Here is a 40,432-nt window from a genome sequence, read left to right on the forward strand (position 1 = left end):
ATTCCCGCCCTCCGACGGCGAGGAGCCCACGGGGGACCGGGCGGGGGCGCCCGTGGTCGACGGTGAGCCCGGGGTGCCGGGCGCGGAGCCCTGGCCGGGTGTGCCGGCGGGCGCCGGCCGGCCGTCGAACGCGCTCGTCACCGGGTTCCCGGACGGGTCGGCGCCGCCGGTCGAGCGCTCGGAGCCGGTGAGGCCGGGCGGCGGGGTGCCGGTGACCGCGGTCGTCTTCGCCGACGCGGGATCGGTGCGCCCGCTGCCGGCCGTGGGGACGAGCGAGGCGGCGCCGCCGCCCTTCGCGGTGGGCCAGGAGACCAGCAGGCCGATGACGGCGGCCGCGGACGCGGCGACGCCCGCGACGGCGCCGAGGCCCTTGGACCACACGCCGCGCTTCTGCCGCGGCCTGCGGTCGGCGTCACCGATCACGACGAGCGGGCTCGGGGCGGCGACGCTCGGCAGCGGCCGCTCGGCCTCCGCCTCGCACGCGGCGAGGACCTGGTCGCGCAGCCAGCCGGGCGCCTGCGCGGGCGCGCGCTTGGCGAGCAGCTGCGGCAGCCTCCCCTTCTCGAACGCGGAGATCAGCTCGAGCTGCGGCCCGGCGGCGCCGCGCATCAGCGTGTCGAGGACGGCGCGCTCCAGCCGGGACCGGGCCGCGTTCAGCAGCTGGACGACGGTGTCGGGGGCGAGGCCGAGGACGCGGGCGATGTCGCGGGTCTCCAGCCATTCGCCGGCCCACAGCAGCAGGACCTCGCGGTGGTCGGCGCGCAGGGAGCCCGCCGCGCGCAGCAGCGGGTCGGGGTCGGCGAACGGCAGCCCGCCGGGCGGCGTGCCGAAGGCGCCGCGCTCGGCGCACGCGGTCCGGGACAGGGAGTAGAGCCAGAGCACGCTGTCGCCCCGCGGCGGCTGGTGCACCGCCGCGGCGAAGGTGTCGCCGACCGCCGCCGCCGCGAGCTGGTCGCCGACGAGCGACCAGCAGTAGGCGTACAGGCGGGCGGCGTGCGCGTCGTAGAGCGAGCCCAGGTCGCCGCGCATGTGACCTCCCGGTCGTCTCCGCTGCTGGCACCGGGCTGCACGAATGCGTGCATACCGGTTGGTAGCGGGACTCTAGCGCCTCGGGTCAACCAGTGAGAAGCCGGGGAGTGAACATCGAGTCGAATAGCCACAGAAAGTAATCACTTTGATAGCAGGCAGTCATGTTCACCCAGATTTAAGGAAGTTCCCGAAAATTCGCTGATACCTGATCCGGTTCAGCAGGGAAGGATTCGAACTCGTTATCGAGTTTTTCCGGGAGGTCGCGTGCCACGGCTCACCGAGGACGGTGTCTACCAGCACATTTACGGCGTCTGCTTCAAGACCGGCCCGCCCGGGACGGTCGGCGCGGAGACGGAGTGGTTCGTCGTCGACGCCGCCGACCGGGCGGCCCACGTGCCCGCGCGGCGGGTGCGGATGCTCGTCGACGAGGCCGGGCCGCCGCCCGGCGGAAGTGCGGTCACCTACGAGCCCGGCGGGCAGCTGGAACTGAGCTCCGCGCCGTTCCGCGGCGTTTCCGAGCTGCATTCGGCGCTCGCCGGGGACATCGCGCACGTGCGGGACGCGCTCGCGCCGGCCGGGCTGGACCTCGTCGGCCACGGCGTCGACCCCGTCCGGCGGCCCCGCTTCCAGGCCGAGCACCCCCGCTACGGGTGCATGCGCGACTACTTCAGCGCGGGCGGGTTCGCCGACGCGGGCCTCGCGATGATGTGCTCGACCGCGTCCGTCCAGGTCTGCCTGGACATCGGCGCCGACCGCGCGGACGCCGCCCGCCGCTGGCGGCTCACCCACGCGCTCGGGCCCCTGCTGATCGCCGCGTTCGCCAACTCGCCGCTGAAGGCGGGCCGCCGCACCGGGCTGCGCTCGTCCCGGCAGGCCATCTGGACCGAGCTGGACCCGTGCCGCACCCTGCCGGTGCTGCGCGACGGCGCCGACGGCGATCCCGCCGAGGCGTGGACGCGGTACGCGCTGGACGCGCGGGTCATGCTGGTCAAGACCGCGTCCGGGGAGTGGGTGTCCGACCCGGGCATGTCCTTCAAGGAATGGCTGGACAAGGGCGAGCCGGGCCCGCAGGACCTGGACTACCACCTGTCCACGCTGTTCCCGCCGGTCCGTCCGCGCGGCTGGCTGGAACTGCGGATGATCGACGCGCTGCCCGCCCGGTACTGGCCGGTGCCCGTCGCCGTCGCGGCCGCCCTGCTGGACGACCCGGCCGCGTCCGCCGCCGCCGAGGAGGCCGCCGAGCCGGTCGCGGGGCTGTGGGCGGAGGCGGCCCGCTCCGGGCTCGCCGACGCGTCGCTGGCCGCCGCCGCGCGCACCTGCTTCACGGCGGCGCTCGACGCGCTGCCCCGGATGGGCGCCGCCGGGCTCGTCCCGCTGGTGGAGGAGTACGCGCACCGCTACGTCGAGCGCGGCCGCACCCCCGCCGACGACGGCCCCGCCGGCGACGGCGCCCGCGACCACCGCGGCGCCCACGAACAGCATGACGCTCCCATCACGATGTCCGAGGAGGACCCGACATGGCCCCGCTGAGCTCCCCGGGCCCGATCGCCGAGCACGACGAGGACGCGCTGAAGGACCTGATCGCCGAGGAGCTCGGCGGGGTGCGCGCCCGCAGCTTCGGCCTGACCACCGACGTCCTCGACGGGGACGACCTCACCTCGCAGGTGTCGCCGCTGATGTCGCCGCTGGTCTGGGACCTGGCGCACGTCGGCAACTACGAGGAGCTGTGGCTGCTGCGGGCCGCCGCGGGCACCGAGCCGATGCGCCCGGAGATCGACGGCCTCTACGACGCGTTCGAGCACCCGCGCGCCGAGCGGCCGTCGCTGCCGCTGCTGCCGCCGGACGAGGCGCGCGCCTACATCGGCACGGTGCGCGCCAAGGTGCTGGACGCGCTGGCGTCCGTGCGGTTCGACACGGCGAACCCGCTGACGTCCGGCGGGTTCGTGTACGGCATGGTCGTCCAGCACGAGCACATGCACGACGAGACGATGCTGGCGACGCACCAGCTCCGCAAGGGCGCTCCCGCCCTGCTCGACCCGCTCGCGGAGCCCTCGCGGACGCCCGCCGCCGCGGCGCCCGCGGACAGCGCGGCCGGGGGCGAGGTCCTCATCCCGGCCGGCCCGTTCGAGATGGGCACCTCGGACGACCCCTGGGCGTACGACAACGAGCGTCCCGGCCACATGGTCGACCTCCCCGCCTACTACATCGACGTGGAGCCGGTCACCAACGCCGCCTACCTCGCCTTCATCGAGGCGGGCGGCTACGACGACCCGCGCTGGTGGACCCCGGCCGGCTGGGAGTGGCGCAACGGCGGCGGCAAGCGCGCCCCCGCGTTCTGGACGAGGGAAGGAGGGCAGTGGCTGCGGCGCCGGTTCGGGCGCACCGAGCCCGTCCCGCCGCGCGAACCCGTCCAGCACGTGTGCTGGTACGAGGCGGACGCCTACGCGCGGTGGGCCGGCAAGCGCCTCCCCACGGAGGCCGAGTGGGAGAAGGCCGCGCGCTGGGACCCGGCCGCGCAGCGGTCACGGAAGTACCCCTGGGGCGAGGTCTACGAGGAGGGCCGCGCCAACCTCGGGCAGCGGCTGCTGCGCCCGTCCGAGGCGGGCTCCTACCCGTCCGGCGCGTCGGCCTACGGGGTCCGGCGGCTCATCGGCGACGTGTGGGAGTGGACGTCGTCGGACTTCCACGGCTACCCGGGGTTCCGCTCGTTCCCCTACAAGGAGTACTCCGAAGTGTTCTTCGGCCCCGACTACAAGGTCCTGCGCGGCGGCTCGTGGGCGACGCACCCGCTCGCCGTCCGCGGCTCGTTCCGCAACTGGGACTACCCGATCCGGCGGCAGATCTTCTCCGGCTTCCGCTGCGCGCGTTCCGCGGTCGCCGGGGGGCGTGGGGGGTCGTCCCCCGGCGAGGCGCAGGCCGGGGAGGGGCGCTGAATGTGCCGCCATCTCGGTTACCTCGGCCCGGAGCGGACGCTGCACTCGCTCATCTACGAGGGGGAGCACTCCCTGGAGCACCAGGCGTACGCGCCGCGCTTGACGCAGGGGAACCTGCTGAACGCCGACGGGTTCGGCGCCGGCTGGTACCAGGACGGCGCCGCCGTCCGGTTCCGGCGGGCCCAGCCGCTCTGGACCGACCAGTCGTTCCGCGAGGTCGCGGGCGCCGTCCGCGCGTCCTGCGCCGTCGCGGCGATCCGCTCGGCGACCGTCGGGTTCCCCGTGGACGAGTCGTGCGCGCAGCCGTTCCGCGAAGGGCCCTGGCTGTTCAGCCACAACGGCAAGGTCGAGGGGTTCGCCGGCGTCGAGGCCAAGCTGCGCGACCTCGCCGGCGACCTCGCCGGCGTCCCGGACGCCCGCGCCCCGCTCGACTCGGCGCCGCTGTTCGCGCTCGCCGTCCGGAACTGGCGCGGCGGCGCGTCCCTCGGCGAGGGCCTCGCCGCGGTCGTCGGGGCCGTCACCGGCCTCACCGGCGGCCGCTACAACCTGCTCGCCTCCGACGGGACGGCCCTGGCCGCCACCACCTGGGGCGACTCCCTGTTCGTCCGCGAGGACGCGGACGAGATCCGGATCGTCTCCGAACCGCTGGACGACCGGCCCGGCTGGCGGCCCGTCCCGGACCGCTCGCTCGTCACCGCCGGACCCGCGTCCGGCGTCCGCATAGACCCGCTGTAGGAGGACCACGTGGACCGGTTCCTGACCGCCGACGACCTCGCCAAGACGCTCCGGAAGGACGTCCGGGAGGGGCTCACCGGCACGCCGAAGACCCTGCCGCCCAAGTGGTTCTACGACGAGCGCGGCAGCGCGCTCTTCGAGGAGATCACCAAGCTGGAGGAGTACTACCCGACCCGCCGCGAGCGCGAGATCCTCACCGCCCGCGCCCCCGAGATCGCCGCGATCACCGGCGCCCGCACCCTGCTGGAGCTGGGCGCCGGGTCGGGGGAGAAGACCCGGCTGCTGCTCGGCGCCCTCGACGGGACGCTGCGCGCCTACGTGCCGGTCGACGTCAGCGGCGACTTCCTGGAGGAGGCCGCCGCCGGGATCGCCGCCGACCATCCGGGCCTCACCGTCCGGACCGTCGTCGCCGACTACGAGCAGCACCTGCACCTGCTGCCCGCCGGGGAGCGCCGGCTGATCGCCTTCCTCGGCGGGACGATCGGCAACATGCCGCCCGCCGCCCGCATCGGGTTCCTCGGCGGGCTGCGCGCCACCATGGACGACGGCGACTTCCTGCTGCTCGGCGCCGACCTCGTCAAGGACCCCGGACGCCTCGTCCGCGCCTACGACGACGCGGCCGGTGTCACCGGCGAGTTCAACAAGAACGTGCTCTCCGTCATCAACCGCGAGCTGGACGCCGACTTCGTCCCGGACGCGTTCGAGCACGTCGCCGTCTGGGACGGCGCCGAGGAGTGGATCGAGATGCGGCTGCGCTCCACCCGCGACCAGGACGTCCGCGTCGGCGGCCTCGACCTGGACGTCCGCTTCGCGGCGGGCGAGGAGATGCGCACCGAGATCTCCGCGAAGTTCCGCCGCGAGCGCCTCGCGTCCGAACTGGAGGCCGCCGGGATGGAGCTCGCCGAGTTCTGGACCGACGAGGCGGGCGACTTCTCCCTCACCCTCGCCCGCCCGGCCCGCTCCTGACCCCTCGCCGATGTGCGGCGTGCCGTTGTCATCAGCGCTCATGACAGCGCTGGTGACGACGGCGCGCCGCGGCTCGGCGGCCGGTGTCAGGCGGGGCGGCGGAGCGGGTGGGCGAGGCCCAGGCGCCTGATGTCGGCGGTGAGGCGGGTCGCCACGTAGCGGTGGCCCGCCTCGTCCGGGTGGGTGCCGTCCCGCTTGATGTACTGGGGCGCGTTGCCCTGGTGGGTCAGCCGGTTCCCGGTGATCCACCGCTCGGCGAGCGGGTCGACGAACGGGACCGCCATCTGCGTCGCCAGGTTCCGGAGCGCGTTGCGGACGGCCAGCTCGTTCTGCGGCGGCGTGTCGTTGCCCCACAGCGGCCCCATCAGCACGACGTGCGTGCCGGGCCAGCGCTGCCGGGCCCGTTCGAGCAGCGCGCGCGCCGCCGCCGCGACGCGCGGCGGCTGGACCCGCCAGTCGTTGTGGCCGCCCGAGACGATCAGCAGGTCGGGCGCGGGCCGCCAGCCGAGCTGGCTCTCGAACAGCTGCAGGAACGACTGCCCGCCGACCGTCTTCACGAAGCCGGTGCCGGCGCGGCCCGCCACGATCACCTGCCAGCCCATCAGCCGCCCGGTCGCCGACGCGTACGTCGTCTCCGGCCGCACGCCGCGGTCCCCGACCGTGTAGCTGTCGCCGAGGAAGAACACCACCGATGACCGCGGGGCCGCCTTCTTCGGGGCCGGGCCGTCCGCCCGTGCCGTCCGGGGGCCGGGCCCGCCGGTGCCGCCGCACCCGGCCAGCAGGGGCAGGCCGAGCAGGCCCAGGCACAGCAGGAGGGTCGCCGCGCCGCGTCGGGCGCGGCGAGATGTCATGGAGGACCACCAAAAAGTCGGGTGAGAATGCACCGGTATCTTACTGACCCCCTCCCGCCCCACGGGCCCGTCGCGCGAAACCCCGCGGCCCGTTTCGGGCGGCCCGGCGCCCGGCGCGGGCCATCCCCGGCTACACCCGCCGTTCACCGGGTCCTCACGCCGCGTCCCGCACCGCGCAACCCGTCCCCGAGAGGGTTCCGCGGTGACCCCCCGACGCCCGCGGCTCCGCGAACTCGACCTGCTCCGCTTCCTGGCGGCCATCGCCGTCGTGCTGTACCACTTCACGGGATTCGGCGGCGCGGGGCCGTGGCCGGAGCACGCCCGCGAGGTGTTCCCCGGGCTGGGCGCGGTCACCCGGTACGGCTACCTCGGCGTCGACCTGTTCTTCGTCATCAGCGGCTTCGTGATCCTGATGAGCGCGTGGGGGCGCTCGCCGGGCGAGTTCGGCGTCTCCCGGCTGGTGCGGCTGATGCCCGCCTACTGGGCGAGCGTGCTGCTCGGCGCGGTCGTGTACGCCGTCTTCCGGGAGGGGCACGGCGTCCCCGGGCTCGTCGTGCCGAACCTGACGATGCTCCAGGGCGGGCTCGGCATCGAGAACGTCGACGCCGTCTACTGGACGCTCTGGGTCGAGATGCACTTCTACGTGCTGGCGGCCGTCCTCGCCGGGATCGGCATCACCTACCGGTCGACCCTGGTCTTCATGGCGGCGTGGATGTTCGGCGGCGTCTTCGCCGACGAGGCCGGCAGCAGGTTCCTGCAGATCATGCTGGTGCCGACGTGGAGCCCGTACTTCATCGCCGGCATGGCGCTGTACATGATCCACCGGTTCGGGCCGACGCTGCTGCTGTGGGGATACGTGGCCGTGTCCTACCTGCTGGCGCTGCACTGGGGCGGCTGGCGCGCGGACAGTGCCTTCAAGGGCTCCGCCCACCTGCCCGTCGCGGCCGCCGTCACCGGCATCTTCCTGGTGATGATCCTCGTCGCGACGGGCCGGCTGAGCTGGGTGCGGTGGCGCGGCCTGACCGTCCTCGGGGCGCTGACGTACCCGCTCTACCTCGTCCATTCGCAGCTCGCGCTGCCGCTGCTGGACGCGCTGTACCCAGGGCTGAACCGCTGGGCCGCGCTCGCCGCCGTCATCGCGGCGTCCCTGGCGCTCGCCTACGCGGTGCACCGCCTGGTGGAGAAGCCCGGCGCGACCTGGATGCGGGCACGGCTGCTGGCGTCGCTGGAGCCGATCCGGTCCGCGAAGCCCCGTCCTGCCGGGGACGCGCCCGCCGCGGATGTTCCCGCGGGAGACGCCGTCGGGGACGTGCCCGCCCCGCGCGCCCCCGAAGCGGCACCGGAACTCGCCGCCCGCTGACCGTCCGGCCCCGGCGGCCTATGTTTGTCGGTCATGGCCATAGGGGTGGACGCCGCGGCAGTGGTTTCGACGGCGGTGAGCCTTGCCCTCGTACCGCGCCTCGTGCGGAACGGCAATGCCGGTGGGACAGCCGGACGCGCTTGGGCCCGTCCGGAGGTGTTCCTCGCTCTGGTCGTGGCGCTCGTCTACATCAACCAGGTGCTCGTCACCGTGTACCTCCTCCGCGTCCACGGCGGGGACACGTCGTTCATAGCGCGCTACGTGCCGGAGGGCTGGTTCGCGCTGGAGGACGGGCCGTCCATGCGCTCCTTCGCCGCACACTTCCCTGAACCCGCGCTCCTTGCCCCGTCCCTGCTGCGCGTGCCGGGGTTCCTTGAGCTGCCCTTCGGGCTGCTCTCCTATATGACGGTGCTGCGGTGGCTGGATCGCGGACTCTACAGGCGCCTCGCCACGTCATGGACGGTGTGGGCCGCGTCCCTCTCCTACACGTTCTCCTTCTGCGTCGTGGAGTGGGTCCTGCACACCCCTTACACAGTGGACGACATCATCATCCGCGCCTGCAGCGGCCTGGTGACGCCCTTGCTCATCCAGTGGCTCGCCCGGCAGGACACCGACGCGCCCACGGTCTCGTCGCTCCCGCAGATGCTCCTGTTCGCCGTCTCCGTGTGGGCACTGGGCCAACTGGTGCTGACCGTCTACGACACGGCGCTCCTCTACAACCTCGGGCATCTCGGCGGACGCCTGCCAGGCGCGATCGTCACGGCGGTGATCCTGGTGGCCGCCCGCTGGCGGGCCGCCCGGACGCCCCAGGGCGGTGAACCGGGGCTCGCATCGGCCTCCATCGGCACGGGGCTGCGCTGGGCGCTCGCCCTCTTCCTCATCCCGGCACTGGCCGTCCGGTACGGCGTCAACTTCGGGACGCCGCTCATCGCGGGCCTCGCGGGCCTGCTCATCTGCGCGGCGGGCGCCGTGCACGCGCTCCGGGAAGGACTCGCCGGCGCCGGGAGACGCCGGACGATCCTCTGGGCCGCCCAGATCGCCGCCGCGTCGCTCACCGGGGGAGCGGCCGGCACCGCGGCCGTCCTGCTGGTGACCGACACCTATTACGAAGCCGGTGTGCTCCGCGCCGCCGCACTCTGCTTCGCCGTGGCCGTCGCTGTGTGCGCGCTCACGGACCGGTGGATCGACCGGCGGTCCGCGGCCCCTCCGGAAACGGCCGTTCCGGAGGTGTGACGTTTCCGGAACGGGGTGCGCTGAGGGAGATGTAGGTGGTCGCCCGATGTGAGCGGGCATCGGGCGACCACCCTCCTCCGGCGGGTCCGTCTCCCCCGGTCGGACCCGCCGGAGGTCGTACTTATACAAGCCAGGCCCAGGGCGCTCGCCTGGCGGCTCGCACCCTGACCTTGCTTGGGCGAGCGCGAACTCGCTTCGCGAGCTTCCCGGTGGGGGCTCGCCTCCGGCTTCGCCCCCACCGGTCAGATAGCGCGCTCGCGTGATGGCTCAGCGAGTCGCTCGGTCCGGGAGCGTGAGGGCGAGAGCCGCGTCAGGCGGGGACGTCCTGGGGGCGTAGTTCGTCGGCGTAGCCGACCGGCAGGCGGCGCATCAGGCCGGACTCGTCGATGGAGTACTGGCCCATCCGGCACAGCGGCGGCGAGTACGCGTGGATGGAGACGCTGGCGTCGGCCACCCCGGTGAGCCGGTGGATGTGGTCAGGGCCGAAGCAGAACGAGGCGCCCTCGGCGACGACCGTGCTGGCGTGCGCGCCGCCGATCCGCGGGTTGCTCTCCTCGATGGCGCCGCTGACGACGCGCACCGCGCCCGAGGACACGTCGTGGTCGTGCCAGCCGGTGTCGTCGTCCGGCGTCCAGCACAGCAGCCACACGTCCACGTGCTCGTCCCGGTGGAGCGAGGCGTAGTGCCGGCGGCCGCCGCCCGGGAACTCGACGTACCGCCGCCACAGCTCCGGCCGCCCGGCGAGGTCGTCCACGAGAGCGCGCAGCTCGCGCTTGCCGAGGGTGCGCTCGGGCAGGTCCGCGAAGCCGGGGGTGCGGGGCAGGACATCGTGGGACACGGTGCGCTCCTTTCCATGACGGGACGGGCGACGCGGTGAACAGCGAAGACGGCTACTGAACCGCATCAGTTAACCGCTTCAGTGAAACGGTTCAGCAACCGTCCCGTCAAGTGGGGTCCCCCGTTCTGTCAGCGGGGCCGTCTAGGGTTGGAGGGATGTCGGAGAGGCGCAAACGCGCGACCATCCGTGAAGTGGCCCGGGCGACGGGGCTGTCGCCCGCCGCCGTCTCCTACGCGCTGCGCGGCATCCAGACCTCGGAGGAGACGCAGGAGCGGGTCCGGGCGGCGGCCGAGGAGCTCGGGTACGAGGCGCACCCCATCGCCCGCGCGCTGGCCAGCGGCCGCACCGACCAGGTCGGGCTGCTGTGCGGGTCGCTGGAGGACTACTGGCAGCAGTCCCTCGCCACCGGGATCGGCCGGGCGCTGCTCGCCCGCGACCGCTACGCGCTGATCGTCGACGCCGGCGGCGACCCGGAGCGGGAGCTGGCGCTCGCCCGCCGGCTGCGCGACCAGCGGGTGGACGGGCTGATCGTGCAGCCGCTCGACCCGGCCGCGCCGTTCTGGGCGGAGCTGTCGGAGACGGTCCCGGTGGTGTCGATCGGCGACGCCCTGCACGGCGGGCGGTCGCAGGGGGAGGTCGTGTTCGACAACCGGCGCGGCGTCACGCTCGCGCTGGAGCACCTGCGCGACCTCGGCCACGAGCGCGTCACCGTGTTCACCCCGACCCAGGCGAGCACGCCGGACCGTCCCGCGGACGTGCACGTCAACGCCGAGGCCGAGCGGCTCGGGCTGCGCGTCGACGTGGTGGTGGTGCCGCAGGCGCTCGCCGAGGCCACCGAGGTCGCGCTGCGCGTGCTCGGCGGCTCCGACCGGCCGACGGCGGTGTTCTGCTTCGCCGACTCCATCGCCTACGGGGTGTACGCCGCGACCCGCGAGCTGGGCCTCGCCGTCCCCGGCGACGTCGCGGTGTGCGGCTACGACAACCATCCGATGTCGGCGCTGCTCACGCCGCCGCTGACGTCCGTCGACTGGGACATCGACGGCATCGTGCACGCCGCCGTCCGGCTGATCGTCGACGTCATCGACGGCAAGCCGCGCAAGCGCCGCGTGGTGCGCGAGCCGTCGCTGCGCGTCCGCACCTCCACCGGCGGCCCGCCCTCCTAGGGGTACAGGAGCGCGAGGCGGGGGAGGAGGTCGGCGGCGACGGCGATGTCGGCGTCCAGCGGGCGGTCCTCCACGCGCGGGTCGAGGACGGCCCCGGCCAGGTCGAACGCCGACCGCAGCGGCCCGCCGGACGGGGCGCGCCCCTGCATCCGCAGTGCCCGGACGGCCGCGACCAGCTCGCAGCCGAGGCCGAGCCGGTAGGCGGCGACGGCGTCGGTGGTCGCGCGGGCCGACTGGGTGGAGAAGCCCGCGTGCTCCTCGACGCCGCGCGACAGCACGGCGCTGCCGAGCGCGGCGGGGGTGGCGAGCCGGCGCACGTCGGCGAGGCAGGAGTGCGCGACGTACTCCAGGATCATGATCCCCGAGGACGCCTCGGTGGCGCCCTGGAACGGGTAGAGGCCGGTGAACGACGGCTCGGCGAGCGTGCCGAGCCGCGCGGCGGCCAGGGCCATCGTCTGGAACAGCGCGGCGCGGGCCGCGTCGAGCGCGAGGCCCACGTAGGCGGTGTGGAAGTTGCCGTTGTGCCAGACCGTCCGCCCGGCGACGTCCACCAGCGGGTTCTCCGCCGCCGCGTTGATCTCCCGGGTGACGACCTGCTCGGCGTACCCGGCGGCCTCCAGCGCCGGGCCGTGGACCTGCGGGAACGCCCGGTAGCCGTACGGGTCCTGGATGCGCATGGGGGCGGGCCGGTCGAAGGCGAGCAGGGTGCGCATCGTCTCGGCCGCCTCCCGCTGGCCGGGGTGGGGGCACGCGTCCTGCACGGGCGGCGCGTACGGCTCCTCCGACGCCCGTACGGCGAAGTGCGACAGCGCGGCCACGACCGTCGAGGCGCGCAGCATCCGCCGCAGGTCGGCCACCGCGAGGGCCGCCTCCCCGAGCGTCGCGGCGTTGGAGCTGATGAAGGCCAGCGCGTCGGCGGACTGGAGCCGGTAGCCGGGGCCGCGCTCCGGCGCCCCCTCCGGCCCGGCCAGCCAGGACCGCTCGCCGAGCAGGCACAGCGCGGTCGACGCCAGCGCGGTCAGGTCGCCGGTGCCGATCGCCCCGTACACCGGGACGGGCGGGAGGAGGCCCAGGTTGAGGACGTCCGCCAGCGCTTGGAGCGCTCCAGGTTCGACGCCCGAGCCGCCCGCCGCGATCTGGTTCAGCCGGACGGTCAGCATCGCCCGGACGATCTCCGGCGCGACCAGCGGGCCCGCCCCGGCCGCGTGGCTGCGCAGCAGCCGCAGGCCGTGCGCGTCGGCGTCCTCCCACTCGACGTCCACGACGCGGTTGGCGCCGACGCCGGTCGTCCGCCCGTAGACCGGCTGGGAGCCGGCGACCTCGCGGGCCACCCGCCAGGCCGCGCGGGCCCGCTCCACCCCGCCCGGCGCTATGGCGACCATCACATCCTCGCGGGCCGCGACCACCACCTGGGAGCAGGTGAGCGAGGTCCCGTCGATAACGATTCGGCTGTTCTCCACGGGGCTACGCTACTTTCCCCTAATTTCAGGTAGTTATCCTCAAGAACCGACGTTCCGGACAAGGCGGGACTCTGACGAGACGGTACACATTGGCTACGGTTGGGGAGAAGGCCGAAGTCGATCATCGGCGTTGCGACGCCCAACGAGGACGTGAATCGTTTGATCACCTTTGAGGGCGTGACCAAGCGCTACCCGGACGGCACCGTCGCCCTGGACGACGTGAGCCTGGAATGCCCCACCGGGCGGATCACCGTGTTCGTCGGCACCTCCGGCGGCGGCAAGACCACCGCGCTGCGGACCATCAACCGCATGGTCGAGCCCACCGCCGGGCGCGTGCTCATCGACGGCCGCGACGTCCGTGAGCGCAAGCCCGCCGAGCTGCGGCGCGGCATCGGTTACGTCATCCAGCACGCCGGGCTGTTCCCGCACCGCACCATCGAGGACAACATCGCCACTGTCCCGTACCTGCTGCGGTGGAACAAGAAGAAGGCCCGCGCCGCCGCGCACGAGCTGATGGAGCGGGTGGGCCTCGACCCCTCGATGGCCCGCCGCTACCCGTTCCAGCTGTCCGGCGGGCAGCAGCAGCGCGTCGGCGTCGCCCGCGCCCTGGCCGCCGACCCGCCGATCATGCTGATGGACGAGCCGTTCAGCGCCGTCGACCCCGTCGTCCGCGCCGAGCTGCAGGACGAGTTCCTGCGCCTCCAGGACGAGCTGCACAAGACCATCGTCTTCGTCACGCACGACATCGACGAGGCGATCAAGCTCGGCGACCGCGTCGCGGTGTTCCAGACCGGCGGGAGGCTCGTCCAGGTCGACGCGCCCGAGGACCTCCTCGCCCACCCCGCCGACGACTTCGTCGCCGGGTTCATCGGCCAGAACCGGGGCATCCGCACCCTGTCCTTCGCCGCCACGGGCGGCCTGCGGCTGAGCGAGGAGGCGATCCGCCCGGCGACGGCGGACGCCGCCGACGCCGCCGCCCTGGACTGGGCGCTCGTGGTCGACGGGGACCGGCGGCCGCTCGGCTGGGTGCGCCCCGGCCAGGTCACCGGCCCGCTGGGGGAGGCCCCGCTCGCGCCGCTCGGTGCCACGTTCCGCCCCGGCGAGGACTCCGTGCGGGCCGCGCTCGACGCGGCCGTGCTGTCCCCGGCCGGGCTGGCGGTCGCCGTCGACGGCGGCGGAGCCGTCCTCGGCACCGCGGGCGGCGCCGACCTGCTCGCCGTCCCCACCCACGGGTTCCCCGGCGACGACCCCGTCGAGGGCCCGGCCCCCGCCGGCGACCCGGCGCCCGCCGACGCGCCCGTGAAGGGCGGTGCAGGCGACTGATGGACATCGACTGGGGCTGGATCGGCGACCACACCGGCACGCTCGGCGACCACGCCCTCATCCACGTGCGGCTCGCGCTGCTGCCCGTGCTGTTCGGGCTGCTCATCTCGCTCCCGCTCGGCGTGCTGTGCCGGCGCTGGCCGTGGATGTTCCCGCCGGTCCTCACCGTCGCGAACATCCTGTACGCGATCCCGTCCCTCGCCCTCTACATGGTGTTCGTCCAGTACACCGGCCTGACCGAGTCGACGGTGATGATCCCGCTGACCCTCTACAGCCTGTCGGTGCTCGTCCCGAACGTGGTGGACGGGCTCGGCTCGGTGTCCGAGCCGGTCCGGCAGGCGGCGACCGCGATGGGCTTCGGCCCGCTGCGGCGGCTGGTGCGGGTCGAGCTGCCGATCGCGGTGCCGATCGTCATCGCCGGCGTCCGGGTCGCGGCGGTCTCGTCGATCAGCCTCGTCGCCGTCGGCCAGCTCATCGGCCAGGGCGGGCTCGGCTACGACATCCTGCGCGGCTACCAGCTGACCTTCCAGACGCAGATGATCGCCGCGTCGGTGCTGATCGTGGCGCTCGCACTGGTCACCGACGCCGTCCTGGTCGTCGTCCAGCGGCTGCTCACTCCGTGGGCCCGGGCGCGAGGAGCCTCATGAACGACGTGTGGAACCAGATCGACCTGTCGTGGACGTGGCTCACCGCCTCCGCCCACTGGCACGGCGACGACGGCATCACGCACCGGCTGCTCCAGCACCTCGTCTACAGCTTCGTGCCGCTGGCGTGCGCGGCGCTCATCGGCCTCACCTTCGGCCTGATCGCCGGGCACACGGGACGCGGCGGCTTCCTGGCCGCCAGCCTCGCCAACGTCGCCCGCGCGATCCCCACCCTCGGCCTGGTGCTGATCCTCGCGACCGTCGAGTTCAGCGTCGTCCCCGTCCTGATCGCCCTGGTGGCGCTGGCCGTCCCGCCGATCCTGGTGAACACCTACGAGGGCGTCCGCAGCGTCGACGCCGACGCCAAGGACGCCGCGCGCGGCATGGGCATGACGGGCTGGGGCGTGCTGTGGCGCGCCGAGGTGCCGATGGCGCTGCCGCTGATCCTGCTCGGGCTGCGCACGTCCGCGATCCAGGTCGTCGCCACCGCCACCATCGCCTCCATCGCGGGCTTCGGCGGCCTCGGCCGCTTCATCGTCGACGGCCTGGCCCGCAACGACTACCAGCTGGTCGTCGGGGGGACGGTCCTGGTGGTACTGCTGGCGCTGATCGTGCAGATCGTGTTCGCGGTGCTGCGCCGCCTCGTCGTCTCGCCGGGCCTGCTCGGCTCCGCCCGTTCCTCCTGACCCTTACAACAGAAGGAAAACCCATGAAGCACATCATCCGTGGCGCGGCCGTCGGCCTCGTGGCCGCTCTGACGCTGTCGGCCTGCGGCGGCGGCGGGGGCGGCGGCGACGACAAGAACCCGCTGTCCGGCGGCGGCGCCGCCAAGGGCACCATCACCGTCGGCGGCGCGAACTTCCCCGAGAGCGGCCTCATCGGCGAGATCTACGCGCAGGCGCTGGAGGCCAAGGGCCTCAAGGTCACCCGCAAGTTCAACATCGGCGCCCGCGAGATCTACTACGACCAGGTCGTCAAGGGCGGCATCGGCGTGATGCCCGAGTACAACGGCGCGCTGCTGACCACCTCGGTCGACAAGACCAGCACCGCGTCCACGACCGACGAGGTCAACGCCGCCCTCAAGGCCAAGCTGCCCTCCTCGGTGGAGATCCTGGACTCGGCGCAGGCGGAGGACAAGGACTCGGTGACGGTCAACCCGCAGACCGCGTCCAAGTACCACCTGAAGAGCATCGCCGACCTCAAGCCGGTCGCGAACCAGCTCACGATCGGCGGCCCGTCGGAGTTCAAGACCCGCCAGCAGGGGCTCGTCGGCCTGAAGAAGGTGTACGGCCTGGAGTTCAAGAAGTTCCAGCCGTTCGACGCGGGCGCCCAGGCCACCCTGGTCAAGCTGCTCACCGACGACAAGATCCAGGCCGCCGACCTGTTCACCACCGACCCGACCATCGTGCAGAAGAAGCTCGTCGTGCTGGAGGACCCGCAGCACGTCTTCAGCGCGCAGAACGTGACGCCGCTGGTCAACAAGTCCGCGGTGAACGCGCAGGCCACGGCGGCGCTCAACGCCGTCTCCGCCAAGCTCACCACCCAGGACCTGCTGGACATGATGAAGCGGATCGCCATCGACAAGGACGACCAGGAGAAGGTCGCCAAGGACTGGCTGACCAAGAACGGCCTCGCCTGACCCGCCCCCGCGAAGCCCGCCGCGCGCCGCGCGGCGGGCTTCCGCCTTCCTCGGCAGGAGGAACGATGCACGACTGGCGGATCGATCCCCGCGAGTACGCGCGCCATGAGGCGCGGCGCGGCCGCCGGTTCGCGTTCGACCGGCTCGTGCCCTCCCGCACGGCGCTCGTGGTGATCGACATGGTGCCGTTCTTCGTGTCCGGCAACCGGTACGCGCGCGGCATCGTGCCGAACATCGACCGCCTGGCCGGCGCCCTGCGCCCGGCGGGCGGCACCGTCGCGTGGGTCGTGCCCGGCGCCCCCGAGCGAACGCCCGCGGCCGACGAGTTCCACGGCCCGGCCACGGCCGAGTTCTACCGCACCAGCGGCGGGACCGGGCCGCTGCCCGGCCGCCTCTGGCCGGACCTCGACGCCCGCCCGTCCGACCTGTTCGTCGAGAAGACGGCGCCCAGCGCCTTCTTCCCCGGCCGCTGCCCCCTGCCGGACCTCCTGGACGGCCGGGGCGTCGACACCGTCCTGATCACCGGCACCGTCACCAACGTCTGCTGCGAGTCCTCCGCGCGCGACGCGTCCACGCTCGGCCTCCGCGTGATCATGGTCGCGGACGCGAACGCGGCGCGCAGCGACGCGGAGCACAACGCCACGCTGCACACCGTCTACCGCTCCTTCGGCGACGTCCGCCCCGTCTCCGAGGTCCTCGCCCTGATCGCCGGGCCGTAAGGCGCGCCCTTTGTCAGCGGGTGCGCAAACGGCGGGGGGCACGGTGTCGTTTTCGTAGCAGCGGTGCCGGGGCGAGCGTCCCTACTCTCGGGCCATGACGGCCGGGAACCGGACCCGGCGGCACGCGGGCGGCGCACGGGGCCGCCCGCAGGAAGGACGGCCATGCGCCCGCATTCCCTCATCGCCCGTCGAACCTCCACCCTCTTCCGCGCGCGGAACCTGGCCGCCGCGGCGGCGCTGACCTGCACCGCGCTCGCGGTGCCCGCGGTCGCGCCGGCGCCGCCCGCACGGGCGGACGCCCTGCCCCCCGACCAGATCACGATCACCGTCGGCGGCGCGCCCGCCTACCGGCTCGACGGCGGCCTGCTCTCCGGCGGGATCGCCGTCCTCGACGCCACGCCCGACTACAACACGACCAAGGTCCAGGGCCAGGGGACGCTGCGCGGAGCCGAGGGCGGGAAGGCCACCGTCCGGTTCGCGCTGTCGCGCACGCTCGCCGGGCTGTCCGGGACGTTCGGCCTCCAGGATCCCGCCGCCGGCGTGGAGGTGTCCGCGAACGTCGCCGGCGGGGTGCGGGCCCCCTCGGACGGGACCGTGACCTGGCAGGGGCAGGGAACGGTGCGGCTCGGCGGCCGGTCGTCCACCCGGACGGTCGGCTTCACCGTCCGCGACCGCCACCCCGACCCGGGCGACCACGCCATCCACCTCCTCCACGCGGGAATGCCGCGGGTGGCGATCCTCCGGCTGCCCGACGGCTACGACGGCCGGCCCCTCCCGGCCCTGTTCCACTTCCCGGGCCTGTTCGAGACCCCGCTGTTCGCCGAGTTCTTCGGCCGGATGGCCGACTACGCCCGGACCAGGGGCTTCATCATGATCACGCCGGAGCACCACGGCACCGGCTGGCAGGGCGTCGCCGGCGGCCAGCCCGGCCAGGACGTCGACGACCCCGGTTACGTCTCCGCGCTCCAGGACGTCCTCGTCCGGCGCTTCCACGCCGACCCGCGCCGCCTCTACGCCTCCGGCATGAGCAACGGCGGATTCTTCACCAGCAAGCTGGCCTGCGAGAACAAGCGGTTCGCCGCCTTCGCTCCGGTCTCCGGCCAGCTCCAGGACCAGGGCGCCTGCCACCCCGGCCGCGCCGTGCCCATGGTGATGATCCACGGTGACGCCGACCCGATCGTCCCGTACGCGACCGCGACGGCCGCGGCCCCCTTCTGGGCCCGCAACAACGGCTGCCGGACCACCACGACCGACACCGGCCTGCCCGACACGCACCCGTCCGACGGCACCACCGTCACGGAGCACGCCTACGACGGTTGCCCGGCCGGCGCGCCGGTGATCCTCTACCAGGTCAAGGGCGGCGGCCATAACTGGCCCGGCGGCACGCCGTACCTCGGTCCGCTGCTCGGCGGCACCACCCAGGACATCGACGCCAACGCCGTCATCTGGAACTTCGTGTCCCGCTTCCGGCTCGCCTGACCCCGGCCCGGCGCCAGGCCGGCCCCGCGTCCCGCCCGCTGCACCGACCACAGCCGGGGACTGGAGGTGTCGATATCGCTGAGATAGCGCATCGGTGGCGGTGAAAGCGCAAGCATGTCGGTCTGGAAATGCACTTTCATGCCCATGTCGGGGGCGTACCGCCAAAGGCCCGAAAGCCGCCCGCATCGCCCGCACCCCCGCGATGTGCGAATTGCAGGAAGTGCGCTCCGATCTGCCGGGCCGCCGCCGCGTCCACTCGTCGTGGGCGTTTCACCAGCGGCGGCTTCGGCGCGACGACGCGCCCGCCGTCGTGCGCGGGCAGCACTGCCGCACCCGGTTGGATCCGGTCGGCGACCGCGTACAGTCGCCGCGCAGGGGGCGCGCGCCGGGCGCCTGCGCTCGATGGCCCTCCCGGCGGACGGCAGCGACACCGCGTCCAGCTTGGGTGGTGGGACGGGGCTCGGCTGCGGTGCGGGACGCGCCCCTTCCACGGGCACCGCCGCGGGAACGGCGTTCGGCCCCAGCGCGCCGTCAGCCGGCTCGCCGGACCGTCACCGCGGTCGTCGGACGATCACCGCGGACCGCGGTGATGCCAGGTGCCTCCGGTCGGACTCGAACCGACACTTCAACTCTTTTAAGGAGTTCGCCTCTACCGTTGGGCTACGGAGGCGGGCGCCGGCCGCACGGCCCGTCGCGCGCGCCCGCGCCGCGTTCCGGTGACCGGCCGCGGCCGCGTGTCGTGACCATTCCCATGCCCACCGTGGCCACGGCGCGGCTTTCCGTGGATTCCGCGATCGTGCATGCATTCATCTTGCCCTAGAGTTCGCCGGACTTCAGCGGATATCAGCCCAAGACCGGAAAAGGCCGACCGATGGGACGGCCGGTCGCTGAATGGCAATAATGCCCGGTTGCCTGCCGCCGGCCGGGCGCCGGCGGGGTTCGGGCCCGGGGCGCCGGTCAGGCGGCCACCTTGTCGAGGAAGGCGTGCAGGTTGACGCGCGTGCGGGCGACCTTCTCCTCCAGGGTCAGGGACTCGTCGAGGTCCCCGCCGACCGCGGCCTGCCTCTTCCCGCGCAGGTAGAGCGAGCAGGCGAGGTCCGTGCAGAGGTACCGGCCGACCGTGTTGCCCTGGCGTCCCGCCTCGCCGGTCCGCCGCGCGGTCATCAGGGCGACGCCGCCGCCGGTCCGCGTGGTGAGGCACAGCGAGCACAGGCTGCGCGCGGTGAAGCCGCGGGACGTGCCGGACGTCCCGCGCAGCGCGATCCCGACGAGGCGGCCGCCGCGGTCGGCGACCAGGTAGGCGCGCTCGGGCGCCCCGGGATCTCGCCAGCCGAGGAAGTCCAGGTCGTCCCAGGGGAGGTCCGCGAAGTCCTTGGGCAGGCCGAGCCGCTTGGCCTCGCCCTTGGAGCAGTTGACGAAGGACGTGCGGATGTCGCGCTCGGTGAGGGGTCTCATGTCCGCGACGGTAGTGTTCCTAGGAGTATTAGGCAAATTCTTAACCTCTCTAGGAGGCGGCGTCCGGCGGGTCAGGCGGGCGGGCGGCCGGTGAGGCGGCCGGTCAGGGCGGCGGCGGCCGTCCGGACGGGGGCGGCGAGGCCGGGCCAGGTCTCGGGCGGGTGCCGGTCGCGGCGGAACGTGAGGGCCACGGCGGCGGTGGGGTGCCCCGTGTGGTCGAACGCGCAGGCCGCGATGCTGGCGAAGCCCTCGGTGATGTAGCCGTCCTCGGACGACCAGCCGCGCCGCGCGTCCTCGGCGAGGACGCGGCGCAGCTCGCGCGGGGACGCCGGGCCGCGCCCGGTGCGGTTCACGAAGCGGCCGGGGAACAGGGCTCTGACCTGCGCGGACGGCAGGTGCGCGAGCAGTGACAGGCCGCTCGCGGTGAGCTGGGCGGGCATCCGCACGCCGACGTCGGTGACGAGCGTCGCGTGCCGGGGCGGCTGCTCCTTCAGCAGGTAGAGGGTCTCCGCGCCGTGCAGGACGCCGAGCTGGGCGATCTCCCCGACGCCGTCGACGAGGCGGCGCAGCAGCGGCCGGGCGAGGCGTTCGAGGGGTTCGTGGCGCAGGTAGGCGGAGCCGATCTCGAAGGCGGCGACGCCGAGGCCCCAGCGGCGCTCCTCCGGGATGGAGGTGACGAAGCCGTCCTCGGCCATCGCGGTGAGCAGGTGGTAGGTGCTGGAGCGGGGCAGGTCCAGGGCGCGGGCGATCGCGGAGGCGGGCAGCGGGCCGGGCGCGGCGGCCAGCAGGCGCAGCACCGCCAGGGCGCGGCGGGCGGCGGGGACCTGGCTCATGCTCGCATTGTCTCGTATCCGAGACAGATGTCCCCGTCCGGGCCTGCCCCCGCCCGCCCCGGGCGGGTGGAATCGTGGGTATGGGTTTCGTCATGGGAGACACGAGTGTTCGGGTCGGTCCGGATCCGCTGTCGTTCGAGCAGGTCGTGGCGGTGGCGCGGGACGGCGCGGCGGTCTCGCTGACGGACGAGGCGCTGGAGCTGATCGGGGAGTCGCGGGCGCACATCGAGGAGCTGTCGGCGCGCCCCCTGCCGGTCTACGGGGTCTCGACGGGGTTCGGGGCGCTCGCGACCCGGCACATCCCGCCGGAGATGCGGGCGCAGCTGCAGCTCAACATCGTCCGGTCGCACGCCGCCGGGTCCGGTGCCGAGGTCGAGCGGGAGGTCGTCCGCGCGCTGATGCTGCTGCGCCTGCACACCCTCGCGACCGGCCGGACGGGGGTGCAGCCCGTCACCGCGCGGACGCTGGCCGGGCTGCTGAACGCCGGGATCACGCCGCAGGTGTTCGAGCACGGCAGCCTCGGCTGCTCCGGCGACCTCGCGCCGCTCGCGCACGTCGCGCTGGCGCTGATCGGCGAGGGGCGCGTCCGGGACGCGGACGGCGAGCTGAAGCCCGCCGCCCAGGCGCTGGCGGAGAAGGGCATCACGCCGGTCAAGCTCGGCGCCAAGGAGGGCCTCGCCCTCCTGAACGGGACGGACGGCATGCTCGGCATGCTCGTCCTCGCCATCCGCGACCTGCACGGCCTGCTGACCGCCGCCGACGTCGCCGCCGCGATGTCGGTCGAGGCGCTGCTCGGCACCGACCGCGTGTTCGCCGCCGATCTCCAGGCGCTGCGGCCGCATCCGGGGCAGGGCGCGTCGGCCGCGAACCTGCGGGCGCTGCTGGCCGCCTCCGAGATCATGGAGTCGCATCGCGGGCCCGACTGCACCCGCGTGCAGGACGCCTACTCGCTGCGCTGCTCGCCGCAGGTCAACGGCGCCGCCCGCGACACCCTCGCGCACGCCGAGCTGGTCGCCGGGCGGGAGCTGGCGTCCGCCGTCGACAACCCCGTGGTCCTGCCGGACGGCCGGGTCGAGTCGAACGGCAACTTCCACGGCGCGCCGATCGCCTACGTGCTCGACTTCCTCGCCATCCCCACCGCGGACGTCGCGTCGATGTCGGAGCGGCGCACCGACCGGATGCTCGACAAGGGCCGCTCGTCCGGGCTGCCCGCCTTCCTCGCCGACGACCCCGGCGTCGACTCCGGCCACATGATCGCCCAGTACACGCAGGCCGCGATCGTCTCCGAGCTGAAGCGGCTCGCCGCCCCCGCGTCCGCCGACTCGATCCCGAGCTCGGCGATGCAGGAGGACCACGTGTCCATGGGCTGGAACTCCGCCCGCAAGCTGCGCCGCGCCGTCGACGGCCTGACGCAGGTGATCGCGATCGAGATCCTCACCGCCGCGCGGGCGCTGGACCTGCGCAGCCCGCTGCGCCCCGGGCCCGCGACCGGCGCCGTCGTCGCGAAGCTGCGGGAGGCCGTCCCGCCGCCCGGCCCGGACCGCTACCTCGCGCCCGAGATCGCCGCCGCGGCCGCCATGGTCCGGGACGGCTCGCTCGTCGCCGCCGCCGAATCCGTCACCGGCCCCCTCTCCTAAGGAGCCCGCACATGTCCGGTCCCCGTCCCGTCCGCGCGCCGCGCGGCACGACGCTCACCGCCGCGAAGGGCTGGCCGCAGGAGGCCGCCCTCCGTATGATCCAGAACAACCTCGACCCGGAGGTCGCCGAGCACCCCGACGAGCTCGTCGTCTACGGCGGGTCGGGGCGGGCGGCCCGCAGCTGGGACGCCTTCGACGGCATCGTCCGGTCGCTCGCCGACCTGGAGGGCGACGAGACGCTGCTCGTCCAGTCGGGCAAGCCGGTCGGGATCTTCCGGACGCACGAGTGGGCGCCGCGCGTGCTGATCGCCAACTCCAACCTGGTGCCGCAGTGGGCGACGTGGGAGGAGTTCCGCCGGCTGGAGTCGCTCGGGCTGACGATGTTCGGGCAGATGACCGCCGGGTCGTGGATCTACATCGGCACCCAGGGCATCCTGCAGGGCACCTACGAGACGTTCGCGGCCGTCGCGGAGAAGAGGTTCGGCGGGACGCTCGCCGGGACGATCACGCTGACCGCCGGGCTCGGCGGGATGGGCGGCGCGCAGCCGCTCGCCGTCACCATGAACGGCGGCGTCGCGATCTGCGTCGAGTGCGACCCGTCCCGCATCGAGCGGCGCGTCGAGCACCGGTACTGCGACGTGAAGGCCGACTCCCTCGACGACGCGCTGCGCCTCGCGGAGGAGGCGAAGGCGGCCCGGCGGCCGCTGTCGGTCGCGGTGCTCGGGAACGCCGCCGACATGGTCCCCGAGCTGCTGCGGCGGGGCGCGCCGATCGACATCGTCACCGACCAGACCAGCGCGCACGACCCGCTGATGTACCTGCCGAGCGGTGTCGCGTTCGACGACATGGCCGCCGAGCGCGCCAAGGACCCCGACGGGTTCACCGCCAAGGCCCGCGCGTCGATGGCGGCGCACGTCGAGGCGATGGTCGGGTTCCAGGACGCGGGCGCCGAGGTGTTCGACTACGGCAACTCGATCCGCGGCGAGGCGCAGCTCGCCGGGTACGCGCGGGCCTTCGAGTTCCCCGGGTTCGTCCCCGCCTACATCCGGCCGCTGTTCTGCGAGGGCAAGGGCCCGTTCCGGTGGGCGGCGCTGTCCGGCGACCCGAAGGACATCGCCCGCACCGACAAGGCGATCCTCGACCTGTTCCCCGACAACGAGCCGCTGACCCGGTGGATCCGGATGGCGGGGGAGAAGGTCCACTTCCAGGGCCTGCCGTCGCGGATCTGCTGGCTCGGCTACGGCGAGCGCGACAAGGCCGGCGAGGTCTTCAACGACCTCGTCGCGCGCGGCGAGATCAGCGCGCCGATCGTGCTCGGCCGCGACCACCTCGACTGCGGCTCGGTCGCCAGCCCCTACCGGGAGACCGAGGGCATGAAGGACGGCTCGGACGCCATCGCCGACTGGCCGCTGCTGAACGCGCTGCTCAACACCTCGTCCGGCGCGACGTGGGTGTCCATCCACCACGGCGGCGGCGTCGGCATCGGCCGCTCGATCCACGCCGGGCAGGTCTGCGTCGCCGACGGCACGGCCCTCGCGGGCGAGAAGCTCCGGCGCGTCCTGACCAACGACCCCGGCACCGGCGTGATGCGCCATGTCGACGCCGGCTACGACCGCGCCGCCGAGGTCGCCGCCGAGCGCGGCGTCCGCATCCCGATGCAGCAGGGCTGATGAGCTTCGAGGGGATGTGGGCGGAGCTGCTGCCCGTCGGGCGCGACGCGGGCACCGGCGGGTACCACCGGTTCGCGTGGACGCCGCCGGAGCTGGAGTGCCGCGCCTGGTTCGCCGGCGAGGCGCGCCGCCGCGCGATGCCGGTGGAGCACGACCGCAACGGCAACATGATCGCCTGGTGGCTCCCCGAGGACGGGACGCGGGAAGGGGCCGTGCTGACGGGCAGCCACCTGGACTCGGTGCCCGGCGGCGGCGCGTTCGACGGGCCGCTCGGGATCGTGTCGGCGTTCGCCGCCGTCGACCTGCTGCGCGAGCGCGGCGCGACGCCGCGGCGGCCCATCGGGATCGCGGCGTTCGCCGAGGAGGAGGGCGCCCGGTTCGGGGTCGCCTGCCTCGGGTCGCGGCTGCTGGCCGGCGCGATCGACCCCGCGCGGGCGCGGTCCCTCACCGACGCCGACGGCCGCACGTTCGCCGAGGTGCTGCACGGCGCCGGGCTCGACCCCGAGGCGATCGGCCCCGATGACGACCTGCTCGGACGCGTCGCCTGCTACGTCGAGCTGCACGTGGAGCAGGGGCGGGCGCTCGCCGAGCCGGTCGGGGTGGCGAGCTCGATCGTCCCGCACGGGCGGTGGCGGTTCGGGTTCGCGGGCGAGGGCAACCACGCCGGGACGACCGCGCTCGCCGACCGCCGCGACCCGATGGTCCCGTTCGCCGGGATGGTGCTCGCCGCCCGGGACGCAGCCGAGCGCAACGGGACGGTCGCGACGGTCGGGAAGGTCCGGGTCGTCCCGGGCGGCGTGAACGCGATCGCGTCGTCCGTCACCGCCTGGCTCGACGCGCGCGGGCCCGCCGACGGCGCCGTGCGGAAGACCGTGGAGGAGGTCGGCGCGGCGGCGCGCGAGGCCGCCCGCCCCCACGGGGTGGCGGTGGAGCTCGCGGAGGAGTCCTACACCGAGATCGTCGACTTCAACCTGGCCCTGCGCGACCGGGTGGTCAGGACGCTGGGCGGCGCGCCCGTCCTGCCGACCGGTGCCGGGCACGACGCGGGCGTCCTGTCGGCCCGGGTGCCGACCGCGATGCTGTTCGTCCGCAACCCCACCGGCGTGTCGCACGCGCCCGCCGAGCACGCCGAGACCGCCGACTGCCTCGTCGGAGTCGAGGCCCTCGCCGCGGTACTGGACGACCTGGCCCGCGGGTAGGGAACCCGATATGCAATGGCATGCCCAGTTCGCCTGGCTCGGAGACGGGGTGGCGGCGGACGTCCTGATCGAGGCCGACGGCGAACGGATCACGAGCCTGGCGCGCGGCGTCCCGCCGCCGCCGCGCGCCCAGCACCTGCCCGGCCTGACCCTGCCGGGCCTCGCCAACGCGCACTCGCACGCGTTCCACCGCGCCCTCCGCTCCCGCGTGCAGACGAACCGGGGGACGTTCTGGACGTGGCGCGAGCAGATGTACCGGGTCGCCGACCGCCTCGACCCCGACTCCTACCGGGCGCTCGCCCGCGCCGTGTACGCCGAGATGGCGCTCGCCGGGATCAGCTGCGTCGGCGAGTTCCACTACCTGCACCACCGCCCCGGCGGCGCCCCCTACGACGCGCCCAACGCGATGGGCGAGGCGCTGATCGCGGCCGCCGCCGACGCGGGCATCCGGATCACGCTCCTGGACACCTGCTACCTCACCGGCGGCATCGGGCAGCCCCTCAAGGGCCCGCAGCTGCGCTTCGGCGACGGCACCGCCGGGAACTGGGCCCGCCGCGTCGACACCCTCCACGAGCAGACCGACAAGGCGGGCCGGCTGCACGCCCGCGTCGGCGCCGCGATCCACTCGGTCCGCGCCGTCCCGCGCGAGCAGGTGCGGGCCGTCGCGTCCTGGGCGAAGGAGCACCGGGCGCCGCTGCACGTCCACCTGTCCGAGCAGCCCGCCGAGAACACCGCGTGCCTCGACGCCTACGGCGTGACGCCCGCGCGCCTCCTCGCCGAGGCGGGCGCCCTCGGCCCGCTCAGCACCGCCGTCCACGCCACCCACCTCACCGGCGACGACATCAGGCTCCTCGGCGCCACCACGACCGGCGTGTGCATGTGCCCGACCACCGAACGCGACCTCGCCGACGGCATCGGCCCCGCCCGCGGCCTCGCCGACGCCGGCGCCCCGATCTGCCTCGGCTCCGACCAGCACGCCGTCATCGACCTGTTCGAGGAGGCCCGCGCCGTCGAGCTCGACGAGCGGCTCCGCACCCGCGTCCGCGGCCACTGGACCGCCGGCGAGCTGCTCGCCGCCGCCACGTCCAACGGGCACTACGCGCTCGGCTGGCCCGAGGCCGGCCGCCTCGAACCCGGCGCCTACGCCGACCTCGTCACCGTCGCGCTCGACTCCGCCCGCACCGCGGGCGCCGGGCCCGCGCACGCCGCCGAGGCCGCCGTCTTCGCCGCCACCGCCGCCGACGTCCGCCACGTCGTCGTGTCCGGCCGCCAGATCGTGCACGACGGCCGCCACCTGCTGGTCGACGACGTGCCCGGCGCGCTGGCCGCCGCCGTCGAGTCCGCCACCCGCGAGGAGCCCGGTTGAGCACCGCCATCACCAACATCGGGGAACTGGTCACCAACGACCCGGGCCGGGGCGACGGGCCGCTCGGCATCGTCCGGGACGCCGCGCTGGTGATCGAGGACGGCGCCGTCGCCTGGACGGGCCCCGCGTCCGGCGTCCCCGCCGCCGACGAGGTCTTCGACGCCGCCGGGCGCGCCGTCCTCCCCGGCTTCGTGGACTCCCACGCCCACCTCGTCTTCGCCGGCGAGCGCGCCGAGGAGTTCGCCGCCCGGATGAGCGGGCGCCCCTACGCCGCCGGAGGCATCCGCACGACCGTCGAACGCACCCGCGCCGCGTCCGACGACGCCCTGCGCGCCAACCTCCGCCGCCTGGTCGGCGAGATGGCCCGGCAGGGGACGACCACCGTCGAGTGCAAGTCCGGCTACGGCCTGACGGTCGAGCAGGAGGAGCGCGCCGTCCGCATCGCCGCGGAGATCGCCGACGAGGTCACCTACCTGGGCGCCCACGTCGTCCCGTCCGAGTACCGCGACGACCCCGCCGCCTACACGCGCCTCGCCGCGACCGACATGCTCGCCGTCTGCGCGCCCCACGCCCGCTGGGTCGACGTGTTCTGCGAGCGGGGCGCGTTCGACGCCGACCAGGCCCGCGAGGTCCTGCAGGCCGGGATCAAGGCCGGGCTCATGCCCCGGCTGCACGCCAACCAGCTCGGCGAGGGGCCGGGCGTGCGCCTCGCCGTCGAGCTCGACGCCGCGTCCGCCGACCACTGCACGTTCCTCGGCGACGCCGACGTGGACGCGCTCGCCTCGTCCCGCACCGTCGCGACCCTGCTGCCCGGCGTCGAGTTCTCCACCCGCCAGCCCTACCCGGACGCCCGCCGCCTCGTGGACGCCGGCGCCACCGTCGCCCTCGCCACCGACTGCAACCCCGGCTCCTGCTACAGCTCCAGCATGGCCTTCTGCGTCGCCGTGGCCGTCCGCGACATGCGCATGACCCCGGCCGAAGCCGTCTGGTCCGCCACGGCCGGCGGAGCCCGCGCCCTGCGGCGCACCGACGTCGGCCATCTGGCGGTCGGCGCGCGCGCGGACGTCCACGTGCTGGACGCCCCGTCGTACATCCACCTCGCCTACCGTCCCGGCGTCCCCCAGACCCACGCCGTATGGAAGCGGGGCCGCCGGGTGGACGCCCGCGGGTGACCGGCCCGTGCCGGCCTCCCGGCGGCGTCAGGACAGGGCGAGGTAGCGCCGGTTGACCCTGATGAGGGGCTGCCGGTCGCGGGCGATGTAGTCGGTGGCGAGGACCTCGGCGGCGAACAGCATGTGGTCACCGGCCTCGACGCACTGGCGCGTCTCGCATTCGAGAGCCGTGAGGCCCGATTCGGGGATGAGGGCGCCGGAGTGCTCGCCGCGATGGTGCGGCTCACCGGCGAGCAGGAGGCGGGCGCTCGGACGCCCCTCGGCGGCGAAGCGCCCGGCGAGGGCGCGCTGGCCCGCGCCGAGGACCGTCGCGGCCCACCGGTCGGTGCGGGACAGCACCTCCGCCAGGTACGACGAGGACGCCACGCCGGCCAGCACCATCGGCGGCTCCAGCGACACCGACATGAACGAGGTCACCGTCGTGCCGAGATCGTCGCGGCCGTCCCGGACGGTCAGCACGACGACCCCGGTGGCGAACCCCGCGACCGCCTCGACGAAATCGGGACTCAGCGGATCTCCCAGGTGCCGGGGAGGGTGAGGGGGCCGGCGGACGGGAGGCCGAGGCGGGCGGCGAGGCCGCCGAGGGACCCCCAGCCGTCGAACCGCGCGGACGCGGCGGTGCGGTCCTCGCTGGACTCCGGCGGGCGCAGCCGCTCCAGCGGCGAGGCGTGCGGATAGGAGCGGACGGGCGCGTCGGCGGGCAGCCCGGCCTTCTTGCGGGCCAGGTCGAGCGCGCTGTCGATGCCGCCCAGCTCGTCGACCAGGCCGTGGTCGCGGGCGTCGGCGCCGGTCCAGACCCGGCCGCGGGCCAGCTCGTGGACGCGCTCGCGGGACAGCCCGCGGCCCTCGGCGACCTTCGCGGTGAAGTCGTCGTAGATCGTGTCGAGGGACGCGTTGATCCGCTCCCACTCGGAGTCGCTGAAGTCCTTGGTGGCGCTGAACATGCGGGCGTGCTCGCCGTCGGCGACCGAGCCGAGGCCGATGCCGACGCGGTCCAGCAGGTCGTTGACGACGGCCTTGCCGACGACGACGCCGATCGAGCCGGTGATGGTGCCGGGCTGCGCGACGATCGTGTCGGCGGCCATCGAGACGTAGTAGCCGCCGGACGCGGCGACGTTCCCCATCGAGACGACCACCGGCTTGCCGGCGCGGCGGGCGAGGACGACCTCGCGCCAGATCGCGTCGGACGCGACGGCGGACCCGCCGGGGCTGTTGACGCGGAACACGATCGCCTTGACCCGGTCGTCCTTGACGGCGGCGCGGAAGGCGGCGCCGACGGTGTCGGAGCCCATCGCGGGGCCGGAGTTCGGCAGCGGGCCGCCGCGGCCGCTGCGGCCGAGCCGGATCGGGCCCTGCCCGTTGATCAGCGCGACGACGTCCTGGCGGCCCGGCTGCGGGATGCGGCGCGCGAGGCCGTGCGTGCGGTTGTAGCGGGAGACGTAGCGGAGCTGCGCGTCCCGGCCGAACTCCTTGCGCAGGAAGGCGTAGACCTCGTCGCGGTAGCCGAGGTGGTCGACGAGGCCCTCCTCCAGCGCCTCGCCGGCGAGCAGCGGGCCGCGGTCGGTGAGGTCGCGGACCTTGTCCTCGGGCAGGTCACGGGCGGCGGCGATGCCCGCCGTGATCTGCTCGCCGAGGGACGTGACGAGCCGCTGCGACGACTCCTCGTGCTCGGGCGTGTACGTCTTCTCCATGAAGGTGTTCGCCATGGTCTTGTACTCGTAGCGCTTGGCGAACCGGGGCCGCACGCCCGCCTTCTCCAGCGCGCCCGCGAAGAACGGCTCCTCCAGCGCGACGCCGGTCAGCCCGACCTCCCCGGTCGGCTGCAGGTACACCCTGTCGAACCCGGTCGCGAGGTAGAACGGGACGGTGCCGTGGCCGCCCTCGCCGAACGTCTCGGCCCAGGCGACGGTGAGCTTGCCGGCCTCCCGCAGCGCCCCGACGGCCTCCCGCAGCTCCTGGGCGAGCGCCAGCCCGATGCCGCCGGTCACCTTCACCACCAGCGCCTTCACCCGGTGGTCGGAGCGGGCGCGGCGCAGCCCGTCGAGCACGTCGCGCAGGTTCGTCCGGCGCATGGACATGATCGCCGAGATCGGGTCCGCGGGCGCGGTCTCCACGATCCCCTCGGTGAGGTCCAGCTCCAGGATCAGCGGTGCCGTCCGCCGGTCCCGGGCCTGCTTGATGACGTTGACGACGGTTCCGGGATCCACCATGGCCCCAGCCTATGCGTTCGCCCGCGGGCGCCCGGTCCGCCCCGGGTCCCGCGCATCCTCCGCCCGGAGGAGGAGGGGCGGCCTACTTGCGGGCGAAGGCCCGGTTGGGCAGGACGCTGGCGGACGCCTGCGCGACGGGGCGGCCCTGCGCGTCGCTGACGAGGGCGTTGGCGACCATGCGGGTGCTGCCGGGGTGCACGCACGTCCCGGTGACCGCGTAGGTCTCGCCGGCCCGGACGCCGCGCAGGTAGTCGACGTTGAGGTTGAGGGTGAGCATCGGCATGAAGTGCTCGCACGTGCTGCTGCCCGCGAGGCAGACGGCGTTGTCGAGGATCATGGCGATGTATCCGCCGTGCACGGTCCCGCCCGGGTTGCACAGCTTCTCGGCGGGCGTCCAGGCGATGTCGACGCGGCCGGGCTCGGCGGACGTGATCACCTGCCCGATGTGGTCGTTGATGTCGGAGATCTGCGGGAACCTGCCGTCGGCCATGGCCTGGATCAGCTCGGCGCCCGTGAGGGTGTCCCACATCCGCGCGGTCTCCTCGAAGGCCCCCGGGTCCGCCTCGACGCTCAACTCGTGCTCCCTGATCATGCGACGTTTCGCCCCGAATGGTATTCGGCGTGCCGACCGCGCGGCACTGTGCCCTTCGTCACCGGCCCTCGTCACCGGCCCGCTCAGCCGACCTTGCGGAGCGTCCCGAACAGGGTGCCGATGCCGGTCGAGGTGTACTCCAGCCCGCCGGACACCTGCGTCAGCGTCACCGGGCCGCCCGCGCAGAACCCGACCGCGCCGGTGTCGCGCACGGCCGTCTCGTCGAAGTCGGCCTTCGCGCCGGACACGCCGGAGACAGACAGCCGGGTCTGGCAGCCCCACCGGTCGTACTCGGCCGTCCCGCCGTCGCCCTTCAGGCGCATCGTCACCTTGGTGCGGACGTCGCCGATGGTGACGCCGCCCGTCTGCGTCAGCTCGCCCTCCCACGTCCCGCCGAACGCCGCGGGCAGCGAGCGGCCGCCGCCCGTACCGTCGCCGCCTCCGGACGGCGACGAGGACCGCCCGTTCCGGGCCGGCGAGCGTTGGGACGCCGTGGTGACCGGCGTGTCGGAGCCCCCGCCCCTGTCCACCAGGATGACGGCCGTCGCGCACGCGATGGCGAGGACGACGGCGCAGGCCACCAGGGCGATGGCACGGGTGTTCCGGCCTCCGCGGCCTCCGTGCCCGTCGCCCGCCGGGGGCGGCGGGCTCGGCGCCGGCGGCCGGGGGTGCGGCTGCGTGAGGTTCCGCGACGGAGACGGATCCGTGGCCGGCCCGAAGGGGGACGCGCCCCCGCCGTGGTCCGGGCCGGGCGCGGGCGGGACCGGCACCGGAGGCCCGGGGTAGGGCGCCTGCGGCCGGGTGATGTCCGCCGCCGGACGCGAGGTCGGGTCGATCAGCCGCATCGCGAGGTCGCGGGAGGACGGGCGGCGGGCCGGCTCCTTGACGAGGCACTCGGCGAGCAGCGGGCGCAGCGTGTCCGGCACCCCGGTGAGGTCGGGGTCGGCGGTGGCGATCCGGTGCATGACCGCCTCGACCGTCGCCGCGCCGCCGAACGGCGGGCGCCCGGTCGCCGCGAACACCAAGGTCCCCGCCCACGCGAACACGTCCGACTTCACCGTCGGCGGATGGTCGCGCAGCCACTCGGGGGCGAAGTAGGCGGGGGTGCCGACCATCTGCGTGCTCGTCTCGGCGTCGATCGCGCGGGCGATGCCGAAGTCGACGACGCGGGGCCCGTCCGGGCCGAGGAGCACGTTCGCGGGCTTGAGGTCGCGGTGCACGATCCCGGCGGCGTGGATGGCGGCGAGCGCGCTCGCGGTGTTCACCGCCAGCCGCTGCAGGTCGCCGCCGCGCAGCGGGCCGCCTTCGACGACGCGCTCCTGCAGGGACGGCCCGTCGACGAACTCGCTGGCGACGTAGGGGAGCGGGCCCTCGGCGGACGAGTCGAGCACCGCGGCCGTGGCGAACGGCGCGACCCGCCGCGCCGCGGCCATCTCCCGGGCGAACCGCTCGCGGGCCCGCGCGTCGGCGTGCTTCAGGACCTTCACGGCGACGCGCTCCCCGGACGCCCCCTCACCGAGGTAGACGACGCCCTGCCCGCCCTCGCCGAGCCGTCCCGTCAGCCGGTAGCGGCCGATCTCGCGGGGATCGTCGGGGACGAGGGGCAGAGCGGGCATCTTCGGCTTCCTCCGGCATGGGGGACCTGCGCCGGCCCCCGAACGACGGCACCACCGTACTTCGGTCAGGGGCGGATATCGTCGGCTCATGGGCGATGGGGACGGCTGGGCCGATTGCGACCAGGGGCACACGCACTGGGGACGGTACGGCGCGGCGGGGCTGCTGGCCTACCACCGCGACGCGGAAGGCCAGATGTGGATCCTGATGCAGCAGCGCGCCTGGTGGGGGCTCGGCGGCGGCACGTGGGGGATGTTCGGCGGGGCCACGCACAGCCATGAGGACGGGGTGACGGGCGCCCTGCGGGAGACCGGCGAGGAGTGCACGCTCGACACCGGGCTCGTGCGCGTGCGCGGGACCCGGGTCGAGGACCACGGCGGCTGGGCCTTCACGTCCGTGATCGGGGCGCTCGACGAGAAGGTGCCCGTGAAGCCCGCGTCGCGGGAGACGCGCCGCGCCGAGTGGATCCGCCTGGAGGAGGTCGAGGACCGCAAGCTGTTCGCGCCGTTCGAGCGGTCGTGGCCGCTGCTGCGGGACGTGATGAAGGGCCTGGTGCTCGTCGTGGACGGCGCGAACGTCGTCGGCTCCCGGCCGGACGGCTGGTGGAAGGACCGGGCGGGCGCGAACGCCCGGCTCCGCGACTCGCTGCAGGTCCTCGCCGAGGGCGTCCGCGGCGTGCCGCCCGGCCCGGTCGCGTTCGACCACTGCTTCCCCGAGGTCGTGCTGGTCGTCGAGGGCGCGGCGCGGCCGGTGGCGGACGAGCCCGCGGACGGCGTGCGGGTCGTGGCGGCCGCGGGCAGCGGCGACGACCACATCGTCGACCTCGTCCGGGCCCCGGAGCCCGACACCGACTACCTGGTCGTGACCGCGGACCGGGAACTGCGGGCCCGCTGCGAGGAGGCCGGCGCGCACGTCACCGGCCCCCGCTGGCTCATCGACCGGCTCGAGCGTCGCTGACGCGGTGGCCGGCGTCGCGCAGGGCCTGCGTCGCCTCCTTCAACCGGTGGTCGGGGACCAGCACGAGGTCGGCATGGTAGGTGGAGGCGACGAACACCGGCACCCCGGCGCCGGCGAGCGGGCCGACGACCGCGGCGAGCATGCCGGGCAGGTCGAGGCCGTGGCCGGCGTCGCCGTAGAAGCCGACCCAGCGCTCCGCCTCGGTGAACGGCGACGCCTCCCGCACGACGGTGAGGCCCTCGGGGGCGCGGACCAGCGCGATCCACTCGTCGTCCTCGGGGAACGTCGCGTTCGGCAGATGCTCGACCAGGAACTCGGACGGGACGATGTGCAGGTGCTGCGCGGCGCTCATGGCGCCACCCTAGTTCCCGGTCACTCCGGGACGAGCCACACGGCGCCGAGCGGCGGGATCCGCATCACGGCGGACGCCTCCAGGCCGTGCCAGGGCTCGGCGGCCGCCTCGACGCGTCCGAGGTTCCCCACCCCGCTGCCGCCGTACTCGTAGCCGTCGGTGTTGAGGACCTCCCGCCAGCCGCCCGTCTTCGGCAGGCCGACGCGGTAGTCCTCGTGCGGGTTGCCGGCGAAGTTGACGACGCAGGCCATCACGGGCGCCTCACCGCCGTCCTCGGGCGTCCCGTACCGCAGGTAGGACAGGGTGTTGCCGCCCGCGTCGTTGCCGTCGATCCAGCGGAACCCGTCGTGGTCGCTGTCGCGCGACCACAGCGCGGGCTCCTCGCGGTAGGCGTGGTTGAGCTGGCGGACGAGCTTCTGCAGGCCGACGTGCAGCGCGCCTTCGGCGGCGTTGTCCAGCAGCCACCAGTCGAGGGGGCGCTGCTCCGCCCATTCGGCGCCCTGCCCGAACTCCTGGCCCATGAACAGCAGCTGCTTGCCGGGATGCGACCACATGTAGGCGAGCAGCGCCCGCAGCCCCGCGAACTGCTGCCAGGTGTCGCCCGGCATCTTGCTGAGCAGCGACCCCTTCCCGTGGACGACCTCGTCGTGCGAGAGCGGCAGGACGTAGTTCTCCGAGAACGCGTACACCAGTGAGAACGTGATCTCGTTGTGGTGGTAGTGCCGGAACACGGGCTCGTGGCGGAGGTACTCGAGGGTGTCGTGCATCCAGCCCATGTTCCACTTGAACCCGAAGCCGAGGCCGCCGAGATGGGTGGGCCGGGACACGCCGGGCCAGGCCGTCGACTCCTCCGCGACCGTGAGGACGCCGGGGTTGCGCTTGTAGACCGTCGCGTTCATCTCCTGGAGGAAGGAGATGGCCTCCAGGTTCTCGCGGCCGCCGTAGACGTTCGGCGTCCATTCGCCCTCGTTGCGCGAGTAGTCCAGGTACAGCATCGAGGCGACCGCGTCCACGCGGAGCCCGTCGACGTGGAACTCCTCGATCCAGAACGACGCGTTGGCCACCAGGAAGTTGCGGACCTCGGCGCGCCCGAAGTTGAACACCAGCGTGCCCCAGTCGGGATGCTCGCCGCGGGTCGGGTCCTCGTGCTCGTACAGCGCGGTGCCGTCGAAGCGCGCCAGCGCCCATTCGTCCTTGGGGAAGTGCGCGGGCACCCAGTCGATGATGACGCCGATACCGGCCTGGTGCAGCTTGTCGACGAGGTACCGGAAGTCGTCCGGGGTGCCGAAGCGGGATGTCGGCGCGTAGTAGGACGTCACCTGGTAGCCCCAGGACGGCCCATAGGGGTGTTCCGCCACCGGCAGGAACTCCACATGGGTGAATCCCATGTCCTTCACGTACGAGGTCAGTTCCTCCGCCAGCTCCCGGTAGCCCAGCCCGGGACGCCACGAGCCCAGGTGCACCTCGTACACGCTCATCGGCTCGCGCACCCACTCGCGCTCCTTGCGGGCCCCCATCCACTCGCCGTCGCCCCACTCGTAGGCCGAGGTGTAGATGCGCGACGCCGTCGCCGGGGGCTGCTCGGTGTGCTGCGCCATCGGGTCGGCCTTGCTGCGCCACCGCCCGTCCGCGCCGAGGATCTCGAACTTGTAGCACATGCCGTCGCGGACGCCCGGGACGAACAGCTCCCAGACCCCGGTCGACCCGAGCGACCGCATCGGGTGCGCGCGGCCGTCCCAGTGGTTGAAGTCGCCGACCACGCGCGCGCCGCGCGCCGTCGGCGCCCACACCGCGAACCCCGTCCCGGACACCGGCCCGAACGCGGACGCGTACGTCCGCACGCGCGCGCCCAGCGCCCGCCACAGCTCCTCGTGCCGGCCCTCGCTGATCAGGTGCAGGTCCAGCTCGCCGAGCGTCGGCAGGTGCCGGTACGGGTCGTCCTGCACGGTCTCGATGCCGTCCCCGTACGTCACGGCCAGCCGGTAGTCGGGGACCGCGAGGGGCGCCTTGTCCGCGTCGTCGCCGGCCAGCGACGCCGACGCCGGCAGCGTCCCGGCGAACACGCCCTCGTGGAAGTGCCGCAGCGGGTGCCGGTCCCCGTTCGGCAGGACGACCTCGACCTTCTCCGCGAGCGGGCGCAGCGCTCTGACGGTCACTCCGTTCCGGCCTGGATGCGCCCCGAGGACGCCGTGCGGATCGTGGTGGTCGCCGCCGACGAGCCGGTCGATCTCCGCGCGCGTCACCCGTGCCATGACGTCATGGCCTCCTCGCCTGGGGTCCGGGGTCCGGGGGCGGTCCCCGGGATCAACACTGATGCCGTTTCCCTGTAGGAGTGCCCTGAGATCGGCCGAACTCACATGGCGAAAGGAGGTGTTTCACCGGAGACGGCGGCCGGTCCGCCGCGCCGGGAGATGTGCGACCGCACGGACGACACGACACTTTGTCGGGGGTCGCGCCGATTGCGCCGTCCATGCGGCCACGTCTACCTCGCCCCAGGGGTGACACCGACCCCGCCGCCCTGGGATCCATTCCTGTGTCACCTGAGCGACACAGCTACCTTCCGTACCGGAGCGTTCCGGCCCGGTCCGCCCCCGCCTGCGGACCGGGCCGCGCCGCTCCCCGCGACGTCCCATGACGGCCGCCTCACCCGTCCCCGCGCGCCTGCTCGAGCAGCAGCTCGCGCAGGCCCGCCGGATCGTCCGCGGCCACCGTCATCGCACATCCCGCCTGCAGCTGCGCGTCGGTCAGATCGCCGCTCCGGGTGGCGTACCAGCGTCCGGCGTCGCTCCGCCAGACCTGCCAGCCCGGAAACTCGCCCTCGATGGCCGTCTTCAGATCCTCGAAGTCCCCCATCAAGGTCGTCCCTTCCCCGAGGCGGCTCTTCTGTATACAAAAGTCTTACTCGGTCTAAGAGGTGTCAAGCTGTCCGTAAGCGGACCATGCCCCCGCGGATAGCAGCCCGCCGGATATGAGTGACGGAGAGGAGGGGGCGAAATCGAACACCGCGTCGATTGACCGGGGGCGCGCCTGAACGAAGGGGAGGTGACGCCGGTGCCGGACCGTCCCGCCTACCTGCGCATCGCCGACACGCTGCGAGAGGGGATCCGGGACGGCAGCCTTCCGCCGGGGACCCGGCTGCCGACCATGGCGGAGCTGTGCGCCGCCCACGGCGTCTCGGAGATCGTCGTGCGCCAGGCCGTCGCCCTGCTGCGCACCGAGGGGCTCGTCGAGACGCGCCGCGGCGGCGGCACCGTGGTCCGGCTCGTGCCGCCCGCCCGCCGGGTCGCGATGGAGCGCTACCGCGCGGTGACCAGGCCGCTCGCGGTGCCCGAGACCACGTTCACCCGCGACCAGAAGATCAGCTGGCAGGAGTACCGGCTCGACAAGGAGTTCACCCGTGTGCGCGCGGACGACGACCTCGGCGCGCTGTTCGAACTGCCCACCGGCACCGAGTTGCTGCGGCGCCGGTTCGTGTTCTACGCCCGCGGCGAGCCGCAGCAGATCTCGGTCAACTACCTGCCGTGGGACCTCGTCGGCGGCACCCCCGTCGCCGACCCGGAGCGCGAGCCGTGGCCCGGCGGCACGCTCGCGCAGCTGGCCTACCTCGGCCACCCGCCGACCCGCGTCGAGGAGGCCGTCCGCTCCCGCATGCCGACCCCCGAGGAGGCCGAGGCGCTCCGGATGGGGGGCGGCGTGCCCGTCATCGCCATCACCCGCCGGATGCTGTCGCGCGCCTCGGTCATGGAGGTCTGCCGCGACATCGTGCTCCCCGCCGACCGCGTCGTCCTCGACTACTCCATCGACCTCTAGACCCCCGGCCGAAGGCGAGGCGGCGGGCCGGGCTCTGTGAAGAGCCCGGCCCGCCGCTAGAGGGTCTGGTCGGTCGGGCGGATGAGGAGTTCGTTGACCGCGACGTGCTCGGGCTGGGTGACCGCGTAGACGACGGCGTTGGCGATGTCCTCGGGCCGGAGGGTCCGCATGGAGGCCGCCATCTCCCGCGCGAGCGCCCGGTGCCCGGGGTCGGCGATGTGGTCGACCAGCTCGGTGGCGACGAAGCCCGGTTCGACCAGCACGACGCGCACGCCCTGCGCGGTGACCTCCTGCCGCAGCGCCTCCGAGAAGGCGTTGACGCCGAACTTGGTCGCGGCGTAGGCGCCGGCGGTGGCCGTGGCGGTCCGCCCCGAGGTCGAGGAGACCTGCACGACGGCGCCCCTGCGCTCCAGCAGGTGCGGCAGCGCCGCGTGCACCGCGTACATCGACCCGAGCAGGTTGGTCTCGACCATGCGCCTCCAGTCGGCGGTGTCCGCGGCCGCGACCGGGCCGTTGAGCATCACCCCCGCGTTGTTCACCAGGACGTCCAGGCCGCCGAACCGGTCGACGGTCGCCGCGACCGCGGCGCGGACCGACTGCTCGTCGGTCACGTCCAGGTCCAGGGCCAGCACCTCGCCGGGCGCCTTGCCCGCCAGGGCCGCCAGCCGGTCGGCGCGCCGGGCGCCCGTCGCGACGGCGGCCCCCTCCGCCGACAGGGCCAGCGCGGTCGCCTCGCCGATGCCCGACGACGCCCCGGTGACCAGGACGACCTTCCCGTCCAGCGTGCTGCTCATGACATACCCCTTCGACTCCGGCTCGCGAATGCCGGTAGCTGAGACAGGACAGCGCGCCCGTCTGTGACGACCGCTCGACCGCGTCACAGGAGCGGGGTGTGGCCTGTCTCCATTGGCATGAGTCAATCCCTGGAGTCGAAGACCGGCGTCGACGGGCCGGTCACCGTGATCAAGAGCTACACGATGCCGGCGGACGAGGCCGAGCACTTCGTCGACGTGTACCGGGAGAACGCCGGGATCATGTCGGCCCAGCCGGGCTTTCTCCGCTCCCGGCTGCACCGGGCGCTCGCGGACACGGCCGAAGCGCGGTTCGTCCACATCGCCGAGTGGAGTTCGGGCACCGCGCTCGACAAGGCGACCGCCGATCCCGAGTGGCTCGCCTCGCTGCGGCGGATGTTCGACGATCCCGGCCTTCACATCACCTCGGAACCCGCCGCCTACCGGGTCGTGGTCGAACTCCGTCCCTCCTGACCCCGGCCGGCGGGGGGCGTCAGCCGGCGAGGTGCTCCAGCGAGCGCAGCGGAACCGGCAGCCAGGACGGGCGGTTCCGCGCCTCGTACCGGATCTCGTAGACCGCCTTGTCGAACTCGAACGCGCGCAGCAGCGCCGCGTGCGCGGCCGGGTCGGGGCCGCCCGCCGCCGCGTACCCGGCGCAGAACGCGTTCCGGTTCCGCTCCGCCCAGGCGCGGGCGCGCAGCTCCAGCATGTCCGCCGTGCCCGGCGCGACGTTCCCGTCCGAGGCGATCAGGAACCGCGCCGCGTACTCGAACGAGCGCAGCATCCCGGCGACGTCGCGGAGCGGGTGCGCGGGCGCGCGCCGCTCCGCGGGCGCCCGGGCGGGCTCGCCCTCGAAGTCCAGCAGCACCCAGCCGGTGTCGGTGCGCATCACCTGGCCGAGGTGGTAGTCGCCGTGCACCCGCTGGAACGGCAGCTCCCCGGCCGCCGCCTCCACCTCGGCGAACGCGGCGCGGATGGCGGGGGCGTGCGGGCGCAGCTGCGGGACGGCCTCGGCGACCGCGTCGAGCTGGTCGTTCATCCCGGCGGCCAGCGCGCGCAGCCGCGCGGCGGGCACGGTCGTCACGCCGAACGCGCGGGCGAGGTCGCGGTGCACCTGCGCGGTCGCGGCGCCGAGCCGTTCGGCCTCGGCGGCGAAGTCGCCGCCCGCCGCGCCCGGGTCGTCGGCGGTGAGCGCGGCCTGCGGGCCGGGCGGCAGGGGCTGGGCGAACCAGTCGCGGACGCTGGTCAGCGCGAGCTGCCAGCCGTCGGTCGCGCTGCGCAGGTACTCCGACAGCAGCGCGAGCGTGACGGGTTCACCGCCCGTACCGTCACCGCCGGGCGCCAGTTCGATCCAGCCGTGCACGGCGGGGATGTGGTCGCAGCCGGCGCGGGTCAGCGCCAGGTTGACCTCCAGGTCGGGGTTCATGCCGGGCGCCAGCTTGCGGAACAGCTTGCACATGTACGCGTCACCGAAGATCAGCGACGTGTTGCTCTGCTCGGCGGTGGACGGCGTGCCGTCCAGGTCGGTGCGGATGCCGGTGCCGGGCGCGCGCCGGAAGTGCAGCGGCCCGATGACGGACTCGCGCGCCATGTGGGCGAGCAGCGGCCGGGTCAGCTCGGGGTCGTGGGCGGCGTCGTAGGCGTGGCCGGTGATCCCGGTGGCCCCGGTGAGCAGGCCGATCTCGTGGGAGCGCAGGCGCTCGGGCAGGTCGCGGCGGACGCCGAGGAGGACCTGGTAGTGCTCGGTGGCGCCGCTCTGCCGGACGTCGAGGACGAGGTGGTGCAGCCCCGGCTCCCCGGTCCGCAGCTCGGTGGCGGTGCCGATGGACAGGTCCTCGATGGGGCTGTCCTTGCCGCCGAACCAGCGCTGCCGGGGCAGCCAGCCGGCCAGCAACCGGACGAGGGACGGGTCTCCTCCTTGGCCTGGACCGCCGGGCACGTCTACATCACCCTCTCGTCGCCCGGCTCGTCGGGCGGCGGCGGCAGCAGGAACCAGAAGAAGCCGTGCCCGGGGAGGGTGAGCAGGTAGGGGAGTTCGCCGATGGCGGGGAACTGCACCCCGCCCATGCACTCGATCGGCGTCGATCCGCGGAACCGCCGCAGGTCCAGCTCCACCGGCTGCGGGAAGCGCGACAGGTTGTTCACGCACAGGACCGTGTCGGTGCCGCCCCACTGGTTGGTGTCCCCGTTCCCGATCTCGCGGGTGAAGGCGAGGACGGAGGGGTTGGAGGCGGACAGTTCGACGTAGCTGCCGACGCCGAAGACGGGGTGGCGTTGCCGGATCTCGATCATCTTGCGGGTCCAGTGCAGGAGTGATCCGGGGTTGTTGACCTGGGCTTCGACGTTGACGGCCTGGTAGCCGTAGATGGGGTCCATGATGACGGGCAGGTAGAGGCGGGCGG

At 73.9% G+C, this 40,432-nt stretch carries 37 protein-coding genes and 1 tRNA gene (1 of these 38 cut by a window edge); 21 read left to right on the plus strand and 17 right to left on the minus strand.

Annotated features, from left to right (window positions below; translation table 11 throughout):
- On the minus strand, positions 1–1,029 hold the 5' portion of the coding sequence (locus tag J4557_RS26665; protein WP_208269463.1) for a hypothetical protein. Its footprint begins 222 nt before the window's first position; only the first 1,029 of its 1,251 coding nucleotides appear in the window; its start codon is at positions 1,027–1,029; its stop codon lies off the left edge, out of view.
- 264 nt (positions 1,030–1,293) lie between these two features.
- Here J4557_RS26665 and egtA point away from each other — a divergent pair, with 264 nt between their 5' ends.
- The 4 genes from egtA to egtD are packed head-to-tail and all read left to right on the plus strand — an operon-like array spanning position 1,294 to position 5,663.
- Positions 1,294–2,559, plus strand: a complete 1,266-nt coding sequence (gene egtA, locus J4557_RS26670; protein WP_208269464.1) for an ergothioneine biosynthesis glutamate--cysteine ligase EgtA — start codon at positions 1,294–1,296, stop codon at positions 2,557–2,559.
- Positions 2,547–3,962, plus strand: a complete 1,416-nt coding sequence (egtB, locus tag J4557_RS26675) for an ergothioneine biosynthesis protein EgtB (protein WP_208269465.1) — start codon at positions 2,547–2,549, stop codon at positions 3,960–3,962. Before egtA ends, egtB begins: the two co-directional genes overlap by 13 nt.
- Positions 3,963–4,697 carry an ergothioneine biosynthesis protein EgtC gene (egtC, locus tag J4557_RS26680; RefSeq protein WP_208269466.1) on the plus strand — a complete coding sequence of 245 codons (735 nt, stop codon included), beginning with the start codon at positions 3,963–3,965 and terminating at the stop codon, positions 4,695–4,697.
- Positions 4,698–4,706: 9 nt separating this feature from the next.
- Positions 4,707–5,663, plus strand: coding sequence for an L-histidine N(alpha)-methyltransferase (egtD, locus tag J4557_RS26685; RefSeq protein ID WP_208269467.1), 957 nt, complete (start codon positions 4,707–4,709; stop codon positions 5,661–5,663).
- A gap of 86 nt (positions 5,664–5,749) precedes the next feature.
- On the opposite strand, the gene J4557_RS26690 is transcribed toward egtD, so the two are convergent.
- Complete coding sequence (locus J4557_RS26690; RefSeq protein ID WP_208269468.1) at positions 5,750–6,514, minus strand: SGNH/GDSL hydrolase family protein; 765 nt, start codon at positions 6,512–6,514, stop codon at positions 5,750–5,752.
- Between the two features lie 202 nt (positions 6,515–6,716).
- On the opposite strand from J4557_RS26690, the gene J4557_RS26695 reads away from it, so the two are divergent.
- Together J4557_RS26695 and J4557_RS26700 are read left to right on the plus strand one after the other, a co-directional pair.
- Complete coding sequence (locus J4557_RS26695; RefSeq protein ID WP_208269469.1) at positions 6,717–7,874, plus strand: acyltransferase family protein; 1,158 nt, start codon at positions 6,717–6,719, stop codon at positions 7,872–7,874.
- A gap of 156 nt (positions 7,875–8,030) precedes the next feature.
- Entirely contained in the window at positions 8,031–9,107 is a 1,077-nt protein-coding gene (locus J4557_RS26700) for a hypothetical protein (RefSeq protein ID WP_208269470.1), read from the plus strand.
- 310 nt (positions 9,108–9,417) lie between these two features.
- On the opposite strand, the gene J4557_RS26705 is transcribed toward J4557_RS26700, so the two are convergent.
- Positions 9,418–9,945, minus strand: coding sequence for a cysteine dioxygenase (locus tag J4557_RS26705; protein ID WP_307800226.1), 528 nt, complete (start codon positions 9,943–9,945; stop codon positions 9,418–9,420).
- 191 nt (positions 9,946–10,136) lie between these two features.
- On the opposite strand from J4557_RS26705, the gene J4557_RS26710 reads away from it, so the two are divergent.
- Positions 10,137–11,108: a LacI family DNA-binding transcriptional regulator gene (locus tag J4557_RS26710; RefSeq protein ID WP_307800227.1), complete on the plus strand. Its 972-nt coding sequence runs from the start codon at positions 10,137–10,139 to the stop codon at positions 11,106–11,108.
- On the opposite strand, the gene J4557_RS26715 is transcribed toward J4557_RS26710, so the two are convergent.
- Positions 11,105–12,568, minus strand: a complete 1,464-nt coding sequence (locus J4557_RS26715; RefSeq protein ID WP_208269473.1) for an aromatic amino acid ammonia-lyase — start codon at positions 12,566–12,568, stop codon at positions 11,105–11,107. The genes J4557_RS26710 and J4557_RS26715 overlap by 4 nt on opposite strands.
- 159 nt (positions 12,569–12,727) lie before the next feature.
- Here J4557_RS26715 and J4557_RS26720 point away from each other — a divergent pair, with 159 nt between their 5' ends.
- The 6 genes from J4557_RS26720 to J4557_RS26745 all read left to right on the plus strand — a co-directional run bounded on the left by J4557_RS26720 (position 12,728) and on the right by J4557_RS26745 (position 18,372).
- Positions 12,728–13,891 (plus strand): ABC transporter ATP-binding protein, encoded by a 1,164-nt coding sequence (locus J4557_RS26720; RefSeq protein WP_208269520.1) that lies wholly within the window; start codon positions 12,728–12,730, stop codon positions 13,889–13,891.
- Positions 13,891–14,538, plus strand: coding sequence for an ABC transporter permease (locus J4557_RS26725; RefSeq protein WP_208269474.1), 648 nt, complete (start codon positions 13,891–13,893; stop codon positions 14,536–14,538). Before J4557_RS26720 ends, J4557_RS26725 begins: the two co-directional genes overlap by 1 nt.
- Positions 14,535–15,221 (plus strand): ABC transporter permease, encoded by a 687-nt coding sequence (locus J4557_RS26730; RefSeq protein WP_208269475.1) that lies wholly within the window; start codon positions 14,535–14,537, stop codon positions 15,219–15,221. Before J4557_RS26725 ends, J4557_RS26730 begins: the two co-directional genes overlap by 4 nt.
- A gap of 23 nt (positions 15,222–15,244) precedes the next feature.
- The gene (locus J4557_RS26735; protein WP_208269476.1) at positions 15,245–16,174 is read left to right on the plus strand and encodes an ABC transporter substrate-binding protein; all 930 of its coding nucleotides are present in this window, start codon (positions 15,245–15,247) and stop codon (positions 16,172–16,174) included.
- 65 nt (positions 16,175–16,239) lie between these two features.
- Positions 16,240–16,893: an isochorismatase family protein gene (locus J4557_RS26740; protein ID WP_208269477.1), complete on the plus strand. Its 654-nt coding sequence runs from the start codon at positions 16,240–16,242 to the stop codon at positions 16,891–16,893.
- A 162-nt stretch (positions 16,894–17,055) separates the two neighbouring features.
- Positions 17,056–18,372, plus strand: a complete 1,317-nt coding sequence (locus tag J4557_RS26745) for a CE1 family esterase (RefSeq protein ID WP_208269478.1) — start codon at positions 17,056–17,058, stop codon at positions 18,370–18,372.
- Between the two features lie 597 nt (positions 18,373–18,969).
- Here the strand turns inward: J4557_RS26745 and J4557_RS26750 are convergent.
- From J4557_RS26750 to J4557_RS26760, 3 genes are all read right to left on the minus strand, one after another.
- Positions 18,970–19,042, minus strand: a tRNA-Leu gene (locus tag J4557_RS26750).
- 287 nt (positions 19,043–19,329) lie between these two features.
- Entirely contained in the window at positions 19,330–19,827 is a 498-nt protein-coding gene (locus tag J4557_RS26755) for an FBP domain-containing protein (protein ID WP_208269479.1), read from the minus strand.
- Between the two features lie 71 nt (positions 19,828–19,898).
- Positions 19,899–20,660 carry an IclR family transcriptional regulator gene (locus J4557_RS26760; protein WP_208269480.1) on the minus strand — a complete coding sequence of 254 codons (762 nt, stop codon included), beginning with the start codon at positions 20,658–20,660 and terminating at the stop codon, positions 19,899–19,901.
- 92 nt (positions 20,661–20,752) lie between these two features.
- On the opposite strand from J4557_RS26760, the gene hutH reads away from it, so the two are divergent.
- The 5 genes from hutH to hutI are packed head-to-tail and all read left to right on the plus strand — an operon-like array spanning position 20,753 to position 27,704.
- Positions 20,753–22,297: a histidine ammonia-lyase gene (gene hutH / locus J4557_RS26765; protein ID WP_208269481.1), complete on the plus strand. Its 1,545-nt coding sequence runs from the start codon at positions 20,753–20,755 to the stop codon at positions 22,295–22,297.
- Between the two features lie 11 nt (positions 22,298–22,308).
- The gene (hutU, locus tag J4557_RS26770; protein ID WP_208269482.1) at positions 22,309–23,967 is read left to right on the plus strand and encodes a urocanate hydratase; all 1,659 of its coding nucleotides are present in this window, start codon (positions 22,309–22,311) and stop codon (positions 23,965–23,967) included.
- Entirely contained in the window at positions 23,967–25,166 is a 1,200-nt protein-coding gene (locus J4557_RS26775; RefSeq protein ID WP_208269483.1) for an allantoate amidohydrolase, read from the plus strand. Before hutU ends, J4557_RS26775 begins: the two co-directional genes overlap by 1 nt.
- Positions 25,167–25,176: 10 nt before the next feature.
- Positions 25,177–26,532 (plus strand): formimidoylglutamate deiminase, encoded by a 1,356-nt coding sequence (locus J4557_RS26780; RefSeq protein WP_208269484.1) that lies wholly within the window; start codon positions 25,177–25,179, stop codon positions 26,530–26,532.
- Complete coding sequence (gene hutI / locus J4557_RS26785; RefSeq protein ID WP_208269485.1) at positions 26,529–27,704, plus strand: imidazolonepropionase; 1,176 nt, start codon at positions 26,529–26,531, stop codon at positions 27,702–27,704. Before J4557_RS26780 ends, hutI begins: the two co-directional genes overlap by 4 nt.
- A 27-nt stretch (positions 27,705–27,731) precedes the next feature.
- Here hutI and J4557_RS26790 read toward each other — a convergent pair whose 3' ends face one another.
- The 4 genes from J4557_RS26790 to J4557_RS26805 form a co-directional block, all read right to left on the minus strand.
- Positions 27,732–28,226: a flavin reductase family protein gene (locus J4557_RS26790; protein WP_208269521.1), complete on the minus strand. Its 495-nt coding sequence runs from the start codon at positions 28,224–28,226 to the stop codon at positions 27,732–27,734.
- Entirely contained in the window at positions 28,211–29,914 is a 1,704-nt protein-coding gene (gene sppA / locus J4557_RS26795) for a signal peptide peptidase SppA (RefSeq protein ID WP_208269486.1), read from the minus strand. Before sppA ends, J4557_RS26790 begins: the two co-directional genes overlap by 16 nt.
- Positions 29,915–29,996: 82 nt before the next feature.
- Complete coding sequence (locus tag J4557_RS26800; RefSeq protein ID WP_243776378.1) at positions 29,997–30,488, minus strand: PaaI family thioesterase; 492 nt, start codon at positions 30,486–30,488, stop codon at positions 29,997–29,999.
- Positions 30,489–30,589: 101 nt separating this feature from the next.
- Complete coding sequence (locus J4557_RS26805; protein ID WP_208269488.1) at positions 30,590–32,122, minus strand: serine/threonine-protein kinase; 1,533 nt, start codon at positions 32,120–32,122, stop codon at positions 30,590–30,592.
- A gap of 88 nt (positions 32,123–32,210) precedes the next feature.
- On the opposite strand from J4557_RS26805, the gene J4557_RS26810 reads away from it, so the two are divergent.
- Positions 32,211–33,077: an NUDIX domain-containing protein gene (locus J4557_RS26810; protein ID WP_208269489.1), complete on the plus strand. Its 867-nt coding sequence runs from the start codon at positions 32,211–32,213 to the stop codon at positions 33,075–33,077.
- Here J4557_RS26810 and J4557_RS26815 read toward each other — a convergent pair.
- The 3 genes from J4557_RS26815 to J4557_RS26825 all read right to left on the minus strand — a co-directional run bounded on the left by J4557_RS26815 (position 33,052) and on the right by J4557_RS26825 (position 36,282).
- Positions 33,052–33,429, minus strand: coding sequence for an ACT domain-containing protein (locus J4557_RS26815; RefSeq protein WP_208269490.1), 378 nt, complete (start codon positions 33,427–33,429; stop codon positions 33,052–33,054). The genes J4557_RS26810 and J4557_RS26815 overlap by 26 nt on opposite strands.
- Positions 33,430–33,449: 20 nt before the next feature.
- Positions 33,450–35,681: a 1,4-alpha-glucan branching protein GlgB gene (gene glgB, locus J4557_RS26820; protein ID WP_208269491.1), complete on the minus strand. Its 2,232-nt coding sequence runs from the start codon at positions 35,679–35,681 to the stop codon at positions 33,450–33,452.
- A 391-nt stretch (positions 35,682–36,072) separates the two neighbouring features.
- On the minus strand, positions 36,073–36,282 hold the full coding sequence (locus tag J4557_RS26825) for a hypothetical protein (protein WP_151540147.1): 210 nt from the start codon (positions 36,280–36,282) through the stop codon (positions 36,073–36,075).
- A 198-nt stretch (positions 36,283–36,480) separates the two neighbouring features.
- On the opposite strand from J4557_RS26825, the gene J4557_RS26830 reads away from it, so the two are divergent.
- Positions 36,481–37,239: a GntR family transcriptional regulator gene (locus J4557_RS26830; RefSeq protein ID WP_208269492.1), complete on the plus strand. Its 759-nt coding sequence runs from the start codon at positions 36,481–36,483 to the stop codon at positions 37,237–37,239.
- Between the two features lie 56 nt (positions 37,240–37,295).
- Here J4557_RS26830 and J4557_RS26835 read toward each other — a convergent pair whose 3' ends face one another.
- Positions 37,296–38,033 carry an SDR family NAD(P)-dependent oxidoreductase gene (locus J4557_RS26835; RefSeq protein ID WP_208269493.1) on the minus strand — a complete coding sequence of 246 codons (738 nt, stop codon included), beginning with the start codon at positions 38,031–38,033 and terminating at the stop codon, positions 37,296–37,298.
- 117 nt (positions 38,034–38,150) lie between these two features.
- On the opposite strand from J4557_RS26835, the gene J4557_RS26840 reads away from it, so the two are divergent.
- Positions 38,151–38,504, plus strand: coding sequence for an antibiotic biosynthesis monooxygenase family protein (locus J4557_RS26840; protein ID WP_208269494.1), 354 nt, complete (start codon positions 38,151–38,153; stop codon positions 38,502–38,504).
- 19 nt (positions 38,505–38,523) lie between these two features.
- Here J4557_RS26840 and J4557_RS26845 read toward each other — a convergent pair whose 3' ends face one another.
- Together J4557_RS26845 and J4557_RS26850 are read right to left on the minus strand one after the other, a co-directional pair.
- Complete coding sequence (locus J4557_RS26845; protein ID WP_307800229.1) at positions 38,524–39,969, minus strand: maltokinase N-terminal cap-like domain-containing protein; 1,446 nt, start codon at positions 39,967–39,969, stop codon at positions 38,524–38,526.
- A gap of 2 nt (positions 39,970–39,971) precedes the next feature.
- A partial coding sequence (locus J4557_RS26850) for an alpha-glucosidase C-terminal domain-containing protein (protein ID WP_208269495.1) occupies positions 39,972–40,432 on the minus strand: 461 nt, incomplete at its 5' end.

The sequence above is a fragment of the Actinomadura nitritigenes genome (genome assembly GCF_017573545.1).
Lineage (GTDB): Bacteria > Actinomycetota > Actinomycetes > Streptosporangiales > Streptosporangiaceae > Spirillospora > Spirillospora nitritigenes.

Coding starts and splice junctions, on each gene's coding strand:
- hutH (WP_208269481.1), top strand. CDS start 20,753: ATGGGAGACACGAGTGTTCGGGTCGGTCCGGATCCGCTGTCGTTCGAG.
- J4557_RS26740 (WP_208269477.1), top strand. CDS start 16,240: ATGCACGACTGGCGGATCGATCCCCGCGAGTACGCGCGCCATGAGGCG.
- J4557_RS26735 (WP_208269476.1), top strand. CDS start 15,245: ATGAAGCACATCATCCGTGGCGCGGCCGTCGGCCTCGTGGCCGCTCTG.
- J4557_RS26840 (WP_208269494.1), top strand. CDS start 38,151: ATGAGTCAATCCCTGGAGTCGAAGACCGGCGTCGACGGGCCGGTCACC.
- J4557_RS26815 (WP_208269490.1), bottom strand. CDS start 33,429: ATGAGCGCCGCGCAGCACCTGCACATCGTCCCGTCCGAGTTCCTGGTC.
- sppA (WP_208269486.1), bottom strand. CDS start 29,914: ATGGTGGATCCCGGAACCGTCGTCAACGTCATCAAGCAGGCCCGGGAC.
- J4557_RS26745 (WP_208269478.1), top strand. CDS start 17,056: ATGCGCCCGCATTCCCTCATCGCCCGTCGAACCTCCACCCTCTTCCGC.
- J4557_RS26805 (WP_208269488.1), bottom strand. CDS start 32,122: ATGCCCGCTCTGCCCCTCGTCCCCGACGATCCCCGCGAGATCGGCCGC.
- J4557_RS26760 (WP_208269480.1), bottom strand. CDS start 20,660: ATGAGCCAGGTCCCCGCCGCCCGCCGCGCCCTGGCGGTGCTGCGCCTG.
- J4557_RS26755 (WP_208269479.1), bottom strand. CDS start 19,827: ATGAGACCCCTCACCGAGCGCGACATCCGCACGTCCTTCGTCAACTGC.
- J4557_RS26775 (WP_208269483.1), top strand. CDS start 23,967: ATGAGCTTCGAGGGGATGTGGGCGGAGCTGCTGCCCGTCGGGCGCGAC.
- J4557_RS26825 (WP_151540147.1), bottom strand. CDS start 36,282: ATGGGGGACTTCGAGGATCTGAAGACGGCCATCGAGGGCGAGTTTCCG.
- J4557_RS26780 (WP_208269484.1), top strand. CDS start 25,177: ATGCAATGGCATGCCCAGTTCGCCTGGCTCGGAGACGGGGTGGCGGCG.
- J4557_RS26730 (WP_208269475.1), top strand. CDS start 14,535: ATGAACGACGTGTGGAACCAGATCGACCTGTCGTGGACGTGGCTCACC.
- egtC (WP_208269466.1), top strand. CDS start 3,963: ATGTGCCGCCATCTCGGTTACCTCGGCCCGGAGCGGACGCTGCACTCG.
- J4557_RS26725 (WP_208269474.1), top strand. CDS start 13,891: ATGGACATCGACTGGGGCTGGATCGGCGACCACACCGGCACGCTCGGC.
- J4557_RS26690 (WP_208269468.1), bottom strand. CDS start 6,514: ATGACATCTCGCCGCGCCCGACGCGGCGCGGCGACCCTCCTGCTGTGC.
- egtB (WP_208269465.1), top strand. CDS start 2,547: ATGGCCCCGCTGAGCTCCCCGGGCCCGATCGCCGAGCACGACGAGGAC.
- hutU (WP_208269482.1), top strand. CDS start 22,309: ATGTCCGGTCCCCGTCCCGTCCGCGCGCCGCGCGGCACGACGCTCACC.
- J4557_RS26835 (WP_208269493.1), bottom strand. CDS start 38,033: ATGAGCAGCACGCTGGACGGGAAGGTCGTCCTGGTCACCGGGGCGTCG.
- glgB (WP_208269491.1), bottom strand. CDS start 35,681: ATGGCACGGGTGACGCGCGCGGAGATCGACCGGCTCGTCGGCGGCGAC.
- J4557_RS26810 (WP_208269489.1), top strand. CDS start 32,211: ATGGGCGATGGGGACGGCTGGGCCGATTGCGACCAGGGGCACACGCAC.